Origin of the sequence: Achromobacter marplatensis (genome assembly GCF_049060505.1) — a bacterium.
GTDB lineage: Bacteria > Pseudomonadota > Gammaproteobacteria > Burkholderiales > Burkholderiaceae_B > Achromobacter > Achromobacter marplatensis_A.
Map to the genome: position 1 here is coordinate 55,176 of NZ_JBMGRB010000005.1, position 57,671 is coordinate 112,846.

A 57,671-nucleotide genomic window follows, 5' to 3' on the forward strand; every position below is an offset into this window, starting at 1 on the left:
GGGCGCCGCCGTGGGCTGTAGCAGCTTGATGCGTTCGCCGTAGGACGTCTGCAGGCGCGCCACGTCGTAGCCATGCACCGTCAGCCCGGTGGCGCGCGCCTTGTCGGCGGGCACGCTCACGCGGTTGACGAGCGTCAGGCCAACCACTTCCGTATAGAACGCCAGCAACGCGTCCAGGTTCTTGCAGCAGATGCCGATTTCCATCGGCACGGTCATTTGCAGCGCGCTCATGCCTATTCTCCCAGATCCGCCAGCACGTCGGCCAGGCCGGCCAGCACTTCTTCGGTATCGGCGAAGGCCGCGCGTTCCAGTACCTTCGAGATGCTGGGCGACGCTTCGCCGCCGGTGACGCGCTTGATCGGCTGGTCCAGCCAGTCGAAGTAGCGGCGCTGGATTTCGTCGGACAGCATGGCGCCGTAGGACGTGCCGCGCGCGCCTTGCTCCACGATCAGCACGTTGTTGGTTTTTTGGATGCTGGCGCCGATGGTGTCCCAGTCCAGGCTGGCGCGATCCAGCGTGCGCAGGTCGATCACTTCGGCGTCCACGCCGGCTTCCTCGGCGGCCTTGAGCGCGCGGCTGACCATCGACAGGTAGGTCAGGATGGTGACTTTGCTGCCGGCGCGGCGCACGCGGGCGCGGCCAAACGGAATGGCGTAGTCCAGATCGCCGGCGGGCACGTCGCCCGACGACGCATACAGGTCCACGTGTTCAATGACCAGCACCGGGTCCTTGGAGGCCAGCGCGGTGTTCATCAACCCCACGTATTCGAAAGGCGTGGACGGGGCCACGATGCGCCAGCCCGGCGCCGTGGCGAAGATGCCGGCCGGATCCATCGAGTGCTGCGAGCCGTAGCCCGTGCCCATCGCGACCTTGGTGCGCAGCACGAAGGGCACGTCGATGTCGCCGCCGAACATGTGGCGCGCCTTGCCGATCTGGTTGAAGATCTGGTCGGCCGCGACCCACATGAAGTCGGGGTACATGAACTCCACGACCGGTTTATAGCGCCCGTCCATCGCCAGGCCGCCGCCCAGGCCGGCGAAGGCGTTCTCGGAAATCGGGGTGCCCAGCACGCGATCGGGGTATTTGTCTTTCAGGCCGCGCGTGGCGCCGTTGGTGCCGCCCTTCAGACGGTGCACGTCTTCGCCCAGCACAACCACGCCGGCATCGGTTTCCATGCGGCGGTCCAGCACGTCGGCGACGACATCGACGAACTTGCGCTCGGCCTTGTCGCCGACGTAGCCGTCGACGTCCTGGTAGCGCAGGCCGGCCAATTCGGCGCCGTCGCTGCGCAGGCCCACATCGCGGAAGTCGGGGCGGGGCCAGAGGTCGGCGCGCACGCGGCGTTTGCCGCCGTCGGCGGCTTCGGTCAGGCGGCCGCACACGTCCTTCATGACGTCCTTGCAGCGTTGGCGCAGCGCGTCCACGTCGGCTTGCGTGATCAGCGCGCGGCCGATCATTTCGGCTGCGATCTTGTCCAGCGGATCGCGGCGGCGCCATTGCGCTTCCTCGTCCTTGGTGCGATAGCCGAAGGCGCTGCCGGGGAAGGGGCCGTTCTGATGGAAGAAGCGGTACACGTCCACTTCCACGATCGTCGGGCCGTTGCCGGCGCGCATGTGCGCCACGGCCTCCGACATGGCCAGGTGCACGGCCAGCGGGTCCATGCCGTCCACTTTCCACGACGGGATGTTGAACGCCAGGCCGCGCGCCGACAGGCGCGGTTCCGCGGTGGACTCTTCCACCGTGGTCGACACGGCGTAGCGGTTGTTTTCGATGAAGAAGCACAGCGGCGTCTTCCACGCGGCGGTCAGGTTCATCGTTTCCAGCACGGAACCGATGTTCACCGCGCCGTCGCCGAAATAGGTCACCGCCACGCGGTCGGTGCCGGCGTGCTTGTGCGCCCAGCCCGCGCCGGCGGCCAGCGGCACGCCGCCGCCCACGATGGCGTTGGTACCCAGCGCGCCCGCCTCCAGCCAGCGCAAGTGCATGCTGCCCCCGCGGCCGCGGCAAAAGCCCTGGGCCAGCCCCATGATTTCGGCCAGCGTCTTCTGCAGCACGTCGTCGATGGCGGGCGTGAGCGGATTGCGCGGGTCCAGACCCAGCGGGGCGACATGCTGCAGCGCCTTTGCCAGGAATTGGTGGTGGCCGCGGTGCGATCCGTTGATCTGGTCGCCCGCGCCCAGGGCCAGCACCGAACCGACGGCGCCGCCTTCCTGTCCCACGGACGAATGCGCGGGGCCGTGCACCAGGCCTTCGGCGGCCAGGTCCAGCACGGCCTCTTCAAAGGCGCGGATCCAGTGCAACTGGGTAAGCATGGTGCCGAGCAGGGCGGGGTCCGCCTGCTGCCAGTCCTTTGCGTCGACCGTCAGTTGCCGCCAGGGCGCTTGGGACTCAAGCGGTTGGTAGGTGGCCATGAGTGAATCTCCAGAGTATTTTTAAGCGTCGATGCGGTTAAAGGTAGCTGTAGCGGCTCCAGCCGCCGTCGGCCACCAGGGTGTGTCCGGTGATGTAGGCGGCCTGGCGTGACGCCAGGAAAACCGCCAGGTCGGCCATTTCGGCCGGCTGCGCCATGCGGCGCAGCGGGGTGCGTTGCTTCAAGCGTTCGGGGTCGAGCCGGCCGCGCGCCGCCAGGTCGCGCACCAGATCGGTTTCGACATAGCCAGGCGCCAGCGCGTTGACGCGCACGCCCATCGGGCCCCATTCCACGGCCAGCGTTTCCGTCAGCAGCACCACGGCGCCTTTGGTTGCGCAATAGGCCGCGCGATCGGGCGCCGCCACCACGCCATACATGGACGCCAGGTTGATGATGCTGCCCGAGCCCGCCGGCACCATGCGGCGGCCGGCGGCCTGCGCGCACAGGAACACGCCGGTCAGGTTGATGTCGACCGCGCGGCGCCATTCGTCCACGGTGACTTCCAGCGTGGGCTTGTTGGCCGAGATGCCGGCATTGTTGACCAGCACGTCGATGCGGCCCCAGGTCTGTTCGATCTGGGCGAAGGCGCGTTCGACGGCCTCGGCGTCGGTCACCGAGGCTTGCACCGCGATGGCGTCGCCGCCGGCCACCTTCAGTTCGGCCACCGCCGCGTCCAGGGCGGCTGCGTCCATGTCCAGCAGCGCGACGCGCGCGCCCTGGCGCACGAAGGCTTGCGCGGTCGAAAAGCCGATGCCTTTGGCGCCGCCGGTGATCACGACGGTCTGGCCGCGCAGGTCGCTGTGGATGACTTCAGTAGGGTTGTCCAAGGTGTTTGCCTGTAGTGGGGTTGCGTGACGGCGGGTCAGACGGCCAGCCATTCCTGGACGATGTCCTGGCGCTCGTGCAGCTGCGCGGGCGGCCCTTCAAATACGATGCGGCCGTGGCCCATCACGCTGACGCGGGTCGACACCTTCAGCGCGATGGTCAGTTTCTGCTCCACCAGCACCACCGACACGCCGCGCTGATGGATATCGCGGATGACATCGGCGATAACCTCCACGATCTTCGGCGCAAGGCCCTCGGTCGGTTCGTCGATCAGCATGACCTTGGGGTTGCCCAGCAGCGAACGGCACATGGTCAACATCTGCTGTTCGCCGCCCGACAGATTGCCGGCGCGGGTGTTGCTGCGTTCCTTCAGGCGCGGGAAGTAGTCGAACATCTGCGCCACGGTCCAGAAGGGCGCGTCGTCGCGTTTGGGTTGTTCGCCCATGCGCAGGTTCTCGTCCACCGTCAGGTTGGCAAAGACCTCGCGCTCTTCCGGCACGAAGCCCAGGCCGGCGCGCGCGATCTCGAAAGGGCGCTTGTTGGTGATGTCGCGGCCTTCGATGGCGATGCGGCCACCGGTCACGTCCACCAGGCCCATGATGCTCTTCATGGTGGTGGAGCGCCCCGCGCCGTTTCGGCCAAGCAGGCTGACGACTTCACCGCGCCCGATGGACAGGTCGATGCCGTGCAGGATGTGGCTCTTGCCGTAATGCGCGTGCACGCCTTGCAGGCTGAGCAAGGGGGATTGCGGGTTTGATGCCACGTTCATACCGTTTCCTCTCCCAGGTAGGCTTCACGCACGCGGGCATCGCCGCGGATCTCGGCGGGCGTGCCCGTGGCCAGTATCTCGCCGTACACCAGCACGCTGATGCGGTCGGCCAGCGAAAACACCACCTGCATGTCGTGCTCGACGATCAGCAAGGTGCAATCCCGCGTCACGTCCTTGATCAGTTCGACCGTGTAGTCGACTTCGTGCTGCGACATGCCGGCCATCGGCTCGTCCAGCAGAATGACCTTGGGGCGCGAGGCCAGCGTCATGCCGATTTCCAGCGAGCGCTGTTCGGAGTAATTCAGGTCGCCGGCGGCCGTGCCTTGCTTGGCCGTCAGCCGTACTTTCTCAAGCAGGCGGTCCACGTCTTCGTTGACGGCGCGGTTGCGCGCAATAGGCCGCCAGAAGTTGTAGACCAGCCCGTGCATGCGCAGCACCGCCAGGCGCAGGTTCTCGCGGACAGACAGGCGCGGGAACACGTTGGTGATCTGGAACGAACGCGCCAGCCCCAAGCGGTTGATGGCTTCGGGCGCCAGGCCGCCAATGGAACGCGACCGCAAGCTGATGTCGCCCGACGTGGGCGCGAACGAGCCCGACATCAGGTGGAACAGCGTGGACTTGCCGGCGCCGTTGGGGCCGATGACCGCGTGCCGTTCGCCGGCATCGATCGCCAGGTTCACGCCGCGGATGATCTGCGCTTCGCCAAAGGACTTGCGCACGTCGGTCAGGGTGAGGATGTCGTGGCTCATTTTGCGGGCTCCAGCATCGGGGCGGCGGCGCCGTCGTTGCGCCACAGGGCCAACGCCCAGCGGCAGGCTGCCAGGCCCACGGCGAACAGCGCCAGCGGGATCAGCCAGGTGGACACGGCAAGCGGCGCCCACGCTTGGCCGAAGAGCGGTATGGGCGGCCAGCCGGCCTCTGGGTTCATGGCCAGCAGCGCGCGGTAGTCGCGGGCGAACATGCGTTGCAGCAGTTCGACCGCGAAGACGGTGGCGGCGGTCAGCAGCAGGCCGCCCGCCACCGACAACGCGGCGCGCGGCAGCCAGTTGGCCAGCCCGCGCTCGCGCAGCGATTTGGCGGCGCGCTGCACCAGGCCGACTAGGCCGTCCGGCACGAACAGCATCACCAGCACGAACAAAATGCCCTGATACAGCAGCCACGACCGGGTGATATCGGCCAGCGTTTGCGACAGGAACGTCAGGATGGACGCGCCCAGCACCGGGCCCAGGAAGGCGTTGACGCCGCCGATATAGGCGAACAGGACTGCATCGGTGGACAGCTTTACCTCGAACAACACGTAGTTGCCGGCCTCGATGTTCAAGGCCTGCAAGCCGCCCGCGATGCCGGCGAACATGGCCGACAGCGCGAACACCATCGTCTTCAGCGTATGCGGGCGGTAGCCCAGGTAACGCAGGCGGTTGGCGTTTTCGCGCAGGCCCAGCGTCAACCGGCCCAGCGGGGTGCGGGTCAGGCCGTACAGGGCGGCCAGCGAAATCAGCACCCAGGCCAGTACCAGGAAGTACACCTCGATGTCCGACCCGAAGGTGAAGCCCCAGGCCGGCATGCGCATGGCCGATACACCGGCTTCGCCGCCGAATACGCCTTTCAAGTGCGGCGCCAGCGCGTGCAGCAGTTCCGCAAGCGCCAACGTGATCATCGAAAAGTACACGCCGGAACGCATGGTGGCGAACCAGCCCGCGACCAGGCCGAACAGCAGGCCGGCCACGCCGCCCGCCAACGGCATCAGGGGCGTGGGCAACAGGCCCGCGCCGCCCAGTGCGTTCATGGCGTGGATGGTGGCGAAGGTGCCTACGCCGAAGTACGCGGCATGGCCGAAGGACAGCATGCCGCCCTGGCCCGCCAACAGGTTGAAGGCGCAGGCGAAGAGCGCGGCGATCAGCATCTGCACGGCCGCCACCAACTGGCCCGGAGGCAGCAACCACGGCAGCGCGCACAGGATGCCGACGCAAACGACAAGCAGCAGGGCGCCCGAGGCGATACGGGTTTGGCTCATGCCTGTTCTCCCTTCAGGCCGGACGGCTTGACCAGCAGCACCACCAGCATCAGCAGGAAGGGCAGGGTCGCCGCCAGGCTGGAAATCTTCACGGTCATCAGACCGCCCACGCTTTCGGCCCACTCGCCCGCGCCGAATACGGCGAACAACGACGCCAGGCTGGCATCGATGCCCACCGAAAACGAACTGATCAGGCCGATCAGCAGCGATGCGATCATCGCGCCTTCAAGCGAGCCCAAACCGCCCACGACCACCACCACGAACACCAGCACGCCAAGCTCCAGCGCCATGTTGGGGTTAGTGGTGTAGAAGGCCCCGGCGACGGCGCCCGCCAGGCCAGCCATTGCCGCGCCCACGCCGAAGACGCTCATGAAGACCAGCGGCACGTTGTGGCCCAGGGCTTCGGCCATGCGCGGGCGGTAGATGGCCGACCGCACCACGATGCCGACGCGGGTGCGCGACAGCAGCAGGTAGATCACGGCGAACATCGCCAGCGACACGCCGCCCATCAACAGGCGATAGAAGGGATAGTCCGCGTCGAACACACGGAAGGCCGCGAAATTCAGGAATTGCGGTACGCGGTAGTCCACGGGAAAGTCGCCGTAGAACAGTTTGATCAGCTCGGCGACGATGAACGCCAGGCCGAACGTCACCAGCAGTTCCTGCGCGTGGCCAAACTTGTGGACGCGGCGCAGGAAGAAGCGTTCGACCCCCATGCCCAGCACGCCCGCGATGATCGTTGCCAGCACCAGCGCCGTCCAGAAACCCGTGACGGGCGTCAGCGTGTACGCGGCGTAGGCGCCGATCATATAGAACGACGCGTGCGCGAAGTTCAGCACGCCCATCATTCCGAAAATCAAAGTCAGGCCTGCCGACACCATGAATAGCAGCAGGCCGTAAATCACGCCGTTCAACAGCGAGACGGTAAAGAATTCCATGTCCGCTCCATAATTCTTGCGCTAGGACGCGAGGCGTCCCGCGAGCGATCGCGCACGTTGTTTTTTCCGGCCCGCGCCGGGAGTGCGCTTATAGGGGCTTTCGGGGACCAATGGGTTGCGCGCGCTGGACGCCGAGGTTCGCGTGGCGAAGTTGCCGCGCTCCACCCATCCTACGAAGGGACGGTCCGCATCCGTAGGATGGGTGGAGCGCGGGGGCATCACGCCGCGCGCGCCGCCTTCCAGCGCGCGAAACCCATCAATCCGGCCGCTGCATCTTGCACGTCGCCTGTACCGGCGCCGACACGTCCGCCGCGGCCAGCACCTTCACCGGTTCGAAGCCCATGTCGGTGCCGTCGGCCTTGTACTTGGCGTTCTTGCCGACCTTGGAGACGACCATCGGCAGCTGCACCTGGTGGTCTTCAGCGCGCATGGTGTAGGTGCCCAGCGACGACGTGTAGGTGACCTTTTCCAGCGCGCGCGCCAGATCCGGCACGGACAGCTTGCCGTCCTTCGGGGGCACCTGCTTCAGGGCTTCGCCCAGGAAGCGCACGCCGATGACCGTTTGCGGTTCCGTGTAGCTGGGGTAGTGGCCGGTCTTGGCCTTGTAGTCTTCGGCGAACTTGGCGCCTTCGTCGCCCGCGGCTTCGATGTTGTACGGGTGCGCGATGTAGTGGCCCAGGGCCACTTCGCCGGCGTTGGCCAGGTTGCCCACCTGGTCCAGGAACACGGTCGCGAAGCGCACCTTCAAGCCGGCGGCCTGCGTGGCCTTCATCAGCAGCAACAGATCGTTGGACCAGTTGCCGGTGACGACGGTGTCGGGCGTGGCCGAGCGGATGCGCGCGACGTAGGGCGCGAAGTCCTGGATCTTGTTGACCTCGTGCAGCGTCTTGCCCACCACTTCATAGCCGTACTGCTTGGCGAAGCGCTCGGTGGCGCCTTCCATGTCCTGGCCCCAGGAATAATTCTGGTTGATGGCGTAGACGCGCTTGCCCAGCGTGCCGTCGGCCGACATCACGGACGCCAGCGACTTCACGCGCAGGTCGGCGTTGGTGGCAAAGCGGAAATGGTAGAAGTGACACTTCTGGCCGGTCAGCTCCAGCGCTTCGCCGCCCACGTTCAGGAAGACGACTTCCTTGCCCGGGTTGCGCAGGTTGTGCTTGCGCACGTCTTCGGTCAATTGGCCCGAGATCGCGGATGACGAGCCCTGCACCAGGATCTGCACGCCGTCGGCGGCGGCGGCGCGAAAGCGGTCGGACGCGCCCACGGGGCCGCCCTGGTTGTCGAATTCAACCAGTTCCAGCGGCTGGCCGTTCCAGCCGCCAGCCGCGTTGATGCGGTCCAGTTCGTATTTGACCGCGGCGCGGAAAATCAGCCCGGTCGAAGCCTGTGGGCCCGACAGCGTTTCGATCAGGCCGATCTTGACGGGCGCGGCGTGCGCGGATGCGGCAATGCCGGCCAGGCACAGCAGGCCGGTGGTGAAAGCCAATTTCATGTGTGTCTCCTCCGTGGGACGGGGGTGGTAAGTCCGTGAATCAAGCAAGCGCGCTTTGTTGCGGCTCTTCTACGCCCAGAAAACGGGCAATTTCGGTGAGTTGTCCTTCCAGCATGTACAGGCCGGGATGGGTGCGGCAGCCTTGCGCGGCGGCGGCGCACAGCAAGGGCGTGTCGACGCGGCTCATCACGGCGTCGGCCACGACGGTGCCGGGGGCCAGTTCGTGCAACGGGAAGGGCAGGGGATCGGTGTCTTGCAAGCCCAGCGAGGTTGCGTTGACGGCGATATCACAGGGTTCGGGCACGGGGCCGGCCACGCGGATGTCCAGGCCGGGGTATTGGCGGGCCAGATGGGTGGCGAAGGCGTGTGCCTTGTCGGCCGATCGGTTATAGAGGCGCAGGCTGGCGGGCCCGGCATCGGCCAGGGCGCAAGCAATGGCCTTGCCTGCCCCGCCCAGGCCGGCCAGATAGACGTGGCGCCCGGCGGGATCGTGGCCCTGGCTTCGCAGGCCGGTCACAAAGCCCATGCCGTCGAAGTTGCCACCGGTCATCACGCCGTCCTGCAGGCGCACGGCATTGACCGCGCCGATCAACCGGGCCGCGGGCGTCAGGGCGTCGCACAGGGTGGCGGCATGTTCCTTGTGAGGCACCGTCACGACGACGCCGCCCAGGTTGGCCAGGCCGCGCAAGCCGCTGAACAGTGCGGGCAAGGCGTCGGCAGAGACATGGAAGGGCACCATGACGGCGTCGATCGCGCGTTCACGCAACAGAGCGTTCAGCCGCTGGGGCGTCTTGACGTGCGCGATCGGGTCTGCCGCAATCGCAAATACGGTAGTGCTGCCGGTGATGTCCACCTGGTTGTCCCCTGCCTGTCATGTGGCCTGCGGCCGTGTTTTTCTGACCCTTCTTGCCTGAAAGCGCGACTTGAATTACGCTTTCGGAATAAGTTGTCAGGCAACTTTATCAAGTTGTCCGATAAATCATAGGGCATGCGTTTTTCTCGTGTCAAGCGACGGATTCAGGAGTTCAATCCAGGAAACCGCCGCTGCCGAAAGAGCAGGCGGCCCACTCATCGCGCGCTTTGGAGACAAGATGATTTCGTTTGAAGGACAGGTGGCCGTGATCACCGGCGCAGGCAATGGCATTGGTCTGGCGACCGCGCGGCTGATGGCCGCCCACGGCGCGCGGCTGGTGCTGACCGACATCGACCACGCCCGCCTGGAGGCGATCGCGGCCGAGCTGGACCCCAGCGGGCAGCGGGTCTACACCCACGCGCTGGACGTCTCCGTATCGCACGACTGCGAACGCGTGTTCGAGTCGGCGGCCAAGCATTTCGGCGGGCTGGACCATCTGGTCCACTGCGCCGGCATCTACCCCGAACAACTGGTCAAGGACACCAGCGACGAGGCCTGGCGCACGCTGATGCGCGTGAACCTGGACGGCACGTTCTATGTGTGCCGCTCGGCCCAGCGCCATCTGCGCCATAACGGCTCGATCGTGCTGCTGACTTCGCTGGCCGCCCAGCGCGGCAGCTACGCGCACGCCGCCTATTCAGCGTCCAAGGGCGCCGTGCAGAGCTTCACGCGCAGCCTGGCGCTAGAGCTTGCGCCGCAGATCCGCGTGAATGCCGTGGCGCCGGGCATCATCGCAACGTCCATGACGCATGACCTGATCGGCCAGAAGGGCGCGCAGCTGCTGGAAAGCACGCCTTTGCGCCGCTTCGGCACGGCCGAGGAAATCGCCGGATCGATCGCGTTCCTGTGTTCGCCGCTGGCGGGCTTCGTGACCGGCGAAGTCATGCAGGTCAACGGCGGCATCTATATCGCTTAAAGTGCAGGACGCCGCCATCACGATCCGACGATTTTCCATGCAGCCCACTCAAGAACAGGACCCGCCGCGCGCCGCGCCCAAAAGTTCGCTTTCCGCGGCCTTGGGCGACGCGCTGGCCGAGCAGATACGCCAAGGGGTGCTGGCCCCGGGCGACCGCCTGCCCACCGAAAAGCAACTGACCGAAACCTATTCCGTCAGTCGCGCGGTCGTGCGCGAAGCGCTGGCCCGCCTGAAGTCGGAGGGGCTGATCACGTCGCAGCAGGGCAGCGGTGTGTTTGTCGATCCGAACTTCCAGCGCAACGCGTTTCGCATCGCCGCACCCACGCCGGGCGACACCCAGGACCTTGAACATATCCTGGAACTGATGCTGTCCATCGAGGTCACTGCCGCGCGCTACGCGGCGCAGCGCCGCACCGAGCAAGACCTGAAGAAGATCCGCCAGGCGCTGGTGGGCATGGAATACGCGCTGATCAACGACAAGCTGGGCGACGAAGAGGACTACCAGTTCCATCAGGCGATCGTGCAGGCCACGCACAACCCGCACCTGGTCGCGCTGAACGACTACCTGGAGGCCAATGTGCGCCGGGTGATCCGCAGCGCCCGCCACAACACGGCGCGCAGGTATGCCGAGCGCATGGCGGCCGTGCAAAGCGAACACCAGGCCATCTTCGCCGCGATCGAAGGCTCCGACCCGGACGCCGCCGGCCGCGCGGCCGAACAGCACCTGCGCAACGCGGCGGACCGCCTGCGCCTGTTCCAGGCCGAACGCCCGGCGCCCGTCTAAGCGGGTGGGGCGGGCGGCGGGCTTGGCTTATGCGAAGGTCTGTTCCATTTCGCGGCGGAATTGCACCGCCGTGGACCGTTCGTCGTATTCCACATCGCGCCAGCGTATCGCCTGCGACTGGCGCACCGGGTTCTTAAGTTTGACCTGGTGCGACAGGCCCAGCGGCAGATAGCCTTCTTCCACGGAGTCTGGCGCGGGCATCAGCCGGCCATAAACCGTATAACCGCCTTCGCCGTCCAGCACCTGGCCGGCTTGCAGGTCGCGCTTGGCGGTGGCCACCACGTCGCCATGCCAGCCGGCCGGCGCGCCCGTGGGCTCGCGCCGCAGGCCAACGCTGGCCACGCTGATGCCCAGCTCCAGTCCGATCAGGTGATAAGGCTTGTACATGGCGGTGAAGTTGCCGCTGGGGTCCGTGACCAGTCCGTATTCCTGGAAGCAGCGCCGCACGTAATCGCTGTCGGCGGCCAGCGTCACGTAGACGCCCCAGCGCAGGTCGCGGAACACCGGGCGGCCATCGCGTTCCAGGGACGAGATCACTTCAACCTGCCCGCGATGGTGCAGGATGCCGCCGTCTTCGCGCGGGCGCAGCACGCGGGCCAGGTCGTCCACGCCGCAGGGCGGGAAATGCAGGCCCGACGGCGACGGCAAAAGACCCGTGGCATTGGACACCGCCGCCATCTCGATGGCGCTTTTGGTGCCGTCCAGGAAGCTGTTGAACATTTGCGCGTTGAAGTCGCCCGCCGCCACCATTTCGGCGGTGAAACCGTAATAGGGCCACACGGTGTCCGGGGTGGACGTGTGGAATTCCGGCAGGTATTTGGTGCCCTTGCCCGCGGCCATCACTTCGAAGCCGGCGGCGCGTGCCCAATCCACCATTTCGCAGATCAGGGCGGGCTGGTCGCCGTAGGCCAGCGAATACACGATGCCCGCCTCGCGTGCGCGGCGCGCCAGCAGCGGGCCGGCCAGCGCGTCGGCTTCGACGTTGACCATGATGATGTCCTTGCCGTGTTCGCAGCAGGCCAGCACGTGGCCGATGCCGGCCGCGGCCTGGCCGGTGGCGTCGATGACGATGTCGACGTCCGGGCTGGCGATGATGGCGTAAGGGTCGTCGCTGAAATAGACTTTGCCGTTCTTTAACGCGTCATTGGTGCTGGTGGCGTTCAGCGCGCTGGCGGGCCAGCCCACGCGGGTCAGCGCGGCGCGGGCGCGGGCAGGCGCCAGATCCGCCACCGCCACCAGCCGCATCCCCGGCGTGCGGGGCGCCTGGCTCATGAACATCGCGCCGAACTTTCCGGCGCCCAGCAATGCAACTCGCAAAGGCTTGTGGTCGGCTTCTCGCTGCTTGAGCAGACGGTGCAGATTCATGGTGCGGGCTCCTCCGGGGTGGGGGTACAGCCCACACAGAATAGCCCTAAATCATGACGGCTGAACAGGCGCCGCGTGGACTCATTCGTCTGCCGTATAGAGCTCGCCGGCCAGCACATTGCGCCAGTTCGCCCAGGTGATGCGGGGGCGGTCGCTAACCTGCCGGTTATAGGGCGCATCGAACAAAATGTGCTTCCAGCGCGGCTTGACCGCGCCTTCGATCAGCGGCTTGTCGTCGATCAGCAGATGGCCGTGCACCAGGGTCTTGTCCTTGGTCAGCACCAGCCGGTTGGTGGCTTCGCGCCCCAGGTGTTTTTCCACCCACAGGTACTTCTCGGCCACGCAGTTTTCGAACTGCGATAGCGGCGACGTGCAGATCCGCACGTCCATGCCCAAGGCCAGCAATTCCCGCACGGCGTCCAGGGCGCCCGGCACCGGCGGCAGGTTGCGGATGAACCCCGGCGCGGTGTAGATGGCCTCGGCCATCCCCCGCAGTTCCAGGGGATAGTCCTGGCGGATGTAGAAGGATTTCCGGTCTTCGAATTCGATGGGAGCGATGTCCGGGTGGCGGGCGCGCCAGGCGTCGATGAACGCGTGTTCAAAATCCGCCAGCACGCCGTCTTGGTCCAGCAGGATGATCATGGTGATCCCTGGTCGTTGCAACCGGGTGATTGTGCCAGAGCGGGGCTACCTGCCGGCGGGGCGTGATTGGGCGACGATGCGGTAGCGGCTGCCGCCCGTCAGGGATTCGGATGCCACCAACACCATGCGGTCGTAGTGCCAGGCAAGCGGCGCGGGCGGGGTGTCAGGCGGCTGCGCATGGTCGATGTTGCGCAGCAGGGTCACATGGGGGCGGAAGGGTTGCGGCGGGGCAGTCAGGCCAAAACCGGCCAGCCATTGCCACAGGCTGTCATGCGCGGCCTGCAGGGGGGCGGGCGTCTGGCGCGGGCCGGCCCACAGGATGCGCTGGCGGCTGAACACGCCGTAGTGGTCCAGCGCCACCTCGCCCGCGGGTAGCTGGTGTGCCGGCGTGGCGGCTGCCAGCGTGTCGGCCAGTTGCGCGTCGACCGGGCCTAGAAAGGCAAGGGTCAAGTGCAGCGTCTCGGTGCGCATGACGCGTCCGCCGGTGGTTGGCCGGGCCTGCTCCGCCCAGCCCGCCAGCGACGCGGCGAGCGAGGGCGACGGCCACAGAGCGAAAAAAAGGCGGACGCTGGACATGCCCTGATTGTAGGCGCGTCGCAGTATTAGCTGTCCGTGGTTTCCGATTTGCGCAAGCGGCTCAGCGCGGTGTCGAAGCGTTCCACGCCAGGACGGGCAGGCCGGTCGAAGCGTTCGACGCCGGGGCGCGCGGGCTTGTCGAAGCGTTCGACACCGGGGCGTGCGGGCTTGTCGAAACGTTCCACGCCGGGCCGGCTGAAGCGTTCGACGCGCGGCGGGCTTTGCGTCTTGGCCTGCGCGCTTTGGGCGGCCGCCTGCTCGCGCTTGGCGATGATCTCTTCGGCGCGCTGGTGGTGCGGCGCCATCTTGCGCACCATCACGCGGCCGTCGCGCGGAAAGTAATTGATGCGGCGCGCGTGCACGTCGCCCAGGTCTTGCGCCTTGACCGGGATGCCTTCGGTCCTGAGGTAGTTCAAGACGAATTCGCCGTTGCGTTCGCCGATGTTCATCTGCTGCATGGCGCTTAGCACCGCGCCGCCGCCGAATACCTTGGCTTCCAGGCGGTCGCGCACGGCGCCCGCCTTCAGCAATTCGTTGATCAGCACTTCCATCGCAAAAGCGCCGTAACGCATGGTGGCCGACGCAGGCGATTGCATGTCGCCTTCCGGCAACATGAAATGGTTCATGCCGCCCACGCCCTTGATCGGGTCGTGGATACAGGCGGCGACACACGACCCGAGTACGGTCGAGATCATCAGGTCTTCAGCGGTGACGTAGTACTCGTTGGGGAGTACCTTCACCGCCTGACACTGGAACGCGCTATCGAAATAGTGGCGCGTTGCGCGGGCTTCAAGACGGGCGGCCATGGGACTTAAGGGGCAAGAACAGCGATTTGGACACGAAGGACGGCGCTCGGCAAAACAAGGAATGTTTCAAAAAGTGTAGAAAAATGTCGCTTTATTCTTGCATATCCCAGCACACAACGGGAGAAATGCTTGTAACCGTGACGGCGCACCACGTCCCCGATTTTTTTCGGCCGTTCACAGGATGGCTTGCAACCATCGTACCCGGGCGGGTTGCGCGCCTTTCCCCGGATCACGGGGAGGATCGGGCTTTATACGTGGCTTTAGGGCGGAGTGGGGCGGCCGCGCGCGGGCCTTGAGCGCGGCTGTTGGGAAAGGCTGCCGACAACGGGCCGACAACGGGCCGGCAGCATCAGAAGCGCGTGCTGCGCGTGACGGACCAACGGGCGGACAGCGCGCCCAACGCGGCCGAGGCGGCCACGGCCGCGATCAGCACCGAGGCGCCGGGCAGGTGCAGCGCGAACTCGGCGCCATAGCTGCGGGCCAGCCCCAGCAGGGCGTCGTTCAGCGGCGACAGCGCGATGGCCGCCACGCCGATGGCCAGCAGAGACGCCACGGCGCCCGACAACGCGCCCAGATACAGGAACGGACGACGGACGAAGGATTCGGTGGCGCCCACCAGGCGGGCCACCCCGATTTCCTCGCGCTGCGACAGCGCTTGCATGCGCACGGTGTTGAACACCGTCGCCAGCACCACGACCGCCACGCAGGCGGCCAGGAAGCCCAGGCCGATGCGGGCGAACCTTAAGATGGCCTCCAGCCGTTGCACCCAGGCGCTATCCAACTGCACCAGGTCCACGTGGTTCCATTGCTTCCAGGCGCCGGCCAGCTTGTCGGCGCGCCCCGCCAGGTTGTCCCCGTCGGCCAGCGTGACCACCACGGCGTCCGGCAGCGGGTTGCCCGGCAAAACGGCCAGTGCCTGCTCCCAGGCGGGGTTGGCGCGCAGGTCGGCCAGCGCCGCGTCGCGCCCCACCACCCGGACTGCCCGCACATCTTGCGAATAGTCGTTCTTGATGCGTTTGGCCACCTCGTCGGCGGCGCCGGCGGGAGCGTCCACGCGCATGAAGACGGTCACTTCGGGGGTGACGGACATCTGGCGCGCCACCGGCTGGACCGATACCAGGATGGCGCTACCCAATAGCGGCAGGGCCAGGGCCAGGGCCATGACCAGCAGGTTGGCCAGTGAAGAGAACGGCTGCTTGGCCAACCGGCGCAGGGTCACCATGAGCGCATAGCGGTGTTGCCGCAACCAGGCGTTCATGCCGATTCTCCCGGGTGGCCGAAGCCAGGTTCGGCGCGGCCGCCGCCGGTGCGCGCGGGGGCGGGCGAAGAGGGGTGCCCGGCGTCCGGTGGCGACGCAGCGCCGTGGGAATCGGCAAACTTGCCCGGGTCGATGCGCAAGGTACGGCTGGCGTAGCGCGCCATCAGGTCCTGGTCGTGCGAGGCGATCAGCGTCGTCACGCCGACACGGTTGAAGTCGCGGAACACGTTCATGATGCGCTGCGCGTTGTCGTGGTCAAGGTTGGCGGTAGGTTCGTCGGCAATCAGGATGGCAGGCCGGTTCACGATGGCCCGCGCGATCGCCAGACGCTGTTGTTCACCGCCCGACAGTTCGATGGGATTCAGGTCTTCCTTGCCCGACAGGCCCACCTTGTCCAGCGCGGCCCGGGCACGCGCGGCGGCCGAATCCCAGGGGTGGCCCTGGACGGCCAACGGCAGCATCACGTTTTCGAACGCGCTTCGATCGAACAACAGGTGGGTGTCTTGCAGGATGACGCCAACCGCGCGTCGCAGGTACGGCCGGGCGCGCGCAGGCAGCTTGTCCAGCCGTTGCCCGTTGACCTGGATGGACCCGCGGCTGGCGGGTTCCAGCCCGCCGATCAGCTTGAGCAGCGTGGACTTGCCGGCGCCTGACGGCCCGGATACGAAAACGAATTCTCCCGCGCTGACGCGGAAGTTGATGTCGGCCAGAATATTGCGGCCGCGACCATATGATTTGAATACGTGCTGGAATTCGATCATGGCGGCTGTCAGATGAAGCCGCAATAGTAACTCGGGGACAGTAAGCGGCCTACGCCTGTTCTTGGGCGGGCTGTGAAAAAGCGTATCCATGTGACCGCCCGGACACGTTTTCGCCAGAACGAAATGAATGCGTCTTCGGACAAATCGGATACGCTAAAACACGTCCCCGTTTTCGTATGAAAACACCGATTGATTTCGCCAGTGTCCCTAAATTTCAAGGGAATTCCCGGATGTGCCGGCCGCTGCGTGGACGCTACCATCCGCCCCATGCGTCGGCCCAACCCGGTCGAGGCAAGGCTCGATTTGTCCCACACGGAGATCACGATGAAAGTACTGAAACTCGCTGCAATTGGCGCGGCACTGCTTGCCGCATCCACGGCTGCCAATGCGGGCGCGACCTTCGATAACGTTAAAAAGAAAGGGTTTGTCCAATGCGGGGTTTCGACGGGCATTCCGGGTTTCTCGATCGCCGACAGCAAGGGTGAATACAAGGGCATCGACGTGGACCTGTGCCGCGCCATCGCCTCCACGATGTTCGGCGACGCCTCCAAGGTCAAATTCACGCCGCTGAACACGCAGCAACGCTTCACCGCGCTGCAGTCGGGCGAAGTCGACGTGCTGACCCGCAACACCACCGTGACGCTGACCCGCGACACGACGCTGGGCCTGATCGGCGTGGGCGTGAACTACTACGACTCGCAAGGCGTCATGGTCTCCAAGGACCTGAACGTCAAGAGCGCGAAGGAACTGAACGGCGCCACCATCTGCGTGCAACCGGGCACCACCACCGAACTGAACCTGGCTGACTGGTTCCGCGGCCAGAAGATCGAATTCAAGCCGGTCGTGATCGACAAGTACGACGAAATCATCCGCGCCTTCTCGGCCGGCCGCTGCGACGCCTTCACGACCGACAAGTCGCAACTGGCGTCCACCCGCACCACGCTCGAGAACCCGGACAAGTACGTCATCCTGCCGGAAGACTTCTCCAAAGAGCCGCTGGGCCCCATGGTCCGCCAGGGCGACGAGCAATGGTTCAACGTGGTCCGCTGGTCGCTGAATGCCATGCTGGAAGCCGAGGAATACGGCATCACCAAGGCGAACGTCGAAGAAATGGCCAAGAGCCCCAATCCCAATATCCAGCGCATCCTGGGCGTGACCCCGGGCATGGGCAAGAACCTGGGCGTGGACGACAAGTGGGCATTCAACATCATCAAGAACGTGGGCAACTACGGTGAAAGCTTCGAAAACACGCTGGGCAAGAACAGCGCGATGAAGCTGGAACGTGGTTTGAACGCGTCGTATAAGCAAGGCGGGTTGATGTACGGCTGGCCGGTGCGCTAACACACGGCTGCCTGGCAAAACGGAGCCTCGGGCTCCGTTTTGCCTAGCCCGCCATAGAGCGGGCGGCAGGAGTGGGGGGCGTGGCCTTGCCGGCGTTGCCACCCGGTGTACGACTTCTGTAGATTCAACATGACGACTTCCAATAAAAACGCCCCGATTTCGGCGCCCCGCCGGCGGCTGAACTGGAACGACCCCGGCGTGCGCTCCGTGGTCTACCAGGTGCTTGCGCTGGCAGCGGTAGCCTGGGCTGTGTGGTTCCTGGTTTCCAACACGCTTCACAACCTGTCCGTGCGCAATATCGCCACGGGCTTCGGGTTCCTGAGCCGTGAAGCCGGGTTCGCGATCGGCGAAACGCCCATCGCCTACACCCCCGCAAACGATTACGGCCGTGCCATCCTGGTCGGCTTGCTCAACACCCTGCGCGTCGCCGTCATCGGCATCGTGCTGGCGACCATCCTTGGCACCCTGATCGGTATCGGCCGCCTGTCCAAGAACTGGCTGGTGGCGAAGATCACCTCGGTGTACGTCGAAGTGATGCGCAATGTGCCGCTGCTGCTGCAGCTGTTCTTCTGGTACGCGCTGATCACGGAAAACATGCCGGGCCCGCGCCAGGCGCACAATCCGATGCCGGGTGTCTTCATTTCCAACCGCGGCCTCAAAGTCCCCGGGCTGGAAGGCAATTCGCTGGACTGGATGCTGGCCGGACTGGGATTGGCCATCGTGGCCATCATCTTCCTGGGTCACTACGGCAAGAAGCGCCATGAGGCCACCGGCCATATGTTCCCGCTGGGCCGCTGGGCCATCGGCCTGCTGATCGGGTTGCCGCTCGTCGGCTGGCTTGTCAGTGGCGCGTCGCTGACGCTGGACATGCCGGAACTCAAAGGCTTCAATTTCTCGGGTGGTTTGACGCTGTCGCCGGAATTCGCCGCGTTGCTGGCGGGGCTGGTGATCTACACGTCGGCGTTCATCGCCGAAGTGGTGCGCTCGGGCATCCAGGCCGTGAACAACGGCCAGTGGGAAGCCGCCGGTTCGCTGGGGCTGCGCCGCAAGCAGGTGCTGCGCCTGGTCATCCTGCCGCAGGCGCTGCGCGTGATCATCCCCCCGATGACCAGCCAGTACCTGAACCTGACGAAGAACAGCTCGCTGGCGGTCGCCATCGGCTATCCGGACATCGTGTCGGTGGTCAACACCACGCTGAACCAGACGGGCCAGGCGATCGAGGGCATCCTCATCATCATGGGCGCCTACCTGACGGTCAGCCTGTCGATCTCGATATTCATGAACTGGTACAACAAGCGCATCGCGCTGGTGGAGCGTTGAGATGAGCAGCACTACGCATACCCCCAGCGAAGGCCTGCCGCCGCCCAGCACGCACGTGGGCGCATGGGCATGGATCAAGTCCCGCCTGTTCTCGTCGCCGCTGAACATCCTTATCACGGTACTGCTTGCGTGGTTCCTGCTGATGGCGGTGCCGGCGCTGCTGGAATGGGCCTTCTTCAAGGCTGATTTCAATGCGGCCAACGCCCAGGAATGCCGGGCTTCAGGTGGCGCCTGCTGGGCGTTCATCATCGAGAAGCACCGGCTGATCCTGTTCGGCACCTATCCGTTCGACGAGCAATGGCGTCCGCTGATCGCGACCATCATCCTGGTGGCGGTCATTGTTTGCAGTGGCATCCGCCGTTTCTGGAACTGGAAGCTGGCGGTCATCTGGGTCGTCGGCCTGACCGCCGTGGCGCTGTTGATGTGGGGCGGCGTGTTCGGCCTGACCTACGTGGAAAACGCACGCTGGGGCGGCCTGCCGCTGACGCTGATCCTGTCCACGTTCGGCATTGCCTTCGCGTTCCCCATCGGCGTGCTGCTGGCCCTGGGCCGGCGCTCGAAGATGCCCGCCATCAAGGCGCTGTGCGTCGTGTACATCGAGCTGATCCGTGGCGTGCCGCTGATCAGCCTGCTGTTCATGTCGTCGGTGATGCTGCCGTTGTTCCTGCCGGAAGGCTTCTCGATCGACAAGCTTTTGCGCGCGCAGATCGCCATCATCATGTTCGCCGCCGCCTATATCGCCGAAACGGTGCGCGGTGGTTTGCAGGCCATCCCGAAAGGGCAGTACGAAGGCGCGGATTCGCTGGGCCTGAACTACTGGCAGCAGATGCGCAAGATCATCCTGCCGCAGGCGCTGAAGATCGTGATCCCGCCGCTGGTCAGCATCTTCATCGCGCTGTTCAAGGACACGTCGCTGGTGGTGATCATCGGCATCTTTGACTTGACCTTGGCGGCCAAGGCGGCCTTGTCCGACGCGGCATGGCGCGGATTCGGCGTAGAGGCGTATCTGTTCATCTCGCTGATCTACTTCGTATTCTGCTTTTCCATGTCCAAGTACAGTCAGGCGCTTGAAAAACGTCTTGCGACTGATCACAAACGCTAGCCAATGCCGCGCGTCCGCCGCAAGGCGGGCGCGCGCAGCGATATTTACGGGAGTACAGGCATGCCGGATGCCATTATTCGTTTGCAGGACGTGAACAAGTGGTATGGCCAGTTCCACGTGTTGCGCAACATCAACCTGGACGTGGCGCAAGGCGAGCGCATCGTGGTGTGCGGCCCCTCGGGGTCGGGCAAGTCCACGATGATCCGCTGCATCAATCGTCTGGAAGAGCACCAGAAAGGCCACATCATCGTGGACGGCACGGAGCTCACCAATGACCTGAAGCACATCGAGACGATCCGCAAGGATGTGGGCATGGTGTTCCAGCACTTCAACTTGTTCCCGCACCTGACGGTGCTGGAAAACCTGACGCTGGGCCCCATGTGGGTGCTGAAGAAGCCGCGCGCGGAAGCCGAGGCGACCGCGATGAAGTATCTGGAGCGCGTGCGCATTCCGGAACAGGCCAAGAAGTTTCCGGGCCAGTTGTCGGGCGGCCAGCAGCAGCGCGTGGCCATCGCGCGTTCGTTGTGCATGAATCCCAAGATCATGCTGTTTGATGAGCCGACGTCCGCGCTTGACCCCGAAATGGTCAAGGAAGTGCTGGACGTGATGGTCAGCCTGGCCCAGGAAAGCGGCATGACGATGATCTGCGTGACCCACGAAATGGGCTTCGCACGCAAAGTCGCCAACCGCGTGATTTTCATGGACCGAGGCGAGATCATCGAGCAGAACAGCCCGGACGAGTTCTTCGACAACCCGCAGAACGACCGGACGAAGTTGTTCCTGAGCCAGATCCTGCATTGATCGGCTGACGACAAAAAGCCTACACGGCAAACACCCCAGCAGTTGGATTTCGGTCCGGCTGTTGGGGTTTTTTTTGCCAAAGACGGAGTTCATCTCAGTTTGGACCTTGCTAAGCGCAGGCGTATACCGGGATCCTCTTGTCTTAAAAAAACCATAGCTGGAATACGCCAAAGGATGTAATTTGGACGTCGAACTGATAATGGCGCCCATTGCTCCGGCAGTATGTCCGTGAACGAAATGGCCGAGCGCGCAAGCCGACTGCACTACTGGCTGGACCGGGTGTGTCGACGCGTCAGATACCTGGTGATCGACGACTCACATTAATGATCATAGAAAAAGGTAGGCGATGAAGTTGATTAGTGCATCAATGGTTGCAGCATTCGCAATCGCCCTAGCTTCGCAGGCCCATATCGTTGCGGCACAAACCAATGCGAAGAAAATCGACCCGCTCCCGCCTGCATCCGGCACGGTACCGCTCTCCGATGAACAAATTAGTCAGGCCTATAGCTACCTCTTGGGCCGACTATTTGTCACTCGACAGCAACAGCTGGATTTCCAGGAAGGTTTCCAGTGGAACCAGTTAACCCATCGCAAGCCCGGAGCGGTGGACTGGCCGAATCCAAATCTCGATGTCGCCTATTCCGAAGCGTGGATCGCCGTGGACGACAACAGCTGCACGGTCGTGAGCGTTCCACCGGTCAAGGGCAGGTACTTTACCGTTCAGATACTGAGCGGCTGGGGAGAAACCCTCGCGAATATCAATGAACGTGTTTTTCCAAAGAAACCGCACGGCGAGTTCGCGTTGTGCTTGGCGGGTTCGAATGCACCTGCGCCCGCTGGCGCGACGCGGATTGATCTTCCGGTCAAGTATTCACGGATTCTGACCAGAGTCGCACTGGGCAGCGATGTGGAGGGCGCAGTTGCCCTGCAACATCAGTTCCGTCTGACTACCACTGGGGCGCCCGCGCTTCCGACCATACCGAAAACACCAATTTTTGGGCTGGAGGACTTTCCCGGTGTCGAGGCATTCGACGCCGCTGCGATGGCGCTCGATAGTGAGCCGGACAGGAATCCGGGGCTCGAGAGCATGGACGCGCTGGTTCGACAAGTCGCCAACGCAGCCAAAACGCCATCACAGCGGGACCGCATTGATCATGTGATCCATACGAAGGCACTGGCAGACATTGCCAAGGCGGGCGAAATCATCGGACATGGAACAGTGCAACGTGGCTGGGCTAGACCCGGCGTGGTCGGCGAATATGGAATCGACCATGTCACTCGCACGCTTGTGAACTACCGCGGCATATGGGCGAATATCAAGCCGGAGGTGCTTTACTATCGCGGCGCCCAGGATTCCACGGGCGCGGAACTGAACGGCGACAATGTCTATACATTGACCTTCCCGAAGGAGGCATTGCCGTCTCGCTTCGCCAACTATTTCTGGTCTGTGATTGCCGTGGATAGCACCCGCTTTCGCGTACTGCCCAATCCTTTGAATAAGTACCTTATCAACGAGGCGTCTACGCTGACCTACGCAGACGACGGCTCCCTGACGCTGTATTTCGCGGCCGAAAAGCCGTCGAATGCGCCACAAGGCAATTGGCTGCCCACTCCGCGCGGCTCGAAGTACCGCTTAACGTTCCGCTTCTATGGCCCGATTGATGGGGTTGCGAACGGAACATATTTCCCTCCTGCGCTTGAGCGTGTTCGCTGAACGATCGACCTGGATTCTTCGGCTCGGCAAGCCTGGGCATGGGCTTCATTTATTTCTTCTAGATCATAGATATTTCCGGTTTCATCAAGTCTGACCGTGTGAGTGTTACCTCGCAACTTCGGGAGAGTCGTTATGAAACGCTGGCTAGTATCAGGTTCATTGCGTCCGCAGCGTTCGGCGCTGCGCTGGTTATATCCCCTGGTCACTACGGGGTCGCTGCTGGCCGTGACAACATTCGTCTCCGCTCAGACAGTGGGCCCCGGGCCGATAGCGGCGCCCGTCAATGTTGGCAGCGGTACCACCACCGTGGTGGGCGGCACCGCGGTCACCACCGCAGGGACCTCATCGACCGTGACAGGCGGGACGTTGATCGTTGATCCCACAGCGGGCCCCAGCCCCGGACCGGTGTCTTTTTCCACCAGCAACTTCAACGCATTCGGTGTCTACGCAACAGGCGGGACGATTATCTTCCGAAGCGGCGCGGCGCCCGGCGACACCACCTCGCTCAATACCACTGGAAACGCGTCGGCCGGCCTGTGGACGCGAAATGCGAATGTATCCGCGACATCGGCCGGAGGTCTGAACATTCATACCACCGGAGGCTACGCCAACGTTGGCGGTCTTCCCGTCGGCTCATACGGCGCCGTCGCCAGTCACAACAGCAGTATGTCGTTGACCCAGGCCAACATTCTTACCGAAGGCTTGGGCGCAACGGGCGCCTATGCCTTCGGTAGTCAAATTACGCTTAATGGCGTCACGATCGAGACACGTGGCAATGCTTATCGGGACGCCTCCGGTACCTATGGCGCCTATGGGGCGCTTGCCAACGCACTGAGTGGCACGCGGGGCAAGATAACGGTCACGGGCGGGACAATTTCCACGGGCGGTGACGTGGCCTATGGGGTGGGCGCCATCGGCTCCGACGCCACGATCAATGGCACCACCATCACCACGACGGGCGCCAGCGGTAGCGGCCTGTTCGCAAACGCCGGCACGATCGGCGCATCGAATGTGGGGGTGACGGTATCCGGGGCCTCAGCCTATGGCGTCTATGCGGTCATGGGATCGACCATCACGCTGCAAGATGCACAAGTCACCACCGAGGGCACCTCTGGATACAACCTGCTCAGTTATGGCGCGAACTCTACCGTGACGGGAACTAACGTCACTGCACTGTCCAAGAACATCAATGCTCCCGGCGCGACCGCATGGGGCGCAACGGCCACCGACAACGTGGCATTGAGTTTGACCAATGGCTCAGTCAGAACGGAAGGCGCCAACTCGCACGGCTTGTACGCCCGTGGCGCGAAGGCAACCGTTTCCGTCGATGGCACGTCGGTCAGGACCTCCGGCCAGGGCGCCTTTGCCGCGCGTGCGATGAACGGTACCTTGAATGCAGCCAATGCCACATTGCAGGCGGATGGCGTCGATGCCGCCGGTTTGGGACTAAGTAGCGATGCGGGTATCACGGCCACCGCGACCCTCGTGGGCGGTACGTTGACCAGCGCGCAATCCGATGCCATCGCCGTCAATGGCGGCACTGCGCAAGTTACGTTGACCGGTACGCAAGTCACGGGGGCACCGCGTTGGCTGCGTGTGATCGGAGGCTCGGCGCTTGTCGCCGATCCGCTGGCGGCGCCCGATACGACGACCGCTTCGGGGTTCAACTCGTCCGATCTCTCAGGCGTAGGCGTGGCGATTCTGCCGGGCGGCGTGAGCGCGCCAGCGGCGGGCCCCCCGAGTATTGCCATGATTAACGCGTCTGGGGCCACGCTCAACGGCTCGGCCCTGACCGAGTCCGGCGCGACGTCCACCGTCTCGCTAAACAACGGCACGGTATGGAACATGTCCGGAAGTTCCAACCTGACTTCCCTGGCCAACAACGCCAGCCAAATTCTGTTCACCGCTCCCGCATCGGGCACGTTCAAAACACTGACCGCGGTTAACTACACAGGTTCTGGCGGCGGTCTGGTCGGCCTGAATACCTATCTGGGGGATGACAGTTCCCCCTCCGACCGGCTGGTCATAGATGGCGGAGCCGCGACGGGCACCACCGGCCTGCGCATCACAAATGCCGGAGGCCCGGGGGCGTTGACCACGGCAGCCGGCATCAAGGTCGTCGACACGATCAACGGGGCCACGACCCAATCGTCCGCCTTTTCCTTGACCGGACGCGCCGTCGCGGGCCCCTACGAGTATCGGCTCTACCGGGGGTCGGCCGCGGCGCCCACCGATCAGAGCTGGTACTTGCGGTCCGAAAAAGAACCGGAGCCGCCGCCCGAACCGCCCGTGCCGCCCGTTCCACCCGTCCCGCCTGTCCCGCCCGAGCCGACACCCGATCCCGAGCCGCTGTACCGGCCCGAAGTTGCGGCTTATCTGGCCAATCAACGCTTGGTTGGACAGATGTTCGTGCAGAGCATGCACGACCGGCTGGGAGAGCCCCAGTTTATCGAAGCGCAACCGTTCCCGAATGACGGCAGCAAGCGCCGCGCGCTCTGGTTGCGAGCGGTCGGAAAATGGGAAGGCACCCATAGCCGCGACGGCAACTTTGACGTCAGCACCGACCTTTTCCTGTTGCAGGGCGGCGGAGATCTTGCGCAATGGAAGCTCTTTTCAGAGACCGATCGCTTGCATCTGGGGGCCATGCTCGGTTACGGGACGGCTGACAGCACCGCCCGCGCGGACGGCAACCCATACAAGGCAAAGGGCCGCGTCAACGGGTACAGCACAGGCGTGTACGGCACCTGGTTTCAAAACGATGAGACCAAACTCGGCGCCTACGTGGACACCTGGTTCCAATACGGCTGGTTCAACAACCGAGTGCAAGGAAGCGATCTGCCGCGAGTCGACTACGACTCTCAGGCTTGGGCGGTGTCCGCAGAGGCCGGCTACGCATTCAAGCTGAGGGAAAACTGGATCCTGGAGCCGCAGGCTCAAATAATCTATGTCGACGCCAACACCGACAGCATTACCGAGCAGAACGGCACCCGGGTAGACCGTGCCGACTCCAATGGGACCATTACCCGCCTTGGGGCGCGCACGTTCACTACGCTTGATCTTGGCAATAACCGCAAAGCCCAGCCCTTCGCGACCGTGAATTGGTGGCACAGCAGCGTCGACAGTTCCGTATCGTTCAATCAACTACCCGTTGGAGGGCTGTATCCCAAGGACCGATACGAACTGAAGGTGGGCGTCCATGCCGACTTCACGAAGGGCTGGACGGGATGGGTCAACGCGTCTGGCAGTTGGGGCGCGCAGGATTATCACCAGTATGTCGGGCGGATTGGCGTGAAGTACACATGGTGACGGGTGCGGTGTGATCTCGGGGAGACACGGTGCGATCGTCAATGGTGCAACAGACGGTTGCGGTATGCTACTGACCGCCATAGATCTGGAGTGAGGAGAAAAACACCATGACGAACACCCCCCGTAGCGCGGTCCGCCGCGCCTTGTTGCAGGGCGCCGTGGCGCTGGCCGCGACCTTGCCGTTTGGCGCGCCCGCGCTGGCGCAGGCGACTGATTTCCCGACGAAGCCGATCCGTTTTGTCGTGCCGTACCCGCCTGGCGGCCCGCTGGACACCATGGCTCGCATGTTGGCCGAGAAGGTGCGCGGTTCGCTGGGCCAGCCCGTTATTGTTGAAAACCGCTCGGGCGCGGGCGGCAATATCGGCGCCGACCTGGTGGCCAAGGCGCCGGCTGATGGTTACACGCTGGTGATGGGCGCGGTGGCCACGCACGCCATCAACCCCTGGCTGTTCGCGAACCTGCCCTACGACCCGGTCAAGGATTTCGCGCCCGTGACCATCGTGGCGTCGGTGCCGAACGTGTTGGTGATGAACGTTGAATTCGCCGACAAGAACAAGATTAAGACGGTGGCCGACCTGGTCGACTACGCCAAGAAAAACCCGGGCAAGCTGAACTACGGTTCGGGCGGCAACGGTAGCGCCGGCCATCTGTCTGGCGAACTGCTCAAGGCGCGCGCCGGCATCAGCGTCGAACACATTCCTTACCAAGGCGCGGCGCCCGCGCAGTTGGCGTTGCTGTCGGGGCAGTCGGATTTCATGTTCGACAATCTGGCGGCGTCGGCGCCGTTGATCAAGGACGGCAAGGTCAAGGCGCTGGCCGTGACGACGGCGAAGCGTTCGTCGTTGCTGGCGGATGTGCCGACGGTTGAAGAGTCCGGTGTAAAGGGCTTTGACCTGGGCACGTGGTTTGGCGTGTTCACCACGGGTGGCACGCCGGCGCCGGTGGTGGCCAAGTTGAACAAGGCCTATGCCGATGCGATGCAGCAACCCGACGTGAAGCAACGCCTCTTGACCATGGGTTCGGAAGCCGCCCCGATGACGCCGGAAGCCTTTGCCGATTTCGTGAAGAGCGAAAAGGCCAAGTACCAGGAAATCGTCAAGATCTCGGGCGCCAGCTTGAATTGATGGATCGTTGATCCGACGCCACGGCAGGTCTTTGGGGGCAGCATGCGCTGCCCCCTTTCATTTGCTGCCTACATCTTGCAGTCGGCCGCGTGCACGTCGGTGTGGTCGCGGGCCAGGACCTTCTGGTTCTTGTACACGAGCTTGCCGTCCGGGCCGGCTTCGATGTGCAGCAGGTACCAGTCCTGTATCGGGTGCTGGTTGGGGCCGAACTTGAATTTGCCGCGCACGGTGGGGAAGTCGGCCTTCCTTAACGCAGCGCGGAAGTCGTCGGCGCGGCCGGTGACGTCGCCGTTGACGGCTTTAAGCGCGGAAGCGATCAGGTTGGCGGTGTCGTAGGCTTGCGCGGCATACGCCGTGGGCGGGCGTTTGTAGGCCTTGGTGAAGGCGTCGACGAAGTGCTTGTTCTGCGCGTTGTCCAGGTCGGCGCTCCACAGCGAACTTAGATAGAAGCCCTTGCTGGCCATGCCCGTCGCGGCCAGCATGCGATCGTCCATCGAGTAGATGGGTGTGATCATCCGGATCTTGTCCGACAGGCCCGAGTTGGCGAATTGCTTGGTCAAGTTGATGCCCGCGCCGCCCGGGTGAAACTGGAAGATGGCATCGGGATTCAGCGAACGGATGCGGGCAAGCTCCACCGAGAAATCGGCTTGTTCCAGCTTGGTGTAGATCTCTTCGGCGATCTCGCCTTTGTAGGCGCGCTTGAATCCGGCCACGGCGTCGCGGCCGGCCTGGTAGTTCGGGGCCATGACGACGACGCGCTTGGCGCCCAGTTCGTTGGCGGCGATGCCGGCCGTGTCGGCGTAAGAGTCGTTCTGGAAGGCGACGGCGAAGTAATTCGGGTTGCAAGCCTTGCCTGCATAGTTGGAGGGGCCGGCGTTCAGGCTGACGTAGAAGCCGCCGGCGTTCAGCACCGTGGGGCCGACGGCCGCCATGACGTTCGAGAAGTTCACGCCCGTGAAGAGCCGCACGCCGTCCTGCACCATCTTGTCGGCGATCTGTTTGGCGTTGGCGGGCTTGAGCGCATCGTCTTCGACGCGCACGTTGACGGGCACGCCGCCCAGCTTGCCGCCGCCTTCCTTCACGGCCAGCATGAAGGCGTCGCGCTCGTCCTCGCCGATGTAGCCGGCGGGCGTGGAAAGCGTGCCGATAAAGCCGATGTCGACCGGCTTTTGCTGCGCGTGGGCCGGGGATGCCGCCAACGCCAGCAGGATGGCGGCCGTGCCGCCGATAGCGCTCTTTTTCATGTTGTCTCCTCTGGTGCTGTTGTTATGCCGCCGTGAGGCAGTTTTCTACTTTCCAACCGTACAGCCACTGCAACGCGTCATAGAACTGGGACTGGCTGCGGCCGGTCCACAGCATGTTGCGCACGGTGCGTTCGACGCCCCGCGCGTGATAGAGCCTGCCCATTTCCCGGGTGGACCAGACCACGCGCGCGCTGCGCGGGATGCGGACCGATTCGTAAAGGCGGAAGGCGGCCTCCAGGTCGTGTCCGCAATGCCGCACGGCCTGGCCCAGCGTCACCGCGTCTTCCAGCGCCATGCACGCGCCCTGGGCCATGTATTGCGTCATGGGATGGGCGGCATCGCCCAGCAAGGTCACGCGGCCCTGGCCCCAGTGTTCGACCGGTTCGCGGTCGGCGGTGGCCCAGCGCTTCCAGGTTGTGGGGCGATCCAGCATCTGGTGCGGGCGCGGATGGATGCCCTGGAAGTACGACAGCACTTCTTCCTTGCTGCCTTCGCGCACGCCCCATTCCTCTTGCTCGCGGCTGTGGAAGGTGACGACCAGGTTGTACTGCTGGCCGCCGCGCAAGGGGTAGTGCACCAGATGGCAATGCGGGCCGGCCCACAGCACGGGCGCGTTGATGCGCAGTTCTTCGGGCATATTGTCGCGTTCGACCACCGCGCGATAAACGACGTGGCCCGTCACGCGCGCGGGGTCGCCCACCGTGCGCTCGCGGATCACCGATTTGACGCCGTCCGCGCCCACCACGGCGTCCGCCCGGTAGCGGTTGCCGTCCGTATCGATCACCTCGACGCTGCTGCCGTCTTGCATCATGCCCGCGATCTGGGTAGACGTGCGAAAGCGGATCAGCGGGTTTTGCTGCACGGCTTCCAGGATGGACAAGTGGATGTCGGCGCGATGGATCACGGCGTATGGGCCGCCGAAGCGCGTTCGGAACGCGTCGCCCGTGTCGATGCGCACGACTTCCCGGGCGTCGACCGCGTCCATCATGATGATGTGATCGGTGAAGACCGCGCGCGTGCGCGCCGTCTGTCCGACGCCCAAGGCGTCCAGCGCCGCGAAGGCGTTGGGCCCCAATTGGATGCCGGCGCCGATTTCGCCGATATGCGCGGCCTGCTCCAGCAGTTGCACTGCGATGCCTTGCCGGGTCAGCGCCAGCGCGGCGGCCAGGCCGCCGATGCCGCCGCCCACCACGATGACGGATCGGGTTGCCTGAGTGGTTGTCGTAGACGTGTTCATGATTGTTTTCCGCGCCCCGTCATGCCTGGCCGCCAAGGAAGGCGCCTTGCCGTTTCAACTGGGCCTGCAAGGCCGCGATGGGCACGTCGGCAGGCGCGATATCGGCGCGCAGGGCCATCGCTGCCGCGGTGCCCGCGGCTTCTCCCATGACGAAGCAGCTGCCGCTGACGCGCGCGGCCGACTGGCCTTCGTGCGTCATCGATGCGCAGCGTCCCGCCACCAGCACGTTGTCGGCGACGCCGGGGCCGCGCTTGGGCACCATCATGCGGAACGGCAACTGGTTGTAGCCGCGCGATTCGGGAATGGGCGGCCACATCCATTGCACGTCGCCCGCCGTGTGCATTTCCAATGGCCAACCGTTCACGCCGATGCTGTCGTCAAAGTCGGCGCAGCCCAGCACGTGTTCCTTGGTCAGCACAACTTCGCCGACGATGCGGCGGGTTTCGCGGATGCCCAGTTGCGGCGCGATGTCCAGCACATACGCGTTTTCGAATCCGGGCACCTTGGCGCGCAGGAACGCCAGGTATTGCACGATCTGGCGGCGGCCTTCCAGTTCGCCGGCGGACAGCGAACCGGCGTCGGTGCCATCGGCCGCGCTGCCGTCGGCATTGGCCAGTTGCGTGACGTTGACGCGCCATTCGTAGTCGTGCTTTTGCGGACGCACGATGGCGCCCCGGCGCGGGAACGTGAATTCACCGCTGGCCGCGGCCTGGTCCATCAAGACAGGGATGGTCTTCCAGGCTTCCTGGGCGCGCGCGCCGTCCACATTGCCTACCTTGAACATCAGGGTGGGGTAGAGCATGTGGCCGTGCTCATCGCCTTTTTCGAAGGGCAGGCCGCCCCATTTCGCGATGTCGGCATCGCCCGAACAGTCGATGAACACCTTGGCGCGCACGGCGCAGCGGCCCGACTTGGTTTCCAGGAACAACGCGTCCACGCGGCCATCTTCGCGGCGTGTCAGACCGGTGGCCAGGGCGTGGAACAGCACCTGCGCGCCGCTATCCTGCACCAGGCCGTCGGCCGCGCACTTGAAGGCCGATATGTCATAGGCCTGGGCGTGGATCTTGCCCAGGATCAGATGGGGGTCGTTCAAGCCGTCCATGGCGCGCATGCGGTCAAGCAGGTCGTTGGTCATGCCATGTACCACTTGCCGGATGTCGCCATGGATGTTGGCATGCAGGCCGCAGAAGTTCGACACGCCTGCCGCCGTGCCCATGCCGCCCAGGAAGCCGTAGCGTTCCGCCAGCAGCACGCGGGCGCCGTTGCGCGCGGCGCTGGCGGCCGCCAGCACGCCGGCGGGGCCGCCGCCCAGCACCACCACGTCGTATTCGCCATAGAGCGGGACTTGGCGCGCGGGTTCGTTGATGACCATTTGATTCTCCTTGCTTGTCGTGCGTCGCTTGCTTGCCTTGCCGGTCACTGGCCTTTGATGCCCAGCTTCTTGATCAGGGGTTCCCAGCGCTTCAGCTCGTCGTCCATGTAAGCGCGGAACTCGGCGGGCGTGCTGCCGACTGGATCCATGAACGGCGTTTGCAGCCGCTTGGCGACTTCCGGGTCGCGGATGGCCTGGATCAGCGCATCCGACAGCTTCTTCTGGATGTCCGCCGGCACCTTGGACGACACCACGAAGCCGATCCACGCCGACCCCTCGATACCCGGCACGCCCACTTCAGCCAGCGTGGGGATGTCCGGCAGCAGGGCGGAACGCTTGGACGAGGTGACGGCCAGGGCTTTCAGCCGCCCGTCTTTCACCATCGGCATGACGGCGATGGGGGGCAGCGCCGCGAACTGCGTATCGCCCGACAACAGCGAAGTCAGCGCGGCGGGCGACGAGGGGTAGGGCACGTGCGTGGCGCGCGCACCGATCTGCTGCAGCAGTAGTTCTACGGCCAAGTGCGATACGGTGCCTGCCCCGGGCGACGGAAAGTTGTATTTATCCGGATTCCGCTTCAACGCATCCAGCAACTGGCCGACATTGGCGATGCCGGCCGACGCCGGCACGACCAGCACGTTGGGCTGGTGCACGGCCAGCGTCAGCGGTGACAGGTCGGTCGCCGGCGCATACGGCAGCTTGTCGAACAACAGCGTGTTGTTCACCAGCGGGCCGGTGATGGACACGCCGAATGTGTAGCCGTCGGGCTTGGCGTTGGCGATGGCGAAGGTGCCGATGTTGCCGCTGGCGCCCGGCTTGTTTTCAATGACGATGGTTTGGCCCAGGATGGCGCCCGCCTTTTCGCCGACGATGCGGGCGACCTGGTCGGGGCTGGAGCCGGGGCCGAAAGGGACAATGGCTTTGAGCGGTTGCGTGGGCCACGCATCGGCGGCAAGGGCCGAGGTCAGCGGCGCCGTGGCGGCCAGCCCCAGCATCAGGGCGCGCGCCGCCACACGGCGGACCAGCGTCAGCGGACGGAGCTTATTCATGCGCGTCTCCCACGTCTTTCATGGTGTTGAAATAGGTTTGTTCGTTGGCGATGAAAGCGGCGACCATCGCGCGGTAGGTCGCGTCGACGACGGCTTCAAGGTTGGCGAAGCCTTGGTTGTGGCGTTGCGCCAGCGCGCGCGCCTTGTCGAACACCTGGGCCTGGCGCGCGGGCGCGCTGACCTGGAACGCATCGCGCTTGAAGCGCGCGGCGTCTTTCACGTACATGGCGCGCTCGGCGATCAGGCGCACGATCTCGTCGTCCAGCCGGTCGATGTTGGCGCGCACCTCGGCCAGGGTGGCGCACAGCGGGCGGTAGTCCGGGTCGGTGTATTCGCGCAGCGGCGCGCCGTGGGTGTCGGGTTCTTGCATGGGCGTCGTCATTGGGTGTAGTCGGGTTGGCGCGCGGGCGCGGCTTGCTGGAAGGCGGGCTGTGCGTTGCAGTGGTCGAAGATGCGCAGAATGCGCGGGTAGGCGGCCAGGTCGCAGCCCATCCGCTGCGCGTTGGCCACTTGTGGCACCAGGCAGCAATCGGCCAGCGTGGGTGCGTCGCCGAAGCAATAGGCGCCATGCCCGTGGCGCGCCAGCAGCTCCTCGACCGCGGTCAGGCCTTCGCGGATCCAGTGGTGGTACCAGGCGTTCTTCTGTTCGTCGGTTGCGCCCAGCACGTCTTGCAGATAGCGCAAGATGCGCATGTTGTTGACGGGATGGATGTCGCAGGAAATGGCGTCGGACAGTTCCAGCACGCGCGCGCGGGCCAGGGTGTCGGCCGGCATCAGGCGCGGCTCGGGATGCGTGGCGTCCAGGTAGTCGATGATGGCAAGCGATTGCGACAGCCGGATATCGCCATCGACCAGCAGCGGTACGCCCGCCGACGGATTTTTGGCCACATAGTCGGCGGCGCGCTGCTCCTGTTTGCGCAAGTTCACGGGCAGATACGTGTAAGGCAGGCCCTTGAGCGCCAGCGCGATGCGCACGCGGTAGGACGTCGAGCTATTGAAGAAGCTGTGGAGTTGCATGGGTTGTGCGTCGGTAGGGGCGGAAAGTCGTGGAATGGCCTTATTCGGCCGTGATGCCGGTGCGCGCGACAACGTCGTCCCAGCGCTTGGCGTCACGAGCGATCAGGGCGCCGAAATCGGCGGGCGTGGACGTCGCGGGGACCATGCCTTGGGCGTCGAAGGCGGTGGCCGTGGCGGGCGTCTTCAAGATGGCATTGATTTCGCGGTTCATGCGGTCGACGATGGCGGGCGGCGTGCCCTTGGGCGCCAGCACGCCGTACCACATGTCGACGTCGGCGCCTTGCAGGCCGGCTTCCGTCAGCGTGGGCGTGTCCGGCAATTGCGGCAGGCGCTTCGGGCTGCCCGTGGCAATCACTTTCAGCTTGCCCGCCTTGATTTGCGGCAGCGCCACGTGCACGGGCAGGAACATGTAGTCCAGGCGGCCGCCAAGCATGTCAGTGACGGCGCCGGCGGTGCCCTTGTAGGGCACATGCAGCATGGTGGCGTGGGTGCGGTCCAGGAACAGCGCCATCGACAGATGATGCGGCGTGCCTACGCCGGGCGTGCCGTAGCTGAGCTTGCCGGGCGCGGCGCTGGCCGCGCGCACCACGTCGTCGACGGAGTTGGCGGGGTTCGACGGATGGGTGACCAGCAGCAGGGAACCCCAGGACGTCAGGCCGACCGGCGCGAAGTCCTTCTGTGGATCGAACCTTAGTTTGCCTTTGTAGAGGCTGGCGTTCATGACGAACGTATTCACCGTCACCAGAAAGGTGTAGCCGTCGGCCTCGGCGCGCGCGGCTTTTTCGCTGCCGATGTTGCCGCTGGCGCCGGCAAGGTTCTCTACCACGACAGGCTGCCCCAGCGTTTGGGGCAGGCTTGCCGCCAGTTGCCGGGCAATCAGGTCGATGCCGGTGCCCGGCGTGAACGGAACCACCAGCGTAATGGGCCGTTCCGGCCATGCCGCGTGGCTGGCCGCGGCCGCGAACGCCAGGACCGCGGTGCCAAGCAGGCGGATGAAGTTGCACATGGTTTGTCTCCTGTTCCTGTTGCCGGTCATGCGCCGGCTTGGTGTCGGCGGCGGCCCAAGGCCGCGCCGGGTCGGGCTACACGTAGGGTGCCCGGGCTTTCAGGGCTTCGGGGTCGAAGCCGGCCACCTGCTTGTAGCGCCGGGAAATGCTCTCCAGCTCGTCGCGGCTGATCACGTCTTCAATGCGCGTGTACGGACGATCGGCGGAACGTTCATGCACCTCGCGCAGGATGGCGTCGGGCGGATTGCTGCGGTTGGTCAGGACCACGCGGGTGGTGGCCTCTACCCGGGCGCGGTCATAGGCCTGCAACGCGTCGGGGATGAGCCCCTGGCGCTTTAACTGGCCCGTCAGATAGCGGGCGTCTATCACCGCCTGGCCCGCGCCGTTCGAGCCACGGGGCACCATCGGGTGCGCGGCGTCGCCCAGCAAGGTCATGCGGCCTTTCGTCCAGGTGGGCAGCGGGTCCTGATCCACCATCGGATATTCCAGGATGGCGTCGGCGTCCTGGATCAGGCGCGCGACATCCAGCCAATCGAAATGCCAATCGGCGAACGCGGGAAAGAAATCCTCAAGCCGGCCGCTGCGGTTCCAGTCGCGGACGGCGGGCTCGGCGGCTTCGATCTCGGCCACCCAATTCACCAGCTGGTTGCCGTTGGCGTCGATGTTGTCGCGGATGGGATAGATGACCATTTTCCCGGTCGACAGCCAGCCCGCCCGGACCATGCTGGCGCCGGACAGGAACGGCTTGCATCGCGTGGTGCCGCGCCACATGTTCACGCCGGAATAGCGGGGCGCGCCTTCTTGCGGATAGAGCTGCTTGCGCAGCACCGAGTGGATGCCATCGCAGCCGACCGCGATGCGTCCGCGCACGAGGGCCAGCGCATTGCCGTCGTTGTCCTGGAAGCGCGCCGTCACGGTGTCGGCGTCTTGCTCCACGCCGGTGCAGCGGGCGTTGACGGTCACGCAACCGTCGCCCAGGCGTTGCCGCACGGCCGCCAGCAGCGCCATTTGCAGATCGCCGCGATGGACGGAGTATTGCGGCCAGTCGTAGCCGGCATCCAGGCCGGCGGGCTCACCGTAGATGAACTGGCCATGGCGGGTATAGAACACGGATTCGCGCGTGCGCACGGCAATCGCGTCCAGCGCGGGCAGTAACCCCAGTTCGTCCAGTTCGCGCGTGGCATGCGGCAGCAGGTTGATGCCCACGCCCAGCGGCTTGATCTCGGGCACGGCTTCGTAGACGCGGCACGCGATGCCGGCCTGATGCAGGCTTAGCGCCAACACCAGGCCACCGACTCCGGCGCCCACGATGATCACATCGGTGTCGTATTGCATGGCTACCCCATCCGCACGCTGAGCGTGCCCAGGCCGTCGACGCCGCCCACCATCGTGTCGCCGCGCACCACGGGCCCCACGCCTTCCGGCGTACCGGTGTAGATCAAATCGCCGGCTTCCAGGCGGAAGTACCTGGACAGATAAGAGACGGTTTCGGCGACGGACCAGATCAGCTTGCCGATGTCGCTGCGTTGCTTGTCGGCGCCGTTGACCTGTAGCCAGATGGCGGCCTGGCCGATGCCGTTGACTGACTCGGCGGGGTGCAGCGGGCCGATGGGCGCGCTGTGGTCGAAGGCCTTGCCCAGTTCCCACGGGCGGCCGGCCTCACGCATTTTCATCTGCAGGTCGCGCCGCGTCATGTCCAGGCCCACGGCATAGCCCCAGACGTGCGCCAGTGCGTCGTCCACTGCGATGTTGGCGCCGCCCTTGCCGATGGCCGCGACCAGTTCGATCTCGTAATGCAGGTTGGCGGTCTCGGGCGGGTAGGGCAGGTCCCGCGTTTGGCCGTCGGCGACCGGCACGACCGCGTCGGCCGGCTTGCAGAAGAAGAAGGGCGGTTCACGGTCGGGGTCGAAACCCATTTCGCGGGCGTGGGCGGCGTAGTTGCGGCCCACGCAGTACACGCGGCGGACGGGGAAGGCGTCCTGGCTGCCAGCGATGGGCACGGCGACAGGAGCGGCGGGAGCAAACACGAAAGACATGGATCACCCTTGGGATACGGGGGTTGGGAAAATCGGAATGGGTCGCGCGGCGCCCGATCAGGCGATGCGTTCTTCGCGCCACAAGCCCAGCGCGTCTTGCACGGGGCGGTCCGAATAGCTGAACAGCGTGGCGTCTTCCAGCGCGGCAAGTTGCACGGGCAGCCAGGACGGGGCGACGAAGACGTCGCGCGGGCCGAAGTGGAATTCCTGGTCGCCGATGCGCGCCGTGCCGCGCCCTTCCACCACGCTGTAGACCGTGGAGTCGGTGCTGCGGTACGTCTTGCCCTGGAAGCCGGCGGGCAGCAGTTGCATGAACGTGGCCATCGTCGGCATGGGGTAGCCGCCCGTGGCAGGGTTCAGGTAACGCAGCTTCACGCCGTCCCAGGGATCCAGTTCGCCGTGGCGGTACAGGGCGTCCAGCGCCTCGCGGCTGCGTTCGTAGGGGTAGTTAAAGATGGGCGAGGTGCCGCTTGTGGCCTGATGGCGCACGGGCGCCATGTTGTGTCCGAAGCGGGCCATGCTGTCGCCTTCGGGCCGGGTGACGGGCTGGGTGGCCTGGGGATAGTTTTCGGCGAAGCCGGCGTCCAGGAACCGCAGCAGCGGGATGTCCAGGCCGTCCAGCCACACGACGGGTTCGCCGCCTTCCGCAGTCTCGGCATTGCCGTGATCGTGCCACGTCCAGGAGGGCGTGATGATGAAGTCGCCCGGGTGCATGGTGGTGCGCTCGCCGTTCACGGCCGTGTAGGCGCCGCGTCCTTCCACGATGAAGCGCAGTGCTGACTGCGTGTGGCGATGGCTGGGCGCGATCTCGCCGGGCAGGATCAATTGCAGGCCGGCGTACAGGCTCTGCGTGATGCTGGCCTGGCCCGGCAGACCGGGGTTTTCCAGGATCAGCACGCGCCGCACGGCTTCTTCGGCGGTGATCAGCGAACCGGACGCCATGACGTCGTCGCGCACGTCGTCGTACTTCCACAGGGCGGGCACGCAGCGCGGGGCGGGCTGGTGGGGTACCAGGTTGTGCAGGGACTCCCACAAGGGAGCCATGTGCTTCTTGGCGATGCGCGTGTAATAGGCTGCGCGGTCAGCGCTGCGGTCGGCAGCGTGATCGGCGCCGGCGGTGTGGCCGTCGGGCATGGTTGTCTCCTGTATGTCCGGCTATTGCCGGCTTCTACGGGTGGCCGCCGCGTGGGTCGCGGCTGGTCCGGGTATGGAGACGATTATGCGCAGGCAGCTATGTGTTTAATAATGAAATTATCTTATTATCCATACGAATAACAATATACATACGAGACAAACCTCCTTCCAACGAGGGCCCGCATGGACTGGACTCACCGCCTGCGGCTGCGCAATCTGAAGATGCTGCTTAGTCTGGCGCAGACCCGCAACATCAGCCATTCGGCCGCGATGCTCAACACCACGCAGCCGGGGTTGTCCAAATGGCTGAAAGACCTGGAAGACGATATCGGCCTGCCGCTGTTCGAGCGCCACGCGCGCGGCTTGCGCCCGACGCCGCATGGCGATGTGCTGATCGCCCATGCCCAGCGTGTGGAATCGCAGCTGGACCGCGCCAGCGCCGACATGGCTGCGCTGCGTGAAGGCGGCGGCGGCCGCGTGGTGATCGGCGCATCGGGCGCGTCGGCGTCCGATACGGTGCCGCTGGCGGTGATGAAGCTGCTGGAACGCATGCCGCAAGCGCGCGTGAAACTCGTCGAGGGCACGACGGACCGCCTGCTGGCGCAACTGGCCCAGGGAGACCTCGACATCGTGGTGGGACGCTCGGCGCCCGAACACCATGACCCCGCGATCCGGTTCGAAGCCTTGTACCTGGAACCGATCCACCTGGTGGCGCGTCCGCGCCATCCGCTCTTCGCCATCGAGCAACCTGGGTGGCAAGACCTGCTGTCGTACCGCTGGATCCTGTGGCCCAAGGGCACGCCCATCCGCAATGCCGTGGACGCTGCGTTGGCGGCGGCGGGGCAGGCGCCGCCGGCGGACCATATTGAGTCGAACTCGGTCACGATCAACCTCACGCTGATCAACAACAGCGACATGATCGGCGTGGCGTCGCACCGCGCGGCGCTGCGGTTTTCGCAGATGCGGGCGATGCGGATTATTCCGATGCGGCTTTCCGGCTTCGGATCCGTGGCGATGTACTGGCGTGAAGACGCCTTCAGGCCCCTGGCGGTGCAGGAAGCCATGGCGGCCTTGCGCAACACGGTGTCAGAGCATGCGCCTGGCGTGACAAGGCCGTGATGCCTGCTTCCGGCGCGGGCCTGAATGCGCTGATTGCGCAGTGCCGACGGGTGGAGGCGGCACTGGCGGACGGCGCCGATCCGGCCACGTCGGTGGCGCTGCATCGGTTTCTGGCCGATATGGATGCCCGGCGGACCCCGCCAGGAATGTGGTCGCCGCTGGCGTTGTCGGTGCTTGTGATGACGGGCGGCCTGGGCGTGGGCATAGAAGTGCTAAGCCTGCTGCTAAGCGTCGTGGGCTCGGCCTGGGCGGCGTTTGCGCTGGTGGTCGTGTGCGCGGGAACGGCGCTGGCGTTGTCGATCGCGGTGGTGATGCTGATGGCGGGGCGGTCAGCGGGACTGGTGATCGTGAAGTGGCTGGCGACCGGCTTGGTGGCGGTGGGCGGTCTGGGGCTCATCGCGTGGACGCAAGGGGATGTGCGGGCGGTGGGGCCGGTGGTGGCGTTGCTGGGCGGGTTGGGAGCCTGGTTGGTGGCGAATAGCGGCGGGTTTTTTGTGTTCGTGGGGTATCGGGTGGCGAGGCGGTATCTGGATCGTCGGGGGTAGGGTGTTGGTTCTTGAGGCGCCCGCCGCCTGGGCGGCCTTCTGGGGCTTACGCGGTGTCTTGCGTTGTGGCGTGTGACTAACTGATCGAGCTCTGTAGGATGGGTGGAGTGCGCCGCGCTTTGCCCGCGAACGCGGCTACCTGCCGCACGCAACCCATCATCGATGCATGCCGCTGCCGCTGCCGCCGACATGGTGATCGACGCCTGCAGGAGGCCGCGACGATGGGTTACGCGCGATGGACGCTCGTGTACGGGTGTAGCGCATTGCGCGCTACACCCATCCTACTTGGCCGCCACCGCGTCTGGCGGAACCGGATTTTCCCAGCCGCCGCCGATGGCGCGGATCAGGCCTACCGCCGAGCGCGCCTGCTCGCCGCTCAATTGCACGGCGACGCGTTGTTGCAGCAGGACGCTGCGATCGGCTTCGATCACGTCCAGGTAGCTGATCGAGCCTTCACGGTACTGCGTGTGCGACAGCTTGGCGGCGCGGGCCGAGGCTTCGACCGCGGCGTCTTGCGCCTTGGTCTGGTCCGCCAGGATGCGCAGGTTCGCCAGGTTGTCTTCAACTTCGCGGAACGCGTTCAGCACGGTCTGCCGGTAGACGGCGACGTCTTCCTCATAGACGGCGCGGGCGCGGTCCAGGCCAGCTTGGCGGCGGCCGCCGTCGAAGATGGGCATCGACAGCGCGGCGCCGACCAGCGGGCCCAGCAGGAACGTGCGGCTGGACCACTGGAACAGGTTACCCAGGTCGGACGACTCGTAGCCGAAGGCGCCGGTGATGTCCAGGCGCGGGAAGAACGCGGACTTGGCGGCGCCGACGCGGGCGTTGGCAGCGGCCATTGCGCGTTCCGCGGCGGCGATGTCGGGGCGGCGTTCCAGCAGCGTCGACGGCAGACCCGCGGGGATCGACAGCGCGACCTTCTGGATCGGCTGCGGCGGCATCGTGAAGTCGGACGGGGCGCGGCCCAGCAACACAGCCAGCGCGTGTTCGGTCGTGGCGCGGCGACGGTCGATGCCCAGTGCTTCCGATTGCGCGGAGGCGAGTTCCGCCTTGGCCCGTGCCAGATCCAATTCGCTGATGTCACCGGCGTCGTAGCGGCGCTGGATCAATTGCAGGGTGTCGGTGCGCAGCTTGACCGTTTGGTTGTACAGCTGCGATTCCGCGTCCTGCTCGCGCACCAGGAAGTACGTGGTGGCAACGTCGGCCTGCAGGGCCAGCAGCACCGACCGGTACAGGGCCTCGCTTTGCTGGGCGTCGGCCGTGGCGGCGTCCGCGGTGGATGCCACGCGGCCGAACAGGTCGGCTTCATACGACACCGCGCCTTGGGCGCGCCACGTGGTCACCGGGTTGGTGGACGTGCCGTCGGGCAAGCCTTGCGACACGGCCGAGGGGCGTTGGCGGTTGGGGCCGAAGGCCGCATCCAGCGTGGGGAAGAAACCGGCGCGGGCTTCGCGCTGCAGGGCGCGCGACTGCGCCAGGCGGGCGGCGGCGGCTTGCAGGTTCTGGTTGGCCTGTTGCGCTTCTTCCTGCAATTGGTTCAGGCCGTCGTCGCCGAACACTTTCCACCAGGCGCCGCGCAGCGCGTCTTCAGACGGCTCAGCGGGCTTCCAGGTGCCGGCTTCGGACGCGGGCAGGGCGGCTTCCTTGAAGGCCGCCGGCGCGGCGGCGGACGGTTTTTCGTAAGTGGGGCCCACCGCGCAGCCGGCCAGCACAAGCAGGACGGCAAGCAGGGCGGAACCGCGGGTCAGTCTTTGGATCATGATGAATTCTCTTTGTCGCGCGCCTTGCCCGCTGGGGCAAGGCGCGCTGGCTTCTCTGTGGGTCTGCCAGCCGGTCAGGCGTGAGGCTGCGGGGCGGGCGGCGCATTCGTGTCGATGTGCGGCGCGCACTCCGGCGCTTCATGCGGGGCCGCCGAGTGCAGCGGCTTGCCGCCCAGCGAACGCAGCAGCACGTAGAACACCGGCGTCAGGAACAGGCCGAACAACGTCACGCCCAACATCCCGAAGAACACCGCCACGCCCATGGCATGGCGCATTTCGGAACCGGCGCCGGACGACAGCACCAGCGGCACCACGCCCATGATGAACGCGATGGACGTCATCAAGATCGGGCGCAGACGCAGGCGGCTGGCTTCGATGGCGGCTTCCAGCGGCGTGCGGCCGCTCATTTCAAGCTCTCGGGCGAACTCCACGATCAGAATCGCGTTCTTCGCCGACAGCCCCACCAGCACCATCAAGCCGATCTGCGTGAAGATGTTGTTGTCGTTGCCCGTCAGGTAGACGCCCGTCAGCGCGGCCAGGATGCTCATCGGCACGATCAGGATCACGGCCAGCGGCAAGGTCAGGCTTTCATACAGCGCGGCCAGCACCAGGAACACCAGCAGCACGCTGATCGGGAATACCCACAAGCCGGCATTGCCCGCCAGAATCTGCTGATACGTCAGGTCGGTCCATTCGAACTTCACACCGCGCGGCAGCGTTTCGGCGGCGACGCGTTCGGCCGCGGCTTGCGCCTGGTCGGACGAGAAGCCGGGCGCCGGTCCGCCGTTGATGTCGGCGGCCGTGTAGCCGTTGTAGCGCACCACCATTTCAGGCCCGAAGGTCTGCTTGACCGTCACCAGTGACGACAGCGGCACCATGTCGCCCGCGGCATTGCGGGTCTTCAGTTGCAGGATGTCGTCGGCGTGGGCGCGGAACGGCGCATCGGCTTGCGCACGCACCTGGAACACCCGGCCGAAGCGGTTGAAGTCGTTCACATACATCGAACCCAGGTAGATCTGCATGGTGTCGAACACTTCCGTCACCGGCACACCCAGCTGCTTGGCCTTCACGCGGTCCAGATCCACGTCCAGCTGCGGCACGTTGATCTCGTAACTGGAGAACGACGGGCCCAGTTCAGGCGTTTGACGCGCCTTTTCCAGGAACGCCTGCTTGGCCTTGTCCAGTTCGGCATAGCCCAGCGCGGCGCGGTCTTCCAGTTGCAGCTTGAAGCCGCCCAGCGTGCCCAAACCCATCACGGGCGGCGGTGGGAACACGGCAATGAACGAGTCCTGGATCGTCGCGAACTTCTGGTTCAGCGAGGCGGCGATGGCGTTGCCCGAGAGTGCGGCGCCCTTGCGTTCGTCAAAGGGCTTGAGCGTCACGAACACGATACCGGCGCTGGAGCTGTTGGTGAAGCCGTTGATCGACAGGCCCGGGAAGGCGATGGCGGATTGCACGCCAGGTTCCTTCAGGGCGATGTCGCTCATGCGGCGGATCACCGCTTCCGTGCGGTCCAGCGACGCGCCATTAGGCAACTGCGTGAAGCCGATCAGGTACTGCTTGTCCTGCGCGGGAACGAAGCCGCCGGGCACCAGGTACGACACGCCGATGGTGGCGGCCACCAGCACCGCGTACACGCCCATCGCGCCGGCCTTGCGGCGGATCACGCCGGACACGCCCGTGCCGTAGGACTCGGACGCGCGGCCGAACATGTTGTTGAACCAGTTGAAGAAGCGGCCGAAGACGCGGTTCATGCCACGGGTCAGCCAGTCCTGCTTGTCGTGATGGCTTTTCAGCAGCAGGGCCGACAGCGCGGGCGACAAGGTCAACGAGTTAAAGGCCGAGATCACCGTCGAGATGGCGATGGTCATGGCGAACTGCTTGTAGAACTGGCCGGTCAGGCCCGTCATGAAGGCCAGCGGCACGAACACGGCGCACAGCGTCAACGCGATGGCGATGATGGGGCCGCTGACTTCACGCATGGCGCGATAGGTCGCGTCGCGTGGACTTAACCCGGCCGCGATGTTGCGTTCCACGTTTTCCACCACCACGATCGCATCGTCCACCACGATCCCGATGGCAAGCACCATCCCGAACAGCGACAGGGCATTGATGGAATAGCCGAACACCAGCAGCAGCGCGAACGTACCCACGATGGACACGGGCACGGCCAGCAGCGGGATGATCGACGCGCGCCACGTTTGCAGGAACAGGATCACCACCAGCACGACCAGCGCAATGGCTTCAAGCAGCGTGTGCACCACGGCTTCGATACTGGACCGCACGAACTGCGTGGGGTCGTATTCGATGCGGTATTCCACGCCCGGCGGGAAGTCTTGCGACAACTCGGCCATGGCGGCGCGCACCTTGCTGGAGACGTCCAGCGCGTTCGCGCCCGGCGATTGCATGATGCCCATGCCCACCGCCTGCTTGTTGTCCAACAGCGAACGCAAGCCATATTCCTGCGCATCCAGCTCCACGCGGGCGACGTCGGACAGGTAGGTCACGGCGCCGTCGGGCGAGGTCTTCAGGATGATGTCTTTGAACTCTTCTTCGCTTTGCAGGCGGCCACGCGCATTCACGTTCAGCTGCAAGGGCACGTCGCCTTGCGTGGGCGATGCGCCGATCACGCCGGCGGCGACCTGGACGTTCTGCTCGCGGATGGCGGCGACCACTTCCGACGCGGTCATGCCGCGCTGGGCGACCTTTTGCGGGTCCAGCCAGACGCGCATCGAGTAGTTGCCCGAGCCCCACACCGTCACTTCGCCCACGCCCGTGATGCGGGCCAGGCGGTCCTTGACGTTCAGGATCGCGTAGTTGCGCAGATAGGTGATGTCGTAGCGGTCATTGGGCGAGATCAAGTGCACGACCAGCGTCAGCGTGGGCGAACTCTTGGCCGTCGTCACGCCCAGGCGCTGCACGTCGGGCGGCAGGCGCGGCAGCGCTTGCGACACACGGTTCTGCACCAGCTGCTGCGCCTTGTCCGGGTCCACGCCCAGCTTGAAATTGACCGTCAGCGTCAGGTTGCCGTCGCTATTGGCCTGCGACTGCATGTACAGCATGTCTTCCACGCCGTTGATGGATTCTTCCAGCGGCGAGGCAACGGTTTCGGCGATGACCTTGGGGTTGGCGCCCGGGTATTGGGCACGCACCACCACCGACGGCGGCACGACTTCCGGATATTCGGAAATGGGCAGCTGGAACATGGCCAGCAAGCCAGCCAGCAAGACCAGGATGGACAACACGCCGGCGAAAATCGGCCGGTCGATGAAGAACTTTGAGATATTCATGAACGTTCTCTGTAGACGCGCCGGCCTTACTTCAGCTCGGCTGCGGCGGTCTTGACCGGGGCAGCCTTGGCGGCAACCATGGGCACGACGGTCGGGGCCACGGCGTCGCCGGGGCGGATGCGTTGCAGGCCATTGACGACGATGCGTTCACCCGCGGCCAAGCCGGTATCGATGACGCGCAGGCCTTCCTGGTTGGCGCCCAGCTTCACCTGGCGGTAGACGGCGTGGTTCTTGTCGTCCAGCACCAGCACGTAGCGCTTGTCCTGGTCGGTGCCGATGGCGCGTTCGTCGATCAGCACGGCCGAACGCGGGTCGCTGCCGCCCAGGCGGACGCGGGCATACAGGCCGGGCAGGAGCGAACCGTCGGCGTTGTCGAATTCGGCGCGCACGCGGATCGTGCCCGACGTCGCGTCCAGGCGGTTGTCCACGGATTGCACGAAGCCGGTGCGCGAATAGCCTTCCTCGTTGGCCAGGCCCAATTCAACCGGCACCGAACCTGCGCGGCCGTTGCGCGCCGGGTTCACATATCTCAGGAAGGTTTGTTCGTCGACGTCGAACGATGCGTACATCTTCGCCACCGACACCAGCCTCGTCAGCGGCACCGACGCGGCGCCGGCCGCGACCACGTTGCCCACGGTGACTTCAGCGCGCGAGACGCGGCCGGCCACCGGCGCTTCGATGCGGGTGTAGCCCAGGTTCAACTTGGCGGAGTCCAGCGCGGCTTGCGCGCCTTGCAGGTTGGCGGCGGCTTCGCGCGCGGCGTTCTGCTTTTCCTCGAAGTCGCGGCGGGCGATGGCGTTGTCCGCCAGCAGGCGCTGGCCGCGGGCCAGTTCCGTGGCGGTGTACGACGCGCGGGCCTTTGCGGCCGTCAGGGCGGCAGCGGCGCGGTCCACTTCAGCTACGTAGGGGCGCGGGTCGATGGTGAAGAGCAGGTCGCCCTTCTTGACGATGCTGCCGTCCTGGAAATGCACTTGCGTCAGCGTGCCGGACACCAGCGGGCGGATGTCGACGCGGTCGATGGCTTCCAGGCGGCCGGAATAACGCTGCCAGTCCACGATGGTCTTGGTGACGACTTCGGCCACCTCGACGGGCGTGGCGGCGGGGGCGCCTTGCGCCATGGCGACATTGCCGCCGGCGGGGCCCCGGGTCAGGGCATAGCCGCCTCCGGCCGCGAGAACGGCTGCAAAGACGACGAGCATAGCGATACGATTGCGCGAAACCATGATGTTTCCTTGAGTGGTATAGGGGCGAAAGCGCGCTTGTTTGAGCCTGGGGCGGAGGCGGCGCCGGCGGTCCGGGGCATGGCAGTCCTTAGCGTCCGCGGGATATATGCATATGCTGCAATGCAACATGCAACAGGGTTGCGATTCCCGGGCAGGGGCGCCTTGGCGGGGCGGGATCACTGCGGTGTCGGAAGCTGAGGATTGACATGCCCTGTAAAGGCGCCGGGAGGCAAGGGCACTTCAAGATGGTTTGCATTCTGAGTGTTTTGTGGGGCCGGATAAACATGTCTATCTCGGCAACACTGTTCGACAGAAATGACTAATCAGCGGCGAAATCGGGTTATGCTCCGTTCACCCCGACTTATTTGCCCAAAAGGACACCGTCGCCATGGACCGTTTTCAGGCTATGCAGGTGTTTGTGCGCGTCGTGGACGCCAATAGCTTCACCCGGGCGGCCGACAGCCTCTCGCTTCCGCGCACCACCGTCACCACCATCATCCAGAACCTCGAACGCCTTCTGGGCGTGCGCCTGCTCAATCGCACCACGCGCCGGATCGGCCTGACGCCGGACGGCGCGGGCTATTACCAGCATTGCGTGCGCATCCTGGCGGACGTCGAAGAAACCGAGGCCTGTTTCCAGGAAGCGGCGCTGCGCCTGAAAGGGCGGCTGCGCATCGACGTCCCGACGTGCATCGGGCGGCTGATCCTGATTCCCGCATTGTGTGATTTCCACGACAAATACCCCGACGTCGAGCTGGTGCTTGGCCTGGGCGATCGCCCCGTGGATATGGTGCAAGAGGCCGTGGACTGCGTGATCCGCGCGGGCGACCTGGAAGATTCCAGTCTGGTCGCGCGGCGCATCGGCACCCTGCAGACGGTGACATGCGCTTCACCCACCTATGTGGCGCGCCACGGCATGCCGCAAACCATCGAATCGTTGCGCGACCACCACGCGGTGCACTACTTCATGAGCCGCACGGGCCGTAACTGCACCTGGGATTTCAAGGTCGACGGCAAGCACCAGGAAGTGGACATGAAGGGCACGGTGGCGGTGAACGAAGCCGGCGCCTACCTGGACTGCGGCCTGAAGGGCTTCGGCCTGATTCAGGTGGCCCGCTACATGGCGCTGCCTCACTTGCAGTCCGGCGAACTGATCGAAATCCTGCCGCAGTGGAAACCCAGTTCCACCGCGATTTCGGTGCTGTATCCGCAAAGCCGGCAGCTGTCGCCCAAGGTGCGCGCCTTCACTGATTGGGTGGCGGAATTGTTCGCCGGGTGTCCCTTGCTCAGTGGCCGCGACGAAACCGATCCGGCCGCCAGCTCGTGCGGCGTCTTCCAGCGCCAACTGGGCATGCCCAGCGCGATGACCCTGGCGCAGCCCCAGCCCCAGACCGAACCCGCACGGCTGCAAACGACGCCGCCGCGCCGCCGCAGCGCGCGCGAAGAGGCCGCCGAATACGCCTTGTAAGGGGCAAGCGTGGCGGTCCGACCGGGCCGCTGCGCCGGGAAAACCACGGGAAACCCCGTAGTAAATACAGGGCTTGCGTCCCTCGTATTTCGTGAAACGTCTGTATAGTCCGACAGTCAAAGCCTACAACGCCTTTACTGTCGATCCGCTCTATGCAGCCTGTTCTACCCGCTTACCTGATCGCCCGTTGGCTGCTGCTGCTTGTCTTATTGGCAGGGGTTTACTTCCTTAGCGGTTTTCTCGTTCCCGCGCTTGCCGCGCTGATCATCGGCCTGGCCAGTTGGCCCTTGTACCAGCGTCTGGTCCGGCGCTGCGGCGGCCGCACGGCGGTCGCGGCGTCGCTGGCGCTGCTGGTGGTCGTCGTGGTGCTGATCGTGCCGATGACCTTGGCGCTGTCCTACGCCATCAAGGAAGCCAGTACCTTTTTCGCCTGGGCCATCGCGGCCAACCGCCACGGCGTGGCCGTGCCCAACTGGATCACGTCCATGCCCGTCGTGGGCGAACGCCTGGGCCAATATTGGGAATCGTATATCGGCCAGCCCCACGCGCTGGGCGCGCTGGTCGAAGCCGTCAGCGGCGAACATCTGGGCAATATCTACCGCATGGTGCTGGCGGCCACGGGCAATGTGTTCCAGCTGCTGCTGACCGTGCTGTTCATGCTGATCACGCTGTTCTTCGTCTACAAGGACGGCATCCGCATGGTCGCCCAGCTGGACGTGCTGGGCGAACGCATCCTGCCGGCGCGCTGGCAGCGCTTTTCGCGCGTGGTGCCGGCCACCATCAATTCCACCGTCACCGGCATGGGCCTGATCGCCTTGGGGGAAGGCCTGGTGCTGGGTATCGCCTACTGGGTGGCGGGCGTGCCGTCGCCGGTGCTGCTGGGCGTGGTCACGGGTTTCATGGCGCTGATCCCCGGCGGCGCGCCGTTGTCGTTCACGCTGGTGTCGCTCTATCTGGTGGGCTCCGGCCATCTGGTGGCGGGCATCGCGCTGATGGTCTGGGGCAGTGTCGAACTCTTCATCGTCGACAAGACCCTGCGTCCGCGCCTGGTGGGCGGACCGGTCAAGCTGCCGTTCCTGCCCACGTTCTTCGGGTTGGTGGGTGGCGTGAAGACCATGGGCATCGTGGGGCTGTTCGTGGGCCCGGTGCTGATGGCGTTGCTGGTGGCGGTGTGGCGCGAATGGGTGCACCACGAAGTGCAGGAACGCGACGCAGCCCGGCTGCATCCCCCGATTGCCCCGCCAGCCGAAAAAACACCGTCGACCTGACGCCGGCGCGCCCGGCGCTTTGGTAATCTAGCCATCCCCGCGTATACCGGCGCCTGACCGGTACGCGCCTGCCCCGCACGCAGACGCTTCGCAACCGCCGCGGGGTGTGAGGATCGAGATGTCCGGGTTACTGCCTGATGATCAGATAGCCGTCCTGCGCAAGCAGGGGTTTGTGGTGGCGCGCCAATTCGTGGACGCCAAGCGGGTAGCGGCGCTGCGCGCGCTGGCCGAACGCCATTTGCGCGAGCACGTGGCCCCCATCGAATACGAAGCCGATCTGCGCTACCCCGGCGCGCCCGAATCGCGCGCCGCGGAAGGCGGGCTGACCGTGCGCCGCCTGCTCAGCGCCTATGCGCGCGACCCCTTGTTTGCCCAATGGGCGACGGACCCCGGCATCGGCCAGTGGCTGGCCCGCTATTTCAGCGAGCCGGCCGTGCTGTCGACCGTGCACCACAATTGCGTGATGACCAAGCATCCGGCCTACGGCAGCTTGACGGGCTGGCATCAGGACATTCGTTATTGGTCGTTTTCAGATACGGACCTGGTGTCCTGTTGGCTGGCGTTGGGCCCCGAAAAGCGCGAGAACGGCGGGCTGTCGTTTATTCCGGGTTCGCACGCGGCGGCCTTTACGGCCGAGCAGTTTGATGGCCAGAAATTCTTCCGCGACGACGCGCCGCAGAACGCGGATTGGATCGCGCGGGCGGTCTGCCCGGAGCTGGAGGCGGGAGATGTGGTGTTCTTCCATTGCCGCACCTTGCACGCGGCCCAAGGCAACCGCAGCGACCGCGTGAAACTGTCTGTGGTGCACACCTATCACCCGCAGTCCTGCCATCCGCTGCCCGGCACCCGGTCTGCCTCGCAACCCGGGGTGCCGATGGAAAATGCTGCCGACGAAAGCGCCTGAAGTAATTGATATTTGCTATTAATAATTGAATTACAATTACATTAAGCGCAATACGCGATGAGGGACCGGCATATACCTCCTTCGCGGTGATTCTTGCGCGGCATCCCTAGAACTCAATAGGCTGTTCCCTGTGCGCAAATCCACCCCTGACGACACGGAAAAACCGCAGGCGCCGACCGAGACCCGGTCTTCGCTGTTTGTCGGTTCCACTGAAAAAGCCTTTCAGGTGCTGCACGCGTTCGACGGTTCGAAACGCCACATGACGCTGGCCGATATCGCGCGCGCATCCGGCCTGGACCGCAGCGCGACGCAGCGCCTGGTCTACACGCTGGAAACGCTGGGCTATCTGCGCCGCATTCCGGATACGCGCAATTACGGCCTGACGCCGAAGGTGCTGCAGTTTTCGTACAACTATGTGCGCGCGAACGAGCTGATCGACAAGGCGTCACCCTATCTGCTGGACATCAGTCGGACGCTGGGCGAGACGACGAATCTGCAAGAATTGGACGGTCACGAGATCGTTTTCGTGGCCCGTTTCCCGGGCCATCATCTGGTGAATGTGGATATCGCGGTGGGCAGCCGCCTGCCGGCGTTTTTCACGGCGTCGGGCACGGCGATTTTGTCGCGGCTGTCGGACGAGCAGCGCCGCGAGATCCTGGCGCACACAAGGCTGGAAGCGATTACGCCGTATACCGAGGTGAACCCCGATAAGCTGCTGGACCGGGTGCAGCGGGTAGCCGAAAAAGGCTACGCGATTATCGTGAACGAGACGGTGCTGGGCGATATTTCGGTCGCGGCGCCGGTGATCGATCATCGGGGGCTGGCGGTGGCGGCAATCAATATTTCTGTGCCGACGACGCGGTGGACGGTGGCGCGGGTGGAAGCAGAGTTGGCGCCGCATGTGCAGGTGGCGGCGACTTCGATTTCTAAATCTAAGTTTTCGGCTTATTCGAGGTAGGGGGCGGGGGCGCGGAGGGGGCTTTAGGTCTTCGTTAGGCGTGCGTTGGATCTTCGTGGGACGCTCGTCGCCGGGGTCGGGTGGGTGGCGCGCGCCCACGATTGCGGTCCGGAGCCTTCGCTCCGGACTGCCCCTTCGTCATCTTCGTTGCGGCCTGCGGCCGCTGCCTTCAGATTCCCTCGGGCGCATCAAGGTTGCGCGCCACCCACCCGACCCCGGCGACGAGCTGCGCCGTCTTGGTTTGCGCGCTGCTAGGGTGCGACTTAATGACGAGGTTTGCGGGGCCCGCCGAATGCGGCCGCGGGAGCGGCGCGCGATCGGCTTACGCATCGCATTACGTCGGTGCGATATTCGCTGGCGCGCTGGTAGGGAGTGGTTTTCTATTGGCCCCGCCGTCAAGTGGGGGAGGTGGAGCGACGGGTGGCGCGCGGCAGATAGCTGATTGCTTGGCCCGACCTGTACGCGCGCCACCCGTCTAAAAGGGAGGCCGGTGATGGGATCCGGCGATGTCGTGCTTCTGACGAACTATCGTCAACGGTGAATTGATCGCCAACCATGCGGTGATCGTCAACCGTGAATTCATCTCCGGCGACGCATTGATCGTCAACCGCGGATTCATCTCCGACGGCGCATTGATCTTCAACCGCGAATTCGTCTCCGACGGCGCATTGACCGTCAACCGCGAATTCATCTCCGACGGCACATTGATCGTCAACCGCGAATCTATCTCCGACGGCGCATTGATCGCCAACCACGAATTCATCTCCGGCGACACATTGATCGTCAACCGCGAATCGGTCTCCGACGGCGCATTGATCGCCAACCGCGAACTCATCTCCGACGACGCATCGATCGTCAACTGCGAATTCATCTCCGATGGCGCATTGATCTTCAACCGCGAATTCATCTCCGACGATGCATTGATCGTCAACCGCGAACTCATCTCTGACAACGCGTTGATCATCAATCGCGAATCCGTCTCCGACGGCGCATTGACCGTCAACCGCGAACTCATCTCCGACGACGCATCGATCGTCAACGGCGAATTCGTCTCCGACGGCGCATTGATCGTCAACCGTGGATTCATCTTCGGCGACGCATTGATCTTGAATCGCGAATTCATCTCCGGTGACGCATTGATTTCAATCGTAGGATGGGTGGAGCACGGCGCACCCTTCATAAGAACGGCAACGCCAATCGCGCGCAACCCATCATGTGGGCATGCACCGATGCGATGCTGCCTTATATGCATGGATCGGCGTCATGCGTGATGGGTTACGTGCGGCATGCGTCCGCGTGCTCGGGCCTACCGGAACGCACTCCACCCATCCTACGGAGCACGGTCAGCATCATCACGACGCAAGACACCGCGTAAGCTCCCAAAGGCCCGCCCGCGCGGCCGGCCGGGAGCGGGCCCCGCAAGATCCTCCACCACCCCACACTGTGGAGTAAGACCTTAAGCACACCGCCCGCCCCAGCGATCGGGAAATTGCATTCAATGGAGCCCGTCGCGGCGGCCCCCCGGGGAGTGCGGGGAGTCGATAAGCCCGAGGGAATCCGTAGGAACTGCCAAAGGCAGCGACGAGGATGACGACGGGGGCAGTCCGGAGCGAAGGCTCCGGACCGCAATCGTTGACCCGCACTCCCCGGGGGGCTGCCGCGACGGGCGTCTAAAGAACCACCAACCTCAAAAAGCAAAGGCCAGCAAAAAAAGCCCCCTCTCCAAACCACCCCAACCCAAATCCCCCCCTTTAAACCACCCCCTCGAACTCCTTGAGCAAAGGCCCCAACTCCGCCCGCAACGCCGCCTGCAAGTCGTCTGCTGGCGCTACCAACGGATCCAGCACTTCAGGCGCGTTCACGCCGATCAGATCCATCACCGACTTCATTGGCCCCGGATTCGTCTCTGCGAACGCCAGATTCATCAGCGGAATCAAACGGCGATGCAATTCCATCGACTCCCGCGTGTGACCTTCGGCCGCCAACGCGTACACCTTCCGCCACGCCGTCGGCAACAGGCTTGCCGTTACCACGATGCCGCCTCGCGCGCCGGCTGCCAGATGCACGGGCAATAGCGTGTCTTCTCCGCTGAACACCGCGAACGACTCGTCCACGCCCGCCACCGTGCGCAGGAAATGGTACATGTCCGTGTTGCAGGCCTTCATGCCGATGATGTTCTCGTGGCGCGACAAGTCGTGCAGCACTTCCGGTGCGATCGCGATGCGGGTGCGGTACGGAATCTCATAGATCATCACGGGCAGCGGCGATGCGTCCGCGTAGCGCAGAAAATATTCGCGGATGCCGGCTTGCGTGGGGGTCGTGTAGTACGGCGTCAGCACCATCAGCGCGTCCGCGCCGGCTTCGGCGAATTCTCGGCCGGCCTGCAGGGCGTCGTGGAAACCGGGGTCCAGCACGCCGGGGATCACCGGCACGCGGCCTTCCACCGCTTCCACCGTCAGCTTGCACATGCGGATGCGTTCGGCGCGGGGCAGCGCGCCGTATTCGCCCGTGCCGCCCAGCGGCACGATGCCATCGATGCCTTGCTTCAGCAAGTAGGCGATCAGCGCACGGGCGGCGGGGACGTTGATGGTGTCGTCGGCGTGGACCGGCGTCGGGATGGCGGGGAAAACGCCGCGAAGATGGGTTGCATTCAACATGTTGCGAATCCTAAGAGGTAATACAAACGCGCAGGGTCAGTTGGCCAGGCTGCGGCGGCGGAGCCGGTCGGCCAGCCAGATCAGCGCGGCAATGAAGATGAAGAGGCACGTCGAGACGGCGGCGATCACCGGGGAAATCTGTAGCGTCACTTCGTCCCAGAACTGCTTGGGCAACGTGGCGTTCAGGCCGCCCGAGGCGAACAGCGCAATCGTCAGTTCATCGAACGACGTTGCGAAGGCGAACAGGAACGACGACATCAGGCCGGCCCCCAGAATGGGGAAGGTCACGAAGCGCAGCGTGGCCCAGGGGCCTGCGCCCAGGCTTTGCGCAGCCAGGTCCAGGCGCGTGTCGTGGTTGCGCAGCACCGCCATCATGGTGATCACCACATAGGGCACGGCGACCACCGTATGCGCCAGGATCAAGCCAATGGTGGAGCCCACCAGGCCGACACGCGCAAAGAAATAGAACATGCCCACGGCGATGATCATGCGCGGCACGACAATCGGCGACAGCACGAAGGCCAGCATCGCCGACTTGCCCCGCATGTTGGCGCGCACCAGCAGGAAGGCGGCGGGCGTGCCGACCAGCATGGCCAGCAGGCCGGTGCCCACGCCCACGATCAACGAACGGGTGATCGCCTGCATCCACACCGGTGATGTGAACATCTGTTCATACCACTGGAGCGAAAAGCCCTTGGGCGGCCACGTCAGGCCGGACCCCGAATCGAACGACAACGGGATCATCAGGAACGCGGGGGCGCTCAGGAACGCCAACACGCCCAGCACGATCCACCACAAGGTGCGCGACTGCCCGGTGCCCGACACCGAGCGGCGCAGCCGCTTGGGTAGCAGCGCGAACAGGGCGTCGGAGACGTTGGCCAGCGCGGTCAACACCGCGTCGCCCGCGCGGCGGGACAGGCTTTCCTTGCCCGATGCGCGCACGCGGGTGGACGCGCCGCCCGTCATGGTGGACAGGCCCAGCACCTTGTCGTAGATGGCGAAAACCACCAGCACCACCACCAGCAGCAACACCGACACCGCGCCGGCGAACTCCCAGTTCATGGTTTGCTGGACCTGATCGATGATGATTTGCGTGATCATCGTTTCTTTGCGCCCGCCCAGCAGCGCCGGCGTGATGAAGAAGCCGATGGCCGTCACGAACACCATGATGGCGGCCGCCGCTACGCCGGGCATCGACAGCGGGAAGTAGATCTTCCAGAATGCCGTGCCGGGCCGCGCGCCCAACGTGGACGCGGCGCGCGGCAGGTTGCGGTCAATGTTCTCCATGACGGACAGCATCGTCAGCACCGCCAGCGGCATCAGGGCGTGCACCATGCCGACCAGCACGCTACCGAAGTTGTAGAGCAGGTTGGCCGGCGCATCCAGGATGCCCAGGGCCTGCAGCAACTGATTGACGACACCGTTGCGGCCCAGCAGCACCACCCAGGCGAACGTGCGCACCAGGAAGCTGGTCCAGAAAGACAGCAGCACCCAGAACAGCAGCGACGTCTTACGCTTGGCCGTCAGGCTAGAGATCAGGTAGGCCACGGGATAGCCCGCCACCACCGAGAAGAACGTCGTCCACAGCGAGATCTTCAACGTGATCAGCAACACGTTCACGTAGACCGACGATTCGAACAGGCGATGGTATTGCGCCAGGCTGAAGCCTTGTTCGCCGACGACGCTTAGCAGCAGCAGTTGGCCGACGGGGTAGATCAGCAGCACCAGCAGCAGCACGACCAGCGGAGCCGCCATCAGGAAATGGCGGCGGCCCGGGCTCATGCGCTTGCGAGGATTGGCAAGGGTTGTCATGCGTTCACTCCGCAATGGCCACCGCGTCAGCGGCCTGCCAGCTGACCGTCAGCGGCTGGCCGATCGCGTATTGCTCGGCCTGGCGCTGCGTGGGGTAGGCCACGACGAGCGGCGCGGCATCCGCCACGCCCGAATCCAGATACAGCTTGGTCAGGCTGCCTGTCACCATCACGTCCAGCAGCTTGCCCGTCAGGCCGGGGTCGGCGGTGGCCACGCGCAGGTTCTGCGGACGCAGCATCACCGTGACTTTCTGGCCCGCCTTGATAGGCGCGCCGTTGGACAGCGCCTGCCCGGTCACGCCCTGGTGGGCCAGCTTCACTGTCAGGGTGTCGCCGTCCACCGAGGTCACTTCGCCTTGCAGCAGGTTCGATTCGCCCAGGAAGTCCGCGACGAACAGGGTGCGAGGGCGGAAGTAAAGGTCGGCCGGCGTGCCCAGCTGTTCGATCGCGCCGCCGTTCATCAGGCAGATGCGGTCGGACATGGTCATGGCCTCTTCCTGGTCGTGCGTCACGTACACGATGGTGGTGCCCAGCTCGCGGTGGATGCGTTTGATCTCAAGCTGCATCTGGTCGCGCAGCTTTTTGTCCAACGCGCCCAGCGGTTCGTCCATCAGGATGATGGCCGGGCGGTAGACCATGCAACGCGCCAGCGCGATGCGCTGCTGCTGGCCGCCGGAGAGTTCGCGCGGCAGACGCGTGGCGACGTGCGGCAGGCGCACCATTTCCAGCGCTTCGTGGGCGCGGCGGCGGGCCTCGGCGGCAGGCACCTTGCGCATCTTCAGGGGGAACGCGATGTTCTCCTCGATGCTCATGTGCGGAAACAGCGCATAGTTCTGGAACACCATGCCGATATCCCGTTCGTATGGCGCGCCGTAGGTGACATCGGCGCCGTCGATCAGCACGCGGCCCTCGTCGGGCTGCGCCAGGCCGGCGATCAGGCTCAGCAGGGTGGTTTTGCCGGACCCGGACGGACCCAGCAGGGTCAGGAACTCGCCGCGAGCGACGTCCAGGTGCGTGGGCGCCAAGGCGACGAAGTCGCCGTAGCGTTTGCCCAGGCCCGAGATTTGCAGATTGGAAGAAGACATGGTGTTCATTCAGAAGAGAATTACTTCAGGACCCAGCCGTTGAAGCGCTCGAGCACGTCGCGCTGCTTGTCCAGCCAGTACGCCGCATTGATGTGCAGACCTGTCTTGATGTTGTCGGGGTGGGTCGGGCAATTGCGCGCCACGTCAGCCTTGATGTAGTCGAAGGCGGCCGGCTGCGTGACGCCGGCGGCAAAGAACTCCACCAGCGCGGCCTGCCGCTTGGGGTCGGAAGCGAACTTGATGAATTCGCGGCAGGCGTCGGCGTTAGGCGTGCCTTTCAGGATGGACCAGTTGTCGCAACCCCAGATGTTCTGGTCCCAGACGATCTGCACCGGCGCGCCGTTGGCGATGGCCGATTGCGCGCGGGACACCCACGTGGCAATCATGTCGACTTCACCCGACCCCAGCATCTGCTCGACCTGGGCGCCCGTGTTCCACCACACGTCCACTGACGATTTGACCTTGTCCAGGCTGGCCAGTGCGCGGTCGATGTCGCAGGGGTAGACCTTGTCGGTCGGCACGCCATCGGCCATCAGCGCTTCTTCGATGGTGTCGAACGGATGCTTGCGCAAGCCGCGGCGGCCGGGGATGTCCTTCACGTTCCAGAAATCCGCCCACGAGGCCGGGGCGCGGCGACCCTTGAACGCGTCCGTGCGGTAGGCCAGCACCGTCGTGTAGACGTTGTTGCCTACGCCATAGGGCGACATGTATTGCTTGGGGATGGTGGCCACGACCGGGTCCGATTCCAGGCCGTGCTTTTCCAGGTAGACCTTGCCGCCTTCGGTCAGCATCAGAATGGCGGGCTGGCTGATCTTGGCCATGTCCCAGGTGTAGTTGCCGGTGTCCACCATGCTGCGGATCTGCGCGGTGGGTTCGGCGTTTGCCTGCACGCCCACCACTTGGATGCCGGTGGCTTCCGTGAACGGCTTGTAGAACACGGCGCCATACGCCTTGCTGTAGATGCCGCCGTCGTCGCGCACGACGATGCGCTTGGACGCCGCGCGCGACGGCGTCCAGATCATGGGCATGGCCAGCGCGGCGGCGCCGGCGGCAACGGTTTTAAGCGCGCTGCGGCGCGAGGCGTTGTGGAGGGTCGATTTCATGGAAGACTCCTGCGGGTCGGGTCAGGGACGACGGATCAAGAACGACGGCTCAAGGCAGCAAGCGGCCGGGGTTGAAAAGATTGGCGGGATCGAAGGTGGACTTCAGCGCGCGCATCATCGCCAGTTCGACGGGCGATTTGTAATGCGCCATTTCGGCCAGCGACGTGCGGCCCACGCCGTGTTCGGCGCTGAACGTGCCGCCCAGCGCGTCGGCCACGTCGTTGACGGCGCGGCGGATATCGGCGGCCATCGCGTCGCGCTGGGGCAGCGCCTGCCAGGCGTCGAACGTGAAGAAGGGGATGAAGTGCACGTTGCCGTCGCCCAGGTGCGCCACGATCAGCACGGGCAGGTCCGGCACCAGGCGGCGCACCGCGGCGGTGGCGGCTTCGATGAAATGCGGCACGCTGGCGACCGGCACGGCGCTGTCGGTGGTCAGCCCTACGCCGGCCTTCTTGTTGCCTTCCGACACGCTGTGGCGCACTTCCCAGAGCGCGGCGCGCTGCGTGTCATTGGTGGCGATGACGGCGTCGTGCAGCAGACCGCGTTCGGAGGCTTGTTCCAAAATCTGCTGCAGCAGGTCTTGCAGTTCAGCGCCGCTGCCGGTGTCCGACAGTTCAACCAGCACGTGCCAGGGATGCGCGCCGGCCAGCGGGTTCTTGCGGCCCGGCACATGCGTCATCACGATATCCAGCTGGTTGCTGTCGATCATTTCAAAGGCCGACAGGCGCGAGCCGCAAGCGCGCTGGAACAGGCCCAGGATATCCAGCGCCGCTTGAGGACTGTCCGGCGCCAGCCAGGCCACGGCGTGGGCGGTGGGCAGCGGGTGCAGCTTCAATACCGCCGCCGTGACGATGCCCATGGTGCCTTCGGCGCCGATGAACAGGTGTTTGAGATCGAAGCCCGTATTGTTCTTGCGCAGCGCCGTCATCCCGTTCCAGACGGCACCGTCCGGCAGCACGACTTCCAGGCCCAGGATGTTGTCGCGCGTGTTGCCGTAGCGCAGCACGCCCGTACCGCCGGCGTTGGTGGCGATGGTGCCGCCGATCTGGCAGGAGCCTTCTGCGCCCAGGCTGATGGGGTACAGGCGTCCTTCGTCCGCTGCGGCCTGTTGCACGGCGGCCAGCACGCAGCCGGCCTCGACTTCCATGGAGTTGTTGGCGGCGTCGACGCGGCGGATCTTGCGCATGCGCGCCAGATTCACGATAAC

Annotated in this window: 49 protein-coding genes (2 of these 49 cut by a window edge); 16 read left to right on the forward strand and 33 right to left on the reverse strand. The window is 64.9% G+C overall.

Going from position 1 to position 57,671, the window contains the following annotated elements; genetic code table 11:
* From ACI0FO_RS14010 to ACI0FO_RS14050, 9 genes are all read right to left on the reverse strand, one after another.
* A protein-coding gene (locus ACI0FO_RS14010) for a VOC family protein (RefSeq protein WP_416027490.1) crosses the window boundary here: on the reverse strand, positions 1–231 show its start. 261 nt of this gene lie to the left of the window's left edge; 231 of the gene's 492 nt are visible here — the first part of the coding sequence; the start codon lies at positions 229–231; its stop codon lies off the left edge, out of view.
* Between the two features lie 2 nt (positions 232–233).
* Positions 234–2,411 (reverse strand): alpha-ketoacid dehydrogenase subunit alpha/beta, encoded by a 2,178-nt coding sequence (locus ACI0FO_RS14015; RefSeq protein ID WP_416027492.1) that lies wholly within the window; start codon positions 2,409–2,411, stop codon positions 234–236.
* A gap of 37 nt (positions 2,412–2,448) precedes the next feature.
* Positions 2,449–3,237, reverse strand: coding sequence for an SDR family NAD(P)-dependent oxidoreductase (locus ACI0FO_RS14020; RefSeq protein ID WP_416027494.1), 789 nt, complete (start codon positions 3,235–3,237; stop codon positions 2,449–2,451).
* A gap of 35 nt (positions 3,238–3,272) precedes the next feature.
* The gene (locus ACI0FO_RS14025) at positions 3,273–4,004 is read right to left on the reverse strand and encodes an ABC transporter ATP-binding protein (protein WP_105560294.1); all 732 of its coding nucleotides are present in this window, start codon (positions 4,002–4,004) and stop codon (positions 3,273–3,275) included.
* Positions 4,001–4,753, reverse strand: a complete 753-nt coding sequence (locus ACI0FO_RS14030) for an ABC transporter ATP-binding protein (RefSeq protein WP_416027496.1) — start codon at positions 4,751–4,753, stop codon at positions 4,001–4,003. Before ACI0FO_RS14030 ends, ACI0FO_RS14025 begins: the two co-directional genes overlap by 4 nt.
* Positions 4,750–6,018 carry a branched-chain amino acid ABC transporter permease gene (locus ACI0FO_RS14035; RefSeq protein ID WP_416027498.1) on the reverse strand — a complete coding sequence of 423 codons (1,269 nt, stop codon included), beginning with the start codon at positions 6,016–6,018 and terminating at the stop codon, positions 4,750–4,752. Before ACI0FO_RS14035 ends, ACI0FO_RS14030 begins: the two co-directional genes overlap by 4 nt.
* Positions 6,015–6,956, reverse strand: coding sequence for a branched-chain amino acid ABC transporter permease (locus ACI0FO_RS14040; RefSeq protein WP_313462699.1), 942 nt, complete (start codon positions 6,954–6,956; stop codon positions 6,015–6,017). The genes ACI0FO_RS14035 and ACI0FO_RS14040 overlap by 4 nt, the downstream gene beginning before the upstream one ends.
* A gap of 256 nt (positions 6,957–7,212) precedes the next feature.
* Positions 7,213–8,448 (reverse strand): branched-chain amino acid ABC transporter substrate-binding protein, encoded by a 1,236-nt coding sequence (locus tag ACI0FO_RS14045; protein ID WP_416027501.1) that lies wholly within the window; start codon positions 8,446–8,448, stop codon positions 7,213–7,215.
* Positions 8,449–8,488: 40 nt separating this feature from the next.
* The gene (locus ACI0FO_RS14050; protein WP_416027503.1) at positions 8,489–9,301 is read right to left on the reverse strand and encodes a shikimate dehydrogenase family protein; all 813 of its coding nucleotides are present in this window, start codon (positions 9,299–9,301) and stop codon (positions 8,489–8,491) included.
* Positions 9,302–9,539: 238 nt separating this feature from the next.
* On the opposite strand from ACI0FO_RS14050, the gene ACI0FO_RS14055 reads away from it, so the two are divergent.
* Positions 9,540–10,277, forward strand: a complete 738-nt coding sequence (locus ACI0FO_RS14055; RefSeq protein WP_416027505.1) for an SDR family NAD(P)-dependent oxidoreductase — start codon at positions 9,540–9,542, stop codon at positions 10,275–10,277.
* Between the two features lie 37 nt (positions 10,278–10,314).
* The gene (locus tag ACI0FO_RS14060; protein ID WP_310034476.1) at positions 10,315–11,061 is read left to right on the forward strand and encodes a FadR/GntR family transcriptional regulator; all 747 of its coding nucleotides are present in this window, start codon (positions 10,315–10,317) and stop codon (positions 11,059–11,061) included.
* Positions 11,062–11,088: 27 nt separating this feature from the next.
* Here the strand turns inward: ACI0FO_RS14060 and ACI0FO_RS14065 are convergent, their stop codons facing one another.
* From ACI0FO_RS14065 to ACI0FO_RS14090, 6 genes are all read right to left on the reverse strand, one after another.
* Positions 11,089–12,426 carry an NAD(P)H-dependent oxidoreductase gene (locus ACI0FO_RS14065; protein WP_416027507.1) on the reverse strand — a complete coding sequence of 446 codons (1,338 nt, stop codon included), beginning with the start codon at positions 12,424–12,426 and terminating at the stop codon, positions 11,089–11,091.
* Positions 12,427–12,507: 81 nt separating this feature from the next.
* Positions 12,508–13,068, reverse strand: a complete 561-nt coding sequence (locus ACI0FO_RS14070) for a 5'-3'-deoxyribonucleotidase (protein ID WP_416027509.1) — start codon at positions 13,066–13,068, stop codon at positions 12,508–12,510.
* Positions 13,069–13,113: 45 nt separating this feature from the next.
* On the reverse strand, positions 13,114–13,644 hold the full coding sequence (gene thpR, locus ACI0FO_RS14075) for an RNA 2',3'-cyclic phosphodiesterase (protein WP_416027511.1): 531 nt from the start codon (positions 13,642–13,644) through the stop codon (positions 13,114–13,116).
* Positions 13,645–13,670: 26 nt separating this feature from the next.
* Positions 13,671–14,450, reverse strand: coding sequence for a chemoreceptor glutamine deamidase CheD (cheD, locus tag ACI0FO_RS14080; protein ID WP_416027513.1), 780 nt, complete (start codon positions 14,448–14,450; stop codon positions 13,671–13,673).
* 349 nt (positions 14,451–14,799) lie between these two features.
* Positions 14,800–15,708, reverse strand: a complete 909-nt coding sequence (locus tag ACI0FO_RS14085) for a cell division protein FtsX (protein ID WP_416027515.1) — start codon at positions 15,706–15,708, stop codon at positions 14,800–14,802.
* Positions 15,705–16,469 (reverse strand): cell division ATP-binding protein FtsE, encoded by a 765-nt coding sequence (locus ACI0FO_RS14090; protein WP_416027517.1) that lies wholly within the window; start codon positions 16,467–16,469, stop codon positions 15,705–15,707. The genes ACI0FO_RS14085 and ACI0FO_RS14090 overlap by 4 nt, the downstream gene beginning before the upstream one ends.
* A gap of 324 nt (positions 16,470–16,793) precedes the next feature.
* Here ACI0FO_RS14090 and ACI0FO_RS14095 point away from each other — a divergent pair, with 324 nt between their 5' ends.
* From ACI0FO_RS14095 to ACI0FO_RS14125, 7 genes are all read left to right on the forward strand, one after another.
* Positions 16,794–17,810 (forward strand): amino acid ABC transporter substrate-binding protein, encoded by a 1,017-nt coding sequence (locus tag ACI0FO_RS14095; protein WP_105560281.1) that lies wholly within the window; start codon positions 16,794–16,796, stop codon positions 17,808–17,810.
* 129 nt (positions 17,811–17,939) lie between these two features.
* Positions 17,940–19,130, forward strand: a complete 1,191-nt coding sequence (locus ACI0FO_RS14100) for an amino acid ABC transporter permease (RefSeq protein WP_416027520.1) — start codon at positions 17,940–17,942, stop codon at positions 19,128–19,130.
* A 1-nt stretch (position 19,131) separates the two neighbouring features.
* Positions 19,132–20,232, forward strand: coding sequence for an amino acid ABC transporter permease (locus tag ACI0FO_RS14105; protein ID WP_105560279.1), 1,101 nt, complete (start codon positions 19,132–19,134; stop codon positions 20,230–20,232).
* Positions 20,233–20,292: 60 nt separating this feature from the next.
* Entirely contained in the window at positions 20,293–21,033 is a 741-nt protein-coding gene (locus ACI0FO_RS14110; RefSeq protein WP_105560278.1) for an amino acid ABC transporter ATP-binding protein, read from the forward strand.
* A gap of 346 nt (positions 21,034–21,379) precedes the next feature.
* The gene (locus ACI0FO_RS14115; RefSeq protein ID WP_416027522.1) at positions 21,380–22,747 is read left to right on the forward strand and encodes a DUF1214 domain-containing protein; all 1,368 of its coding nucleotides are present in this window, start codon (positions 21,380–21,382) and stop codon (positions 22,745–22,747) included.
* Positions 22,748–22,879: 132 nt separating this feature from the next.
* Positions 22,880–26,053, forward strand: coding sequence for an autotransporter outer membrane beta-barrel domain-containing protein (locus tag ACI0FO_RS14120; RefSeq protein ID WP_416027524.1), 3,174 nt, complete (start codon positions 22,880–22,882; stop codon positions 26,051–26,053).
* Between the two features lie 107 nt (positions 26,054–26,160).
* On the forward strand, positions 26,161–27,177 hold the full coding sequence (locus tag ACI0FO_RS14125) for a Bug family tripartite tricarboxylate transporter substrate binding protein (protein ID WP_416027526.1): 1,017 nt from the start codon (positions 26,161–26,163) through the stop codon (positions 27,175–27,177).
* Between the two features lie 68 nt (positions 27,178–27,245).
* On the opposite strand, the gene ACI0FO_RS14130 is transcribed toward ACI0FO_RS14125, so the two are convergent.
* The 10 genes from ACI0FO_RS14130 to gtdA form a co-directional block, all read right to left on the reverse strand.
* Positions 27,246–28,421, reverse strand: coding sequence for an ABC transporter substrate-binding protein (locus ACI0FO_RS14130; RefSeq protein WP_416027528.1), 1,176 nt, complete (start codon positions 28,419–28,421; stop codon positions 27,246–27,248).
* Positions 28,422–28,443: 22 nt separating this feature from the next.
* Positions 28,444–29,658 carry a 3-hydroxybenzoate 6-monooxygenase gene (locus tag ACI0FO_RS14135; RefSeq protein WP_416027530.1) on the reverse strand — a complete coding sequence of 405 codons (1,215 nt, stop codon included), beginning with the start codon at positions 29,656–29,658 and terminating at the stop codon, positions 28,444–28,446.
* Positions 29,659–29,677: 19 nt separating this feature from the next.
* Positions 29,678–31,030, reverse strand: coding sequence for an FAD-dependent oxidoreductase (locus ACI0FO_RS14140; RefSeq protein ID WP_416027532.1), 1,353 nt, complete (start codon positions 31,028–31,030; stop codon positions 29,678–29,680).
* Positions 31,031–31,074: 44 nt separating this feature from the next.
* A complete protein-coding gene (locus tag ACI0FO_RS14145; RefSeq protein ID WP_416027533.1) occupies positions 31,075–32,079 on the reverse strand; it encodes a Bug family tripartite tricarboxylate transporter substrate binding protein in 1,005 nt (334 codons plus the stop codon).
* Complete coding sequence (locus ACI0FO_RS14150; protein ID WP_416027535.1) at positions 32,072–32,449, reverse strand: chorismate mutase; 378 nt, start codon at positions 32,447–32,449, stop codon at positions 32,072–32,074. Before ACI0FO_RS14150 ends, ACI0FO_RS14145 begins: the two co-directional genes overlap by 8 nt.
* Before the next feature lie 8 nt (positions 32,450–32,457).
* A complete protein-coding gene (maiA, locus tag ACI0FO_RS14155) occupies positions 32,458–33,096 on the reverse strand; it encodes a maleylacetoacetate isomerase (RefSeq protein WP_416027537.1) in 639 nt (212 codons plus the stop codon).
* Positions 33,097–33,136: 40 nt separating this feature from the next.
* On the reverse strand, positions 33,137–34,102 hold the full coding sequence (locus ACI0FO_RS14160) for a tripartite tricarboxylate transporter substrate binding protein (RefSeq protein ID WP_416027538.1): 966 nt from the start codon (positions 34,100–34,102) through the stop codon (positions 33,137–33,139).
* Between the two features lie 76 nt (positions 34,103–34,178).
* Entirely contained in the window at positions 34,179–35,438 is a 1,260-nt protein-coding gene (locus ACI0FO_RS14165) for a flavin-dependent oxidoreductase (RefSeq protein ID WP_416027539.1), read from the reverse strand.
* A 2-nt stretch (positions 35,439–35,440) separates the two neighbouring features.
* Complete coding sequence (locus ACI0FO_RS14170) at positions 35,441–36,139, reverse strand: fumarylacetoacetate hydrolase family protein (RefSeq protein ID WP_416027541.1); 699 nt, start codon at positions 36,137–36,139, stop codon at positions 35,441–35,443.
* Positions 36,140–36,196: 57 nt separating this feature from the next.
* Positions 36,197–37,273 (reverse strand): gentisate 1,2-dioxygenase, encoded by a 1,077-nt coding sequence (gene gtdA / locus ACI0FO_RS14175; protein WP_416027543.1) that lies wholly within the window; start codon positions 37,271–37,273, stop codon positions 36,197–36,199.
* Positions 37,274–37,456: 183 nt separating this feature from the next.
* Here gtdA and ACI0FO_RS14180 point away from each other — a divergent pair, with 183 nt between their 5' ends.
* On the forward strand, positions 37,457–38,392 hold the full coding sequence (locus ACI0FO_RS14180; protein ID WP_313458947.1) for a LysR family transcriptional regulator: 936 nt from the start codon (positions 37,457–37,459) through the stop codon (positions 38,390–38,392).
* Positions 38,392–38,937, forward strand: coding sequence for a hypothetical protein (locus tag ACI0FO_RS14185; RefSeq protein ID WP_416028095.1), 546 nt, complete (start codon positions 38,392–38,394; stop codon positions 38,935–38,937). The genes ACI0FO_RS14180 and ACI0FO_RS14185 overlap by 1 nt, the downstream gene beginning before the upstream one ends.
* Positions 38,938–39,218: 281 nt before the next feature.
* On the opposite strand, the gene ACI0FO_RS14190 is transcribed toward ACI0FO_RS14185, so the two are convergent.
* From ACI0FO_RS14190 to ACI0FO_RS14200, 3 genes are all read right to left on the reverse strand, one after another.
* On the reverse strand, positions 39,219–40,697 hold the full coding sequence (locus tag ACI0FO_RS14190; protein ID WP_313458938.1) for an efflux transporter outer membrane subunit: 1,479 nt from the start codon (positions 40,695–40,697) through the stop codon (positions 39,219–39,221).
* 74 nt (positions 40,698–40,771) lie between these two features.
* Positions 40,772–43,987 (reverse strand): efflux RND transporter permease subunit, encoded by a 3,216-nt coding sequence (locus tag ACI0FO_RS14195; RefSeq protein ID WP_416027545.1) that lies wholly within the window; start codon positions 43,985–43,987, stop codon positions 40,772–40,774.
* 26 nt (positions 43,988–44,013) lie between these two features.
* On the reverse strand, positions 44,014–45,210 hold the full coding sequence (locus ACI0FO_RS14200) for an efflux RND transporter periplasmic adaptor subunit (protein ID WP_199196958.1): 1,197 nt from the start codon (positions 45,208–45,210) through the stop codon (positions 44,014–44,016).
* A gap of 388 nt (positions 45,211–45,598) precedes the next feature.
* Between ACI0FO_RS14200 and ACI0FO_RS14205 the strand changes: the two genes are divergently transcribed.
* From ACI0FO_RS14205 to ACI0FO_RS14225, 5 genes are all read left to right on the forward strand, one after another.
* Positions 45,599–46,678 (forward strand): LysR family transcriptional regulator, encoded by a 1,080-nt coding sequence (locus ACI0FO_RS14205; protein WP_105560259.1) that lies wholly within the window; start codon positions 45,599–45,601, stop codon positions 46,676–46,678.
* A gap of 152 nt (positions 46,679–46,830) precedes the next feature.
* A complete protein-coding gene (locus ACI0FO_RS14210) occupies positions 46,831–47,946 on the forward strand; it encodes an AI-2E family transporter (RefSeq protein ID WP_105560258.1) in 1,116 nt (371 codons plus the stop codon).
* Positions 47,947–48,064: 118 nt separating this feature from the next.
* Positions 48,065–48,850 (forward strand): phytanoyl-CoA dioxygenase family protein, encoded by a 786-nt coding sequence (locus ACI0FO_RS14215; RefSeq protein ID WP_416027548.1) that lies wholly within the window; start codon positions 48,065–48,067, stop codon positions 48,848–48,850.
* A 130-nt stretch (positions 48,851–48,980) separates the two neighbouring features.
* Positions 48,981–49,808 (forward strand): IclR family transcriptional regulator, encoded by an 828-nt coding sequence (locus ACI0FO_RS14220; RefSeq protein ID WP_416027549.1) that lies wholly within the window; start codon positions 48,981–48,983, stop codon positions 49,806–49,808.
* 542 nt (positions 49,809–50,350) lie between these two features.
* Positions 50,351–51,079, forward strand: coding sequence for a hypothetical protein (locus tag ACI0FO_RS14225; protein ID WP_416027550.1), 729 nt, complete (start codon positions 50,351–50,353; stop codon positions 51,077–51,079).
* A gap of 480 nt (positions 51,080–51,559) precedes the next feature.
* Here the strand turns inward: ACI0FO_RS14225 and dapA are convergent, their stop codons facing one another.
* The 5 genes in view from dapA to ACI0FO_RS14250 are tightly spaced (at most 49 nt apart) and all read right to left on the reverse strand, a layout consistent with a single transcriptional unit that may run on beyond the window.
* On the reverse strand, positions 51,560–52,465 hold the full coding sequence (gene dapA, locus ACI0FO_RS14230; protein ID WP_416027552.1) for a 4-hydroxy-tetrahydrodipicolinate synthase: 906 nt from the start codon (positions 52,463–52,465) through the stop codon (positions 51,560–51,562).
* A gap of 36 nt (positions 52,466–52,501) precedes the next feature.
* Positions 52,502–54,277, reverse strand: coding sequence for an ABC transporter permease subunit (locus ACI0FO_RS14235; RefSeq protein WP_416027554.1), 1,776 nt, complete (start codon positions 54,275–54,277; stop codon positions 52,502–52,504).
* Positions 54,278–54,281: 4 nt separating this feature from the next.
* A complete protein-coding gene (locus ACI0FO_RS14240; RefSeq protein ID WP_416027556.1) occupies positions 54,282–55,361 on the reverse strand; it encodes an ABC transporter ATP-binding protein in 1,080 nt (359 codons plus the stop codon).
* Positions 55,362–55,381: 20 nt separating this feature from the next.
* The gene (locus ACI0FO_RS14245; protein ID WP_416027558.1) at positions 55,382–56,464 is read right to left on the reverse strand and encodes an ABC transporter substrate-binding protein; all 1,083 of its coding nucleotides are present in this window, start codon (positions 56,462–56,464) and stop codon (positions 55,382–55,384) included.
* Positions 56,465–56,513: 49 nt separating this feature from the next.
* Positions 56,514–57,671, reverse strand: partial view of an FAD-binding oxidoreductase gene (locus ACI0FO_RS14250; RefSeq protein WP_416027559.1) — the 3' portion only. It continues 270 nt past the right edge of the window; the window shows 1,158 of its 1,428 coding nt (coding positions 271–1,428); its start codon lies beyond the right edge, outside the window; its stop codon occupies positions 56,514–56,516.

Bases quoted from the DNA above. Each gene is read 5' to 3' on its own strand.
- ACI0FO_RS14015 (WP_416027492.1), bottom strand. From the start codon at position 2,411: ATGGCCACCTACCAACCGCTTGAGTCCCAAGCGCCCTGGCGGCAACTG.
- ACI0FO_RS14025 (WP_105560294.1), bottom strand. From the start codon at position 4,004: ATGAACGTGGCATCAAACCCGCAATCCCCCTTGCTCAGCCTGCAAGGC.
- ACI0FO_RS14030 (WP_416027496.1), bottom strand. From the start codon at position 4,753: ATGAGCCACGACATCCTCACCCTGACCGACGTGCGCAAGTCCTTTGGC.
- ACI0FO_RS14035 (WP_416027498.1), bottom strand. From the start codon at position 6,018: ATGAGCCAAACCCGTATCGCCTCGGGCGCCCTGCTGCTTGTCGTTTGC.
- ACI0FO_RS14040 (WP_313462699.1), bottom strand. From the start codon at position 6,956: ATGGAATTCTTTACCGTCTCGCTGTTGAACGGCGTGATTTACGGCCTG.
- ACI0FO_RS14045 (WP_416027501.1), bottom strand. From the start codon at position 8,448: ATGAAATTGGCTTTCACCACCGGCCTGCTGTGCCTGGCCGGCATTGCC.
- ACI0FO_RS14055 (WP_416027505.1), top strand. From the start codon at position 9,540: ATGATTTCGTTTGAAGGACAGGTGGCCGTGATCACCGGCGCAGGCAAT.
- ACI0FO_RS14060 (WP_310034476.1), top strand. From the start codon at position 10,315: ATGCAGCCCACTCAAGAACAGGACCCGCCGCGCGCCGCGCCCAAAAGT.
- ACI0FO_RS14065 (WP_416027507.1), bottom strand. From the start codon at position 12,426: ATGAATCTGCACCGTCTGCTCAAGCAGCGAGAAGCCGACCACAAGCCT.
- ACI0FO_RS14070 (WP_416027509.1), bottom strand. From the start codon at position 13,068: ATGATCATCCTGCTGGACCAAGACGGCGTGCTGGCGGATTTTGAACAC.
- thpR (WP_416027511.1), bottom strand. From the start codon at position 13,644: ATGTCCAGCGTCCGCCTTTTTTTCGCTCTGTGGCCGTCGCCCTCGCTC.
- cheD (WP_416027513.1), bottom strand. From the start codon at position 14,450: ATGGCCGCCCGTCTTGAAGCCCGCGCAACGCGCCACTATTTCGATAGC.
- ACI0FO_RS14085 (WP_416027515.1), bottom strand. From the start codon at position 15,708: ATGAACGCCTGGTTGCGGCAACACCGCTATGCGCTCATGGTGACCCTG.
- ACI0FO_RS14090 (WP_416027517.1), bottom strand. From the start codon at position 16,469: ATGATCGAATTCCAGCACGTATTCAAATCATATGGTCGCGGCCGCAAT.
- ACI0FO_RS14095 (WP_105560281.1), top strand. From the start codon at position 16,794: ATGAAAGTACTGAAACTCGCTGCAATTGGCGCGGCACTGCTTGCCGCA.
- ACI0FO_RS14100 (WP_416027520.1), top strand. From the start codon at position 17,940: ATGACGACTTCCAATAAAAACGCCCCGATTTCGGCGCCCCGCCGGCGG.
- ACI0FO_RS14105 (WP_105560279.1), top strand. From the start codon at position 19,132: ATGAGCAGCACTACGCATACCCCCAGCGAAGGCCTGCCGCCGCCCAGC.
- ACI0FO_RS14110 (WP_105560278.1), top strand. From the start codon at position 20,293: ATGCCGGATGCCATTATTCGTTTGCAGGACGTGAACAAGTGGTATGGC.
- ACI0FO_RS14115 (WP_416027522.1), top strand. From the start codon at position 21,380: ATGAAGTTGATTAGTGCATCAATGGTTGCAGCATTCGCAATCGCCCTA.
- ACI0FO_RS14120 (WP_416027524.1), top strand. From the start codon at position 22,880: ATGAAACGCTGGCTAGTATCAGGTTCATTGCGTCCGCAGCGTTCGGCG.
- ACI0FO_RS14125 (WP_416027526.1), top strand. From the start codon at position 26,161: ATGACGAACACCCCCCGTAGCGCGGTCCGCCGCGCCTTGTTGCAGGGC.
- ACI0FO_RS14130 (WP_416027528.1), bottom strand. From the start codon at position 28,421: ATGAAAAAGAGCGCTATCGGCGGCACGGCCGCCATCCTGCTGGCGTTG.
- ACI0FO_RS14135 (WP_416027530.1), bottom strand. From the start codon at position 29,658: ATGAACACGTCTACGACAACCACTCAGGCAACCCGATCCGTCATCGTG.
- ACI0FO_RS14140 (WP_416027532.1), bottom strand. From the start codon at position 31,030: ATGGTCATCAACGAACCCGCGCGCCAAGTCCCGCTCTATGGCGAATAC.
- ACI0FO_RS14145 (WP_416027533.1), bottom strand. From the start codon at position 32,079: ATGAATAAGCTCCGTCCGCTGACGCTGGTCCGCCGTGTGGCGGCGCGC.
- ACI0FO_RS14150 (WP_416027535.1), bottom strand. From the start codon at position 32,449: ATGCAAGAACCCGACACCCACGGCGCGCCGCTGCGCGAATACACCGAC.
- maiA (WP_416027537.1), bottom strand. From the start codon at position 33,096: ATGCAACTCCACAGCTTCTTCAATAGCTCGACGTCCTACCGCGTGCGC.
- ACI0FO_RS14160 (WP_416027538.1), bottom strand. From the start codon at position 34,102: ATGTGCAACTTCATCCGCCTGCTTGGCACCGCGGTCCTGGCGTTCGCG.
- ACI0FO_RS14165 (WP_416027539.1), bottom strand. From the start codon at position 35,438: ATGCAATACGACACCGATGTGATCATCGTGGGCGCCGGAGTCGGTGGC.
- ACI0FO_RS14170 (WP_416027541.1), bottom strand. From the start codon at position 36,139: ATGTCTTTCGTGTTTGCTCCCGCCGCTCCTGTCGCCGTGCCCATCGCT.
- gtdA (WP_416027543.1), bottom strand. From the start codon at position 37,273: ATGCCCGACGGCCACACCGCCGGCGCCGATCACGCTGCCGACCGCAGC.
- ACI0FO_RS14180 (WP_313458947.1), top strand. From the start codon at position 37,457: ATGGACTGGACTCACCGCCTGCGGCTGCGCAATCTGAAGATGCTGCTT.
- ACI0FO_RS14185 (WP_416028095.1), top strand. From the start codon at position 38,392: ATGCCTGCTTCCGGCGCGGGCCTGAATGCGCTGATTGCGCAGTGCCGA.
- ACI0FO_RS14190 (WP_313458938.1), bottom strand. From the start codon at position 40,697: ATGATCCAAAGACTGACCCGCGGTTCCGCCCTGCTTGCCGTCCTGCTT.
- ACI0FO_RS14195 (WP_416027545.1), bottom strand. From the start codon at position 43,987: ATGAATATCTCAAAGTTCTTCATCGACCGGCCGATTTTCGCCGGCGTG.
- ACI0FO_RS14200 (WP_199196958.1), bottom strand. From the start codon at position 45,210: ATGGTTTCGCGCAATCGTATCGCTATGCTCGTCGTCTTTGCAGCCGTT.
- ACI0FO_RS14205 (WP_105560259.1), top strand. From the start codon at position 45,599: ATGGACCGTTTTCAGGCTATGCAGGTGTTTGTGCGCGTCGTGGACGCC.
- ACI0FO_RS14210 (WP_105560258.1), top strand. From the start codon at position 46,831: ATGCAGCCTGTTCTACCCGCTTACCTGATCGCCCGTTGGCTGCTGCTG.
- ACI0FO_RS14215 (WP_416027548.1), top strand. From the start codon at position 48,065: ATGTCCGGGTTACTGCCTGATGATCAGATAGCCGTCCTGCGCAAGCAG.
- dapA (WP_416027552.1), bottom strand. From the start codon at position 52,465: ATGTTGAATGCAACCCATCTTCGCGGCGTTTTCCCCGCCATCCCGACG.
- ACI0FO_RS14235 (WP_416027554.1), bottom strand. From the start codon at position 54,277: ATGACAACCCTTGCCAATCCTCGCAAGCGCATGAGCCCGGGCCGCCGC.
- ACI0FO_RS14240 (WP_416027556.1), bottom strand. From the start codon at position 55,361: ATGTCTTCTTCCAATCTGCAAATCTCGGGCCTGGGCAAACGCTACGGC.
- ACI0FO_RS14245 (WP_416027558.1), bottom strand. From the start codon at position 56,464: ATGAAATCGACCCTCCACAACGCCTCGCGCCGCAGCGCGCTTAAAACC.